Genomic DNA, 46159 nt, shown 5'->3' on the forward strand with positions numbered 1-46159 from the left:
TTCGTTTTTACAATGAGGAGCGTTTGCAAATCAAATTAAATAAGCTGACGCCAGTCGAGTACAGGCGTCAGCATGCGGCCTAACGGCCGGGGGTTTTTTAAGTGTCTACAAAATGGGGTCTTGACCAGAAGCCGGGGGCGTTTTTTTTTTGTTATTCGCTTGCGAAAGTCTTCAGTCAGTCAAAAAATACCCTTCATATTCCTTATTGTTGTTGATGACAGTAAATTGAGAAATAACTCTATAATGCGAAATAATAAAAACATTATATGGAAAATATCAATTGACAGAAAATAAAGAATTAAATAACATACAGACAAGGAGGTGATTGGGAATGTTTCAAAAAATTTCAAATTTGTTTGGGGTAGCTCCTATGTACGAAGCTTGCGACAGACCTGGATTCATCGGTGGCCCCAAATATGTATGCGAGTTGGCCACTTGGTCTGACTGTTTCTCGGATTACGGTACCAAAACGTATATTAAGTACACGTATGACACGAGAAGCGGTGAACGATGTGAGGAAACTAAAGTGAGATGCTGCTAACCATTTCATCAGCAAAGATCAGAGGTTCATAGCGCAAACGCCATCAAAATACTTGTGTGGTAGTGGAAAAAGGAGGCCTTTATGAAGGCGACCTCCTTTTTCCACTATCTATGAGCAGACACATATGTTCAGGTGGGGGATGTAATGATTTTTACTTCATATATTGTCTTGGCTTTAGGATGGGGGATCCTGTCGGCTCAAATCGTTATGTTCCTCAAAAAGCTAAAAATGGAGATCTCCTTTCTTCCCCAAGCGCGTTACCGGTCGAAGCCCATTCAACAATCAGTTGGGAAATCGATTGGTGACATGTTGGCTTTACCGGCTGCCGTAAAAGATAAGATATCTGTTCTGTTAGTATCATCGCCGACTTGCCCGCCTTGTCATGAAGCATTGTCCGAATTTTTGCGCGAGAATGAAAGATGGCAACTACCGTTTGCTTGTATAACAGAAGCAGATGAAGCGGAATACTTTCAAAAATTTTATGACGACTATAACCGTTTTGTGGATATTATACCATTTTACAGAAAGAATCTGAAACGGCTTGGTATCACGAAATTCCCTACATTTCTTGTCATTAACCAAGAGGGAGTCGTACTTCGCGAATTTTTGCTGGTTCCTTATTTGATGAAATACCTGGCACAAACCATTGGCAAAACAGGTGCAGGAAATGAAAAGTAGTTATCTTGTGAGAGCGATTCAATTCGTGTGGCAAAGAGGAAAGTGGTGGATGATCGCATCCGTCACATTAAGTATTGTAAACGGTTGCTTCCCGTTTCTAACTTTGTGGATTTCAAAAGAGTTAATTGATGAAGTCACTCGTTTCATCCAGAGTGATACATGGGAGTATGTTGCTCTGGTCTGGTTGCTGATCGGACAATTTTCAATTACAGTTCTTTCATCTTTAAGCAAGAATATTAAGGAATATTTAGATAAACAGATGGTATATAAAGTAGAATTTGACGTTCAGCACATGATATTGGCAAACACCTCGTCAGTTCCCGTCATGTATTTTGATCTGGCAGAATATCACAATCATTTGCAACGGATATCGGGGGGAGGATCAAGATTTTTATCACCTGTACGAACCATGATTGATATGTTTGAAGCTGCACTCAGTTTGTGTTCGTACGCGGCCTTTTTGATTGTAATTCATTGGAGCCTTTTGCTTGTAAGTCTTTTAGCGACAATTCCCATCTTTTTGGTTCAAGCAAAATATAGTCAACTCAGATACCGTCTCCATGTAAAGCAAAACCCGGTAGCCCGTGAGGCGGAATACTATAAATACCTGCTGCAGGATCGAACATCGGCGAAGGAAATTCGGTTGTTTGGGTTGGCTTCCTTCTTTCTCAATCGATGGATTGAAAAATTTGTACAGAATGCGAGCGAAACGCTTCGATTGGAAAGGAGGCAGCAGGGTGCAGAGGTTGGCATGGAGGCTGTTTCGTCCTTTTTTTACATGGGCATGGCAGTTGCTCTGATATGGTTGGCACGCACAACGAAAATGAGCATTGGCGATTTCATTGCTATTATCCAGGCGATACAGGGAACACAAGGAACATTGAACCGTATCTCCACGCTTCTTGCAAAGTTGTATGAAGAGAAGTTGTACATCAAAGATTTTTATCAATTTTTTGAGATTAATGAACCGCGCATCGAGATTAACAAGGGTCAAGAACCATTTCCTACTCCCATCCAGAGGGGAATCACGTTTGAAAATGTTTCGTTCCGCTATATTCATGGTGACCGGGATGTTTTGTCCAATGTTTCCTTTCATATTAATCCCCAGGAGAAGATTGCCATCATAGGGCAAAATGGGTCGGGAAAAACCACGTTGATTAAATGTCTAATGGGCTTGTACCCCCCTCTTCACGGACAGATTAAAATAGATGGAAAAAATATCTATGACATTGACCAAAAACAATTGCTGAGTAACATTACAGTGATTTTCCAGGATTTTATTCGATATCATTTAACGGTTCGAGAGAATATTGCAGTTGGCGATATTAAGAGAATGGATGATTGGGAGAGGATTCAGGCCGTTGCAAAAGTAAGCGGAACAGACTCCTTCATTCAACAATTCGCGCTAGGATATGAGACACCCTTGGGCAGACTACTGGTGGACGGAGAAGACCTCTCAGGTGGGCAATGGCAAAAAATAGCATTAGCGCGAGCCTTGTTTCGCGACAGTCAAGTAGTGATTCTAGACGAACCGACCGCTTCGCTCGACCCAATAGCTGAAATGGAAATTTTTCAAAACTTTAAACTCCTTGCTGATAAGAAAATCGCCATTTTTATTTCGCACCGGATGGCAGCATCCAGAATGGCCGACAGAATTATTGTCATGAAGGAAGGAAAAATTGTGGAAATGGGTACACATGAAGAGTTGATGGAACTCAGGCAAGAGTATTACCACATGTATACCATGCAGGCACAATGGTTTTCCGCAGAAAGCGAATACACGAAGGAAGTGGTAGGATGGAGGAACTGAGTTTATTTGCACGAGTGATTCTGGGAACCCTGTTTTTGAGTACAAGTGTCACGAAATTCCGAAAAAAGGAGGAGCATGTAGCCACTGTTATCAACTACCGAATCCTCCCTCCTTCTCTCGCATATCCGTTTGCACGTGCGGAGATGGCAACAGAATTGGCGGCAGGGATTCTGTTATGTGTCGGTTTGTTTCAACAGGCTGCTGCTTTGCTTTGCATATTGCTTCTGGCCGTCTACTCGTGCGCGATCGCAATAAATCTCGTGCGTGGGCGCAGGGAGGTATCTTGCGGTTGTGGCGGTATTGCAGGCAATCACACCCTGTCCTGGTGGCTTGTGTTGCGCAATTTCACTTTGATGATAATGGGAGGATGGCTTTTCCTTTATCCGTCTGCGTGGGTAAGTACGGACAACTTGTTGAGAGGAGAGCCTTTCAAGCTTTTTTATCCACGAATCTTTGAAGTCGTGATTGTTTCATGGTTGGTTGTAATGATGGTTATCATCTCCAATCACCTTTGGGAATTATCAAAACGAATCAAGAGCTTCCGGAGAAGCTAGCTTAACTCATGCGGGGAGTGGAAGTATGGATAACAAATTGGTAATCTCAAATCTTTTATTATGGGTGGTCGTCTTTATTCAAACCTTTATCCTGTTCGTTTTTGTTCGTCTGGTTGTCCAATTTTTAAATCGTTTTCGGCTGGGGGACATCCGGTTAGAGCCGCAAACTTTAGCCAAAGGAGACAAAGCGCCTTTTTTCCGGGAAAAGGATCAGCATGGGCAAATCGTAAGAATGCCGGATGAACAAGAAAAAAATACGTTGATGGTATTTACAAACGACATGTGCGGAACATGCAAACACGTGGTACCTGAATTAGCTCATGTAAAAAGACATTACACCGATCTCAGAATTGTTGTTGTGTCCAATCCAATCTACTACGAAGAAGGCTTGCAGGTGCCAGATGGTGTTCATCTCATTCGTTCGGATGGACTTATGAATACATACCTGATTCATTCGGTGCCAACCGCGATGCTGATCGACCGGGAAGGAATCATTTTAGCCACCCAATCCGTTTCCAGTTACGAGAATATTATGGACATGATTGGCCTATCGTCTGAAAAAGTAAGCTAGGGGGAACCAATGAGTACAGCCATCACACTTGTGGACGTGGAAAAAACCTACCATGGTGACGGTGTGGTTACCCGAGCGCTTCAATCCGTCACCTTGACGCTGGACAAAGGACAATTTACCGCAATTCTCGGCCCCTCAGGGTCGGGAAAAACGACATTGCTTACCCTGATCGGCACGCTTGACCGACCGACGGCTGGAACGATCAGATACGGTGACGTGGACGTTCTGGCATTGAAGGGGAAGCGAATTGCCGATTTCCGTTTTGAGCACATCGGGTTCGTGTTCCAACAATTTCATCTATTGCCCGCGTTGACCGCGCTGGAGAACGTGATGGCACCGTTGTTTTCGCGAAAGGTTTCCTATGACAAAAAAGCGAGAGCACGGGAACTGCTGGCCTGGGTGGGGCTGGAGGCCAAGAGCGATGCACTGCCGTCCCAATTATCGGGCGGGGAACAGCAGCGCGTGGCGATTGCCCGTGCATTGGTCAATCGTCCGGACTGGCTGCTTGCCGATGAACCGACTGGCAATCTGGATACGAGAAACAGTGAAAACATCGTGAAACTGCTGCGAACCTATCAGCAGGAGCACGGTAGCGGCATTGTCTTGATCACGCATGATCAAACCTTAGCTGATCAAGCGGATCGGATCATCGAGATGCGCGATGGGCGAATCGTGTCCGATTCCGGGAAGGAGACGGGATGATTCGGTATATTTGGACACAGTGGTGGCGTCACCCCGAACGCTTTCTCCTGCTGCTGGTCGGGATGTTGGCCGTCAGTTCCGTTCTCAGTTACTTTATCGGCGTTACGGAGAGCAGCAGCGGCACGACCCACGATATTTTGCAAAAGCGCTGGAAGGCGACCTATCATCTGGTGGTTCGTCCCCCGGATACACGCAGTGTCACGGAACGGGACGGGCTATTGGAACCCAACTATCTGAGCGGTATGCACGGGGGAATCAGCCTCGCGGATTACGAGGCGATCAAAAGAATGCCAGATATAGAAGTTGCCGCACCGCTGGCCCCTATCGGATACGACAGGCCCGTTTTTTCGTTTGGGAAGATCAGCAAGCCAAAACAACCGGGAATCTATCGGCATGTTGTGGAAGTATATGCCAACGATGGCGTACAACCCAATCTAATGATGCAACAGACAAGGTATTACACCGTCGGCCCTTGGAGCATGCCGACCGATTGGGAACAGGCGCTGCGTGACTATGGGGTGGAATCATGGATACTAGATGTGGGCGGAGGAATCAATCAACAACTGCTGGTTGTTGGCATCGATCCTCAGGCAGAAGCGGCGTTGGTCGGATTGGATCAAGCCGTCTTGCCGATAGGGAAAAGCCGGTATTTTACGGAACAGGACAAAGTGACAACGATAAATGTGGGAGACGGACGAAAGGTGATGCATCTGCCCATCCTGATGAGCAGCAGAATGGACAGCGACCTGAAGGTTACTTACAGGTACGAACGCTTGGATCTCCCGTTTGCGACGAGTGAAGATGCCAACCGGACGATGGAAGAGGTGAAGAAGAACGGAGGGGTTTCCTATCTGCACCAACAAAAAAGCGCTGGAGAACGGCTGGAATATGAGTTTGACTCTCGGCAGATGCACCAATTGATTATGGCCAGTTTGTCGGGCGTGGACCCTGAAACGGGACAGCCTTTTTCACGCGATGATCACGGTGGCCAGTCTGCCTCTCTCGGTGGACTAATTTTGGAAAAGCCTTCTTCGCTTTCCCTGCGAAAAGTGAGCAGTCCTTACCCAGAACGCTGGCCTTACGGGTACGAGGCGATACCGGTGCAGCCCCATATTCCGGCAGAACTTCAGACATACTTCTTAATGAAGCCCGAGCGATATCCCAACTCCTTTCGCTCCACCCATTTTTTTGTTGATTGGAAAAACCGGAAAATAACCCCTTACTGGATAGGGTTTTACGATCCCGAAAAGTTGCGTATTTCCAAAGAACCGGACAGCGAGCTGCCCATGGAAACCTATCGGCCCGCTACTGGGCGGTTGGTGCTGGACAAAAACGACAAACCATTAAATCCCCCGGTACAGGTGAAACCGACTGACAATCCGTTTGGACTTCTTACCAGTCCACCTCTGCTGTTGACTACCTTGGAAGCGGCAGCAGAGGTGTTGGGTGACAAACCGATTGCCGCGATTCGGCTGAAGGTAAAGGGAGTGCAGGAGGTAAGTGAAGAGAATAAGGAAAAACTAGAATTATTGGCGAAAGAGATCGAAAACAAGACAGGATTGATCGTCGATATCACCCTGGGATCGTCTCCCCAGCCCGTTCTCGTTCACATCCCGAAAAACGGTACGTACGACGAGTCGGGGTGGATGGAGCAGTTTTTTATCAAGCTTGGGACGGCTTTTACCCTGGTTCAGGAGACGAAGCTGGGCTTTTCCGGGGTGATTGGTATCGTGATGCTCATAGCTGTTGCCTACGTGTTCGCCACCAATCTGGTTACGCTGTACGCCCGGACAGACGAGTTCGGTCTGCTGCTTGCTGTCGGCTGGCGGCCCGGACGCGTGGCGGGCATGATGTTTGTTGAGGCGGCCCTGTTGGGGGGAGGGGCCGCGCTGGTTAGCTGGGCAATCGCGGGATTTGCTGTATGGCAGCAACAAGCAGCGGTGCCGGTGTGGCGTATTTTTTTCATCGGTTTGTGCGGTCTGGTCATTTATGTGCTTGCGGCGATTCCGGCTGCATGGCTAGTCCGCAAGATAACGCCGCACGTAATCATGCGGTATGGCGAGATGCGTCCCGTGACTCGACGGACCGTGCGGGTGAAGGGAACGTTTTCTCTGGCCTGGGGCCATTTGTTGGCAAGGTATCGCCGCAGTCTGTTGTCCGTCTTTTCCATGGCGGTGCCCACCTGCTTTCTGGTCTTTTATGAGTTTGTCACGAACCGCCTGCAGGGAGTTCTGTACACGTCGTGGCTGGGGCAGTATGTGGCCGTTGAGATCGGGGATGTCCATTACATCGCGATGATACTCGCCTTGGCACTGGCTGTGCTGACAACGGCGCAGATCATGTGGCAAAACGTCATGGAACGAAAAGCGGAACTGCTGTTGCTCAAGGCCGTCGGTTGGCGCAGCGGGGCTATTTTTCGCCTGATCGTATGGGAAGGGGTGATGTGCGGACTCCTCGCTTCCGGATGCGGGCTGGCTTTGGGATGTGCCTTGATTGCGTGGATGTACCGTCAGTTGCCCGGCCTCGATGTCCTGTGGCTGATGGGGGTCGGCTTGATTCCGATATTGGCAGCCCTCCTCGGGGCTCTTTTTCCGGCGGTAATGGCGATGCGCCTAAGGCCGGCCGCAGGCATTCGCGGATCACAACGAAATCGTCAGCGTACGGAACGGAAGCTGCAGTTGACGATTGCGGTGCTGCTGGTTTCCAGCCTGTTAGGAGCTGCAATCGGCACGACCCGGTTGTGGCAGATGAATCCCCGCCAGGAGGCAGATATATCGATTTCTGCATACGCACCCAATCAGTCAACAGGGGACGGAGCCAAAGACAGACCGGGCAAGGTTAGCGATCTGTCCGGATTTGATCCCCGTCCGGTTCCAGACGGGAGCAAAGGAACGTACCAGTTGGCTTTTCACATGGATCACAGCGGGAAATTTACGGCTGAGGCGACGATTGTGGTGGAAAACCATTCGCCGGATACCTGGGATCGCTTGCTGTTTTACTTTATTCCCAACGCGTTTACCAACGCCAACAAGCCCCATACGGTAAAGGACGCGGCCGACGTGAAGATCGTCAGCCTCCACCTGGATCGGCAGAAAACGGATTACCAGCTTACACATGATACGCTCACCATTCCCCTGACGGAGGGGATGGCACCGGGCGAAAAGCGGGAAGTACGCATCTCGTACACGTTTACGGTCCCGAAGGACGGAATTCGTTTCGCCAGGAAAGGGCAACGCTATTACCTGGCCCAGGCCTATCCGATGCTGGCTACGTACCACAATGGATGGAACAAACAGGATTTCCGGATCAGCAGCGAATCCTATCATACGGGTCATGCTGATTTTACCGTTTCCTATCACATTCCAACAGGGTATCTGTTCGTCAGTTCGTCTGATCAAGATCCGGTTGAAGCGACAGAGACGGGGCAGGTGACCATTTCTCGCGTCAGAGAAGTGTTTGCTGCGGTCGTAAACGGCCTTACCTCCGTTTCCGACAACGTAAGCGGAGTACAGATTCGCGTGTTTGGCGAGGAAGTGAACAGGGGGAAAATGGAATCGGTGCTGGCAGCCGCCAGGGAGGCCGTGCCGTTTTTCATCAACAAGATCGGCAGCTATCCCCATCGGCAACTGGACATCATGCTGGACGATGGCGCCAGTATGGAGTATCCCGGCATCGTAACCGTCGCTCCGCAAGACGACCTTGCATCATTGAGAAAAACGGTCGTTCACGAGATTGCCCATCAATGGTTCTACGCTGTTGTGGCAAACGACCCCTATCACGAGGGCTGGCTGGACGAGGGCATAACCGAATTCGCGGTCTCTCTGTTCTTGCTTGGTCACGACAAGATGACAGAGGAGGAGGTTTTCGCTCGAGCCAACCGGGCTGGTGAGAAGCCGTCCAATCTGCCGCTGGACCAGTATGACGGCGAAACCTACGGAGCGTTTTACGTCGTTCCGCCACTGCGGCTGTGGGAGTTGGTCTCCAAGTACGGCGATGTGGAAGAAGGCTGGCGTTTTCTTCGCGCGTATTACGAGAGATATGCCTATCAACAGGTGGACACCAAGGAGTTTATCCGGTTTGCGACGACCTATTTCCCGGTGACAGAGACGTATTTTTCCTCCTGGCTCAAACTGCAGTAAGGATGAAAGATGGCCAACCCAGATGTTTGCCCCCTGATTGCGTTTTGTTTTGGAGCAGATAGCTTTGACTTCGTTGCTGGCCCGTTTCCCACCTTACAAAAATGTAAGGTTCTTGAAATGTAACCCGATAGCTCGGGCAGCCGCCTGCTTTTACAATAAAGACAAATCAATTGCAAACCTTGATGGGGAAACGGGAGAAAACCATGAACACCACAAGCATGCAAAAACAATGGAATCAGCAGCGCATTTACGAAGAGTATTCCGCCAGCATTTACAGGTATTTCCGCTATCGCGTCAAAAATGTCTGGGACGTGGAGGATTTGACGACCACCGTGTTTATCAAGGTGTACGCCAAGCTGGACCAGTACGATGGGCGCCATCCGTTTGGCGCCTGGATTTATCGCATCGCCCACAATACCCTGGTTGACTACCTGCGCAAAAAGCGGGAGTGCCCGGTCGACACCGAGATGTTTGCGGCGATGAAGGCAAAAGACAAGCTGCCGGAAGAGCGGGTGCTGAGCCGGGAATCCCATGACACGCTGTGGGAAAACGTGCGGACGCTGTCTGCAGACCAACGCCGCATCATCTCGCTGCGCTACCTGGCCGGCCTGAAAATGAACGAAATCGCGAAAGTCCTGGGCAAGTCGGAAGCGTCCGTGAAGATTCTGCACTTCCGCGGCATCCGCAAACTGCAAAAGCTCATGGCTGCCCAAGGATAGGAACCCCCCGAGGGATGGACGACAGCGCCATCCCTTTTTCGTGTGCCCGGCAAACGCGCAGGCAAATCCGGCGGGACCCGTCTATTTACTGCCGCTGGAAGTCTTTTGGTATAGTACAAACTAGGGAGTATAAGAGCGAGGTGTATGCCGATGTCGACCATCATGATCGTGGAAGACGATCCGAAGATTACGAAACTGCTGCAAAACCAGTTGGAGAAATACGGCTATCACGCGGTTACGATCGAACACTTTGACCGGGTGATGGAGGTGTTTGGCGAGGTGAAGCCCGACCTGGTGCTGCTGGACGTAAACCTGCCCAAGTACGACGGGTTTTACTGGTGCCGGCAGATTCGGCAGGTGTCCAACTGCCCGATTCTGTTCATTTCTGCGCGGGAGAGCAAGATGGACCAGGTGATGGCGCTGGAGAACGGTGCCGATGATTACATCACCAAGCCGTTTGACTACGATGTAGTGCTGGCGAAAATCCGCAGCCAGCTTCGCCGCGCCTACGGGATATACGCCGTTCAGGAAGGGGAGCGGACGGTGGAGGTAGCCGGGCTGAAGCTGTTTCCGGAGCGGATGGAGCTGGTGATCGCTGACAGAAAAGTGGAGCTGAGCAAAAAAGAGGCCCTGCTCCTGGAGGCGCTGATCAACCAGTACCCGCGTATCGTCAGCCGCGAACGCCTGCTGGAGAAGCTGTGGGACGAGCAGTTCGTGGATGAAAACACATTAAACGTGTACATTACGCGCGTGCGCAGCAAGTTGAAAGACCTGAATCTGGACGGAGCGATTGAGACGGTTCGCGGCTCCGGCTACCGCCTGCGGGTCACCTGGGAGGACGGACGATGAGGCTGTTTTGGAAAGACCAGATCGTCTTTCTCGTGTTTTTCTTTGTCCAGTTGGCATTGCTGGTGCTCATCTTTGCGCTGGCCGGCTACTGGAACCCTTTGCTGACCAGCTACGGGGTGTTTCTGTGCGCGTTTTTTGCCGGCAGCTACCTGGTCATCCGCTACCTGTTGAACCGGCAGGTCTACCAACGGCTCAGCAATCCAATCGAATCGCTGGAGGAGTTGAACCAGCACCACGGCAACGCCGCCCTGGGACGCGCGGTCGACCAGACGTTTCAGGAATTGTACCGGCTGTTTAAGGGACAGCTCCACGCCTACGAAGCGAAGCAGCGGGAGCACACGACGTTTATCCAGCAGTGGGTGCACCAGATGAAAACGCCGATCTCGGTCATTCACCTGCTGTTGCAGGATGACCCCGATCCGCGGGCGGAGAGTGTCCGCGAAGAGGTGGACCGGATCAAGCGTGGACTGGAGACGGTCTTGTACATCGCCCGGCTGGACCGGTTTGAACAGGATTTCCTCATCGAACCGGTTGTGCTTAGGCAGTTGGTCCAGGCGGTGGTGTCGGAGAACAAGCGAATGTTTATCCGCAATCAGGTGTATCCCGAAGTGAAGGTGGACGAGCGGTTTACGGTGGAGTCGGACGAGAAATGGCTGTCGTTCGTCCTGAATCAACTGCTGACCAACGCCGTCCGTTACTCCGCGGGCAAAAGCAGCAAAGTGGCCATCCTCGCCTACTCGCGCGGAATGGATGTGGTCCTGGAAGTGCGGGACAACGGTATCGGCATTCCCCCGCAGGACGTCCACCGCGTGTTTCAGCCGTACTTTACGGGGGAAAACGGCCGCCGCTACCCGGAATCGACCGGCATGGGGCTGTATTTGGTCAGGGAAATCTGCGGCCGCCTGCATCACAAGGTGGAACTGGACTCAAAGGTGGGGGAGGGCACGTCGGTGCGCATCGTCTTTTCTGCCGTCGTCCCAACCTTACAAGATCGTAAGGAGGATGAAAGCTAATTCGATAGCTTGACAGCGCGCGTGTCCGTATAGTGGGAAGTGTGGAAACAGAAGACTGCATGGGAAAATCTCAAACGAAAGGAGACGCGTATATGGACATGTTGCAAGTCAGGAAACTCAGCAAAATATACGGCGGCAAGGTCACGTATCGCGCGCTGACCGACATCGATTTTACGATTCGCAAGGGGGAGTTTGTCGGCATCATGGGGCCGTCCGGAAGCGGGAAAACGACGCTTCTTAACATGATCTCCACCATCGACAAGCCCACTTCCGGAGAGGTGCTGTTGAACGGCACCAATCCCCACCTGTTGAAAGGGAGCAGGCTGGCCCTGTTCCGCCGCCGGGAATTGGGCTTTGTCTTCCAGGATTTCAACCTGTTGGACACGCTGACCATCGGGGAAAACATCATCCTGCCGTTGACGCTGGACGGTGAAAACGTGCGCGTCATGCAGGAGAAGCTTGAAACCGTGGCAGTCAAATTGGGCATCAGCGACATCCTGGACAAGCGCACCTACGAGGTGTCAGGCGGCCAGCGGCAGCGGGCGGCCATTGCGCGGGCGATCATCCACTCGCCGTCACTCCTGCTGGCGGACGAACCGACGGGCAACCTGGATTCGAAAGCCTCCCGCAGCGTGATGGAGACGCTGGAAGCGATCAACAAGAACGACGGCACAACAATGATGATGGTCACCCACGACCCGCTGGCGGCCAGCTACTGTCACCGCGTCATTTTCATCAAGGACGGACAACTGCACAACGAGATGTACCGGGGAGAGAGCCGGCAGGCGTTTTTCCAGCAAATCATCGACGCCTTGTCTCTGTTGGGAGGGAACGCGCATGACCTTTCGGCAATTCGCGTTTAAAAACGTCTCCCGCAACAAGCGCACCTATGCCGCGTTTTTCATCAGCAGCGTCTTTTCCGTGATGATTTTCTTCATCTACGCGATGTTTATCTTCCACCCGGAGATTAAGAACGGAAATATTAACGCCAACGTGAAAATAGGCATGATAGTGGCCGAGTACATCATCTACCTGTTTTCGTTCTTTTTCCTGTTTTACTGCGTCGGTGCCTTTTTGAAAAAGCGGGAAAAAGAGTTTGGCATCCTGTTCATGCATGGCATGACCCGCTTTCAGCGCAACATGCTGATCTTCATGGAGAACTTCATCATCGGCTCGCTGTCGATTGTGTTTGGCATTGGCTTGGGGATGGTGCTGTGCAAGCTGTTCTTCCTGTTTGCCGGTTTCCTTCTGGAAGTGGAGGCGCTGCCGTTTTACTTCCCGCTCAAGGCGATTGCCTTGACGGTGGCGGCGTTCCTCTTCCTGTTTGTCGCCATCTCCGTGTGCATCGTCCTGTTTTTGAGGCGGAGCAACCTGCTGGAACTATTGCAGGGAAGCCAGCGGCCAAAACGGGAGCCGAAAGCCTCGGTCTTTCTCTCGCTGTTGGCGGCGGGGCTGCTGGGGACAGCCTACGTTTTGGCGTTTAGGGCGGACGGGATGTTCGTCCCGCTCCTGCTGCTGCCGGTCAGCGCACTGACGATTGCCGGTACCTACCTGCTGTTCACACAGTTGAGCGTGTTCATGATCCGGCTGTTGAAGCGAAACCGCCGCTTTTACTGGAAGCGCACCAACCTGGTGACCCTCTCCGATCTGGCCTACCGGGTAAAGGACAACGCGCGCATGTTTTTCCTCGTCTGCATCGTCTCCACGGTAGCGTTTTGCGCGATCGGAACGCTGGCGGCTCTGGCAAGTTCCATTGAGGAAACAGTGGTCAAGACTCATCCGTTTGCGTTTGAGTATCGGCAGTATGTGGGGAAAAAGGCGGAACAGGAATATCTGGAGAAACGTCTGGCCAAGATTGAAACGGCGTTGGCTGAAGGCGGTTTTTCCTTTGAAAAATACGCCCTGACGATGCGCTACCTGCCCGTCCCGGAAAGCGCAGACAAGCGCTACTCCGCGGTCGCCGTAGTGAAGCAGTCCGATTACAACCGCTTTGCCCGCGCGGCTGGCGCCGAGGAAGTGACAGCAGTCGAGGGAGAAGCAATCTACTACTCGCGAAGAACCGGCGAAAGGCCGATCAAGAGCGGGACGCTGCAGATCGGAAGCGCATCCCTTCAGCTCAAAAGTGGGGAAGGGGTTCCCCTGATGGATCCATTCAGGGGCGAGCCGCTCGTCGTCGTGCAGGATGAGCTGTACGACCAGGTCAAAGCGGAAAAGGAACAGCATAACTATGGCTACGTCGTGGACAACTGGAAAGAGACGAAGGAGCTCAGCGAAAAGCTGGATCAGGAATTTAGCGACGAAGACGCCATGTTGAGCGACTTTATCATGAACGACTTTTCCGCCCGCACTTCGGATTACTACATGTTGAAACAGCTGGCCAACACCAGCCTGTTTATCGGTCTCTTCGTCGGTGTCCTGTTCTTCGTCGCAGCGGCAAGCTTCCTGTACTTCCGCCTGTACACCGATTTGGAAAACGACAAGCGGCAGTACGGCGCCATCACCAGAATCGGGCTCTCCGAACAAGAGCTGTCCAAAATCGTCACGACGCAAATCGCCCTGTTGTTCTTTGCTCCCATCCTGGTGGCAATCGTCCACAGCGCCGTCGCGTTTGTGTCGCTGCAAAGCTTTTTGAAGCTGCTGTTCATCGCATCGGTCTTCAAACCGACATTGATCGTGCTGGCAAGTTTTGTGCTGGTGCAATTCGTCTACTTCTGGATTATCCGCAACCGCTACCTGTTCCACTTGAAAAAAGCGGTTTTGTAATAGAAAAAGCGATCTGCGCTGATCCCGCGCGGCAGGAGGCCCCTGCTGCCCGGGATCTTTGTTGTTGGAGAAATTTTGCAAAAACTATTGCAATAAGATGATAATCGTATTATATTATCTAAAAACAGACGATATTCGTCATGAAAATTTATTTTATTGCCGTGATATGTAATGTGTTGCGGTAAATCTGGTCGAAAAAAGGTAGTGAAGTTATGGACGAAAAATATCATCGCTCACTGTATTCCCAATTGGACGATTTGGATTACGCGATCGCCCGTAGGCTGCAGGACAATGCGCGTCTGCCGTTTACGCAGATCGCCAAGGAATTGGGTGTCACGGAAAAGACCGTACGGATTCGCGTGCAGCAGATGCAGGACGAGGGTGTGCTCAGCCTGGTCGGGATCGTCAACCCGGTCAAGGCCGGAATTACGGTGCAGTCCCTGATCCAGGTGGCCGTAGAGGCGGGGAAACTGGATGACGTGGTGGCGAAACTGCAGGACATCTACGAGGTCAGGCTGGTTGTGCTGACCACAGGCGATTACCAGTTGATGATTCAGGTGTTGAACCGCGATTACGAGGAATTGTCGCAATTTTTAATGAACAAGCTCAACAAAATCGAGGGCATCACCAAGGTCAACGTCATCAACGAACTGAAAGTACTGAAATCGCGCTTTCGCTTTATTCGTTAAAGACAATCGTTCCTGGCAGCAGGAACGGTTGCCATATTCATGCAACCCAAAGAGAAGGAGGAGGACTTATGTTGTCGCAAAAGATGGGAAAAACGCTGCTGGCAGCACTGCTGGGAACAGTGCTGCTGGCGGCCGGTTGTGGAGGAGGTGGCGGCAGTCAGACAGCAGGGACCGCGCCGACCGCCGGCACAGGCAAAAAAGTGATCACCATCGGGTTGAAAGCAGATCCGCCGACGCTCGATCCAAGCACCTCCACCGCGCTGGTCGACCGCATGGTGTACGCCAGCCTTTACGACAAGCTGTTTGACATTGATCCGAGCGGCAAGATCGTGCCGATGCTGGTCAGCTCGTACGAAGTGTCGCCGGACGGCAAAACCTACACGCTCAAGCTGAAGGAGGGCGTCAAGTTCCACGACGGCACCGACTTTGACGCGGAGGCGGTCAAGTTCAACTTCGAGCGCAACATGAACGGCGAGTCATCCAGGCGCAAAAGCGAGTTGAAAGTGGTGGACGACGTTACGGTCGTTGACCAGCACACGGTCCAGATAAAACTGAAGGAACCGTTTGCGCCGCTCATCTCCATCCTGGCCGACCGCTCGGGAATGATGGTCTCACCGGCGGCTGTCAAACAGTACGGGGACGACTTCCTCAACCATCCGGTCGGCACCGGGCCGTTCGTCTTCGTCGAGCACGTCAAAGGGGACCACGTGACGTTGAAGCGCAACGACAATTACTGGAACGGCAAGGTGAACGTGGACGAGGTCACCTACAAGGTGTTTACCAACGGCACGGCCAAGGTGCAGAACCTGCGCTCCGGCATGCTGGACATCATCGACGAGGTGCCGGTGAAGGAGATTCCGGCGATCAAGGGAGATGCCAACCTGCAGTTGGTGGCCGAACCCAGCATGGGCTACATGGGCTTTTATCTGAACAACAGCAAGCCGCCGTTTGACAACAAGTACCTGCGCCAGGCCGTGGAGCGGGCCATCGACCGGGAAGCGGTGGTCAAGGTGCTGTTCAACGGCTACGCGCTGCCGGGCCGTTCGCCGTTTGCACCGGGCAATCTGGCGTACAACAGCGAGCTGGACAAGCCGGTCAAGCCGAATCCGGAAGAGATCAAGCAGCTGCTGGCCAAAGGCGGCAAGCCGAACGGATTCAGCTTCAAGATGTATATCGCGACCTCGACGGAAAACGAACAATTCGGCGCCGTGATCCAAAACATGCTGAAACCGTATAACATCAACGTGCAGTTGGAAAAGTTGGAATTTGGCCAATTGATTGAAAAAGGGGATAACGGCGACTTTGAGGCACTCAACCTGGGCTGGTCCGGACGACAGGACCCCGACCAGAACTTCTACGACTTCGTCGTCACCGGCACTTCCAACAACGACGGCCGCATCAGCATTCCGAAGCTGGATGAGCTGGCTGTCGGTGCGCGCGTGGAGATTGACGAAGCGAAGCGCAGGCAGATGTACGAAGAGGCTGTCAAGATCCTGCAGGAAGAGGCGGGCTACGTCTACGTCTATCACCAGTACAACCTGCTGGCGATGAACAAGAAGATCAGCGGATTTACCTATGTGCCGGACGGCCTGATCCGCACGGCGACACTGGACAAGCAGTAATCGACACACTGTAGTGCGGGGAGGAATTGTCATGATGTTTGTGGTGAGACGTCTGCTGCTGACAATCCCGATTCTCCTACTGGTGTCGATCATGACATTCTCCTTAATCCACCTGATCCCGGGCGATCCTGCCCGGGTCATTTTGGGACAGGAGGCGACACCGGAGGCGTATCAGGAACTGCGGGCCGAATTGGGGCTGGATAAGCCGGTTGTGGTCCAGTATGTTTCCTGGCTGGGAAAAGTGCTCCAGGGGGACCTGGGCATGTCGATTACCGACCGCGTGCCGGTCTCCGAACTGATCATACAGCGGCTGCCGGCTACCGTGGAACTGACCATTGGCACGTTTCTCGTCGCGCTTCTGATCGCTTTTCCGGCCGGCATCCTGGCAGCCGTGCGGAGGGGAACGTGGATTGACTACACCAGCACGTTTGCCGCGTTGGGCGGCATGAGCATCCCCAGTTTCTGGCTGGCGATGATGCTGATCATTTACTTCGCTGTGGAAAATCAATGGCTGCCGTCTTCGGGCTACGTGCCGTTCAGCGAAAACCCGGTGCAGAATATCATGGCGATGATTCTGCCCTGTCTGGCTACCGGCCTGCGCGAATCGGCCGTCTTGATGCGGATGCTGCGCTCATCCCTGTTGGAAGTGATCAACATGGACTTTATCCGCACGGCCAAGGCCAAGGGGCTGAACGAGGTACGCACCGTGCTCGGCCACGCGCTGCGCAACGCGCTCATTCCTGTGGTCACCACCTCCGGTCTGATGATTGCCGGCCTGCTGGGCGGGCTGGTCATCACCGAATCGATTTTTTCCATTCCCGGTTTTGGCCGGCTGATCGTGGAATCGGTGTTCAAGCGGGATTACGTCACGGTTCAGGGAGCGATCCTGGTATCGGCCATGTTGGTCGTGGTGGTAAACCTGGCGGTGGACCTCCTGTACGCTGTCATCGATCCGCGCATCAAGGCGGGGAAAGGGGCGGAAGGATCATGAACGCATGGCGAAAATTTGTGCGCAACGGCATGGGTGTTCTCGGCGGATTGATCATTCTGGCGCTGATTGTCGTCGCCATTTTCGCGGAGCAGATCGCCCCCTACGATCCCAACGAGCAGAACTATGACAAGGTGTTGATGCCGCCCAGCGCGGAACATCCGTTTGGCACGGACGATCTGGGACGGGACATCTTCTCCCGGGTCATCCACGGCTCCCGCATTTCGATTGAGGCGGCGGTCATCTCTGTCGGCATCGCCATGCTGATCGGTGTGCCCATCGGCCTTTTGTCGGGATACTACCGCGGCTTCTGGGATGAGTGGGTGGTCATGCGCACCGTGGATGCGATGCAGGCGTTTCCGTTTCTGATTCTGGCACTCGCCATCTCGGCCGTGCTCGGCTCCGGCTTCGGCAACGCCATGCTGGCGATCGGAATCGGCTTTTCTCCCGCCTTTGTCCGCATTACGCGGGGGCAGGTGCTGTCGCTTCGCAACATGGAGTACATCCAGGCGGCCCGGGCGGTGGGCGTCAAGGACAGTCGGATCATTTTCCGCCACATCCTGCCCAACGCGCTCAATCCGATCGTGATCCAGGCCACGCTGGCGATGGCGGCGGGGATCCTGGCAGAAGCCTCGCTCTCCTATCTGGGATTGGGCGTACAGCCGCCGACGCCGTCCTGGGGCAGCATGTTGAATCAGGCCCAGACGCTGATGTCCGTCGCGCCGTACGCCACTTTTTACCCCGGCATGGCGATCTTCCTGGTCGTGCTCGGCTTCAACCTGCTGGGGGATGGTCTGCAGCAAATACTTGATCCGCGGGTGCGGAAATAAACGGGGGAGGAGAGCCTCATGACGACCATACTGGAAGTGGAACAACTGAGAACGCGGTTTCGCACGGAAAACGGCGTCGTCAACGTGGTCGACGGCGTCGACTTCTCCATCCGCGCCGGCGAAACGCTTGGCGTCGTAGGCGAATCCGGCTGCGGCAAAAGCGTCACCAGCCTCTCGATCATGCGCCTGCTGCCGCCCAACGGCAGGGCGGAGGGAACGATCCGGTTCAACGGCACCAATCTGCTGGAACTGTCGGAAAAAGAGATGCAGGCGGTGCGCGGCAACGACATCTCGATGATCTTTCAGGAACCGATGACCTCGCTCAACCCGCTGCACACGGTGGGCAGGCAGATCGAGGAAGCGATCCAGCTGCACTGGAAAGTAAGCAAGGCGCAGGCCAGGGAACGGGCGATCGCAATGCTGAAAGCGGTGGGCATGCCGCGCGCGGAGGAGATCTACGGGGAGTACCCGCACCAGCTCTCCGGGGGGATGCGGCAGCGCGTCATGATCGCGATGGCGATGGCGTGCGACCCCAAGCTGATCATCGCCGACGAGCCGACGACGGCCCTGGATGTGACGATCCAGGCGCAGATTCTCGATCTGATGCGGGAACTGAAGGAGAAGACGGGCACATCAATCATGCTGATCACGCACGATCTGGGTGTCGTCGCCGAAATGTGCGACCGCGTCATCGTCATGTACGCCGGGCAGGTGGTGGAGGAGACCGACGTGGAAACGCTGTTTGAGCAGCCCAAACACCCGTACACCATCGGCCTGATGAAGTCAATTCCCGAGCTGGACGAGGAGCGGGAGTACCTGGACACCATCCCGGGCGCGGTGCCGCTGCCCCACCAGATGCCCAAGGGGTGCCGGTTTGCCCCGCGGTGCGCGCAGGCCATGCCGATCTGCCGCGAACAGCCACCCGAGCTTTTGCAGTTGGACGGCCACAAATGCCGCTGCTGGCTGTACGCAGAAGGGAGGCATGAGGCATGAAGCCGCTGTTGGAAGTAAAAGGGCTTAAGAAACACTTTCCGATCAAGTCCGGCTTTTTCAAGAAAACGAAGGGATACGTGAAGGCCGTAGACGGCATCGACCTGCAGGTGTTTCCAGGGGAGACGCTTGGTATCGTGGGCGAGTCGGGGTGCGGCAAGTCGACCACCGGCCGGACCATTTTGCGGCTGCTGGAACCGACCGCAGGGGAGGTCTGGTTTGACGGCAAGGATCTCGCCAGACTGTCCAGGGAAGAGATGCGGCGCATGCGCAAGGACCTGCAGATGGTCTTTCAGGACCCGTACGCTTCGCTCAATCCGCGCATGACGATCAAGCAAATCCTGATGGAGTCGCTGGCGGTGCACAACATCGGGACGCGGGAGGAACGGCTGGCAACCATCGAAGAGATGATCGAGATCGTCGGTCTGCGCAAGGAGCACCTGAACCGGCATCCACACGATTTTTCCGGCGGCCAGCGGCAGCGCATCGGGATCGCCCGGGCGCTGGTGGTGAAGCCGAAGCTGATCATCGCGGACGAACCGGTGTCGGCGCTGGACGTCTCGATCCAGTCGCAGATTCTGAACCTGTTGAAAGATTTGAAAAAAGAGTTTAACCTGACCCTGATGTTTATCTCGCACGACTTGTCGGTCGTCAAACACCTGTGCGACCGGGTGGCCGTCATGTATCTGGGGCGGGTGGTGGAAATTGCCGACAAACGGACGCTGTTCGACAATCCCAGCCATCCGTACACGCGGGCGCTCTTGTCTGCCGTTCCCGTGGCCAAGCCGCGGCAGAAGCGGGAACGCATCCTGCTGACCGGCGACCTGCCCAGTCCGGCCAATCCGCCGAGCGGCTGCACGTTCCATCCGCGCTGCCCGCATGCGACCGACCTGTGCAAGACCAAAGCGCCGAGCCTGGCCGATATCGGGGGCGGACAGTTCGTCTCCTGCCACCTGGTACATGCAGGCGAGCTGGCGACCTGACGGCGGGACGGAGGCATTCAGATGATCTACTGGCAGTTGTTTCTCGCGTTTTTTCGCATCGGCATTTTCGGCTACGGCGGCGGACCGACGATGGTCCCCCTGTTTTACGCCGAGTGCGTGCAGAAGTACAAATGGGTAAGTGAAGAGGATTTTACCGACAACCTGGCGCTGGCCAACGCCCTGCCCGGCCCGATCGCCACCAAGCTGGCAGCGTTTATCGGGTACCGGGTCAAAGGTTGGAGCGGCGCGCTGGTGGCCAACTGCGCGGTGGTGCTGCCCATCGTGCTGGTCATGATCGCGCTGCTGCAGGTGATTTACCAGTGGAAGGACGCGCCCGGCGTGTACGGGATGATTCAGGCGATCCAGCCGGTGATCGCCGTCATGACCGGCGTGCTGACCTGGGAGTTTTTGCAGAAGGGCTGGCAGGGAGCGGGCAACAAGAGCGGCGTCGCCCTCATGCTGGTCCTGTCGCTGGTGGCCCTGCTCTTCCTTGACCTGCACCCCGGCATTGTGGTGGGCATTGCCCTGGCCGGTTCGTTTGCCTATTCCACCTGGGTGCTGCGGAAGCGGAAAACGCCGGGCGGCAAGGAGGGGGCGGCATGATTTACCTGCAGCTGTTCTGGGCGTTTTTTATCTCCAACATTCTCGGCTACGGCGGTGGGCCGCCCAGCATCCCGCTGATCCAGAACGAGGTGGTCGACCACTATCACTGGATGACAATGAAAGAGTTCGGGGAGGTGCTGGCGGTCGCCAACGCCCTGCCCAGTCCGATCGCCACCAAGCTGGCCGGTTATGTCGGCTACCAGGTGGCCGGCGTGCCGGGGGCGGCGGTTGCGCTCCTGGCGACAATAGCGCCGACGGCTGTCGCCATGATCCTGCTGCTCAATTTCCTCAACGTGTTTCGCAACGCGCCGCAGGTGAAAGCGATGACCCAATCCGTCCGGCCGATTGTCACCGTGCTTCTGGGCACGATGACGTACGAGTTTTTCCTCGGAGCCGTGGAGGGCATCGGCTGGATGCAGACCGGCATCCTGGCCATCGCCTCCTTTCTCCTGCTGGAAAAGTGGAAGCTGAACCCTGCGCTTGTAATCGCCCTCTCCATGGGTTACGGGTTTTTCTTCATCGGCTAACGATTACAGTTGATCGGAGGTACACGTATGACACATTTTGACGCAATGGAGTACCCGTACGCGTCCCGGCGTATGACGACGTATGCGAAAAACGGCATGGTGGCCACCTCGCAGCCGCTTGCGGCGCAGGCCGGCTTGGACATCCTGAAAAAAGGAGGAAACGCCATTGATGCCGCGATCGCCACGGCTGCCTGCCTCACCGTGGTGGAACCGACGGGGAACGGCATCGGCAGTGACGCGTTTGCGCTCGTCTGGACCAACGGGGAACTGCACGGGCTGAACGCGAGCGGTCCCGCGCCGCAGGCCATTTCCATCGAAGCGGTGAAGGCGGCAGGGCACGAGACCATGCCTGCCTATGGCTGGATTCCGGTCACAGTGCCGGGGGCGCCGGCGGCATGGGCGGAACTGTCCCGCCGCTTTGGCCGCCTGCCGCTCGCGGACGTGCTGAAGCCGGCGATCGAGTACGCGAAAAACGGCTACCCGCTTTCCCCGACGCTGGCCCGCTACTGGGCGGCCGCCTACAACAAATATTCCCAGGTGCTGAGCGGTGAGGAATTTGCCCCCTGGTTCGCCACCTTTGCACCGGACGGTCGACCGCCGAAAGCGGGCGAGATCTGGAGGTCACCCGGCCATGCCGAGACGCTGCGGCAGATTGCCGAGACGGGAGCGGAAAGCTTCTATCGCGGCGAACTGGCGGAAAAGATCGACGCGTTTTCCCGGCAGTGCGGCGGGTTCCTGCGCAAAGAGGATTTGGCAGCCTACCGGCCGGAATGGGTCAAGCCGATCAGCGTCAACTACCGCGGCTACGACGTCTGGGAAATTCCCCCCAACGGCCAGGGCCTGGTGGCGCTGATTGCCCTGAACATATTGAAGGGTTTTGCGTTCGGGGAAAAAGAGACAGTTGACACGTACCACAAGCAGATCGAGGCGATGAAGCTGGCGTTTGCCGACGGGTTCCGCTACATTACGCAGCAGGACAAGATGAGCGTGACCGTCGGGGAACTTCTCTCCGACCGGTACGCCGACGAGCGGCGCCGCCTGATCGGTGAGCGAGCGCTCATGCCGGAACCGGGCGACCCTCGCTCCAGCGGAACCGTCTACCTGGCGACGGCAGACGGGGAAGGCAACATGGTCTCATTTATCCAGAGCAACTACATGGGCTTCGGCTCTGGCATCGTCGTGCCGGGAACGGGCATCGCGCTGCAAAACCGGGGCCACAACTTCTCGCTGGACCCCGCTCACGACAACCGCCTGGAGCCGGGAAAAAAGACGTACCACACGATTATCCCGGGCTTTTTGACCAAGGACGGCAAGGCGGTTGGACCGTTTGGCGTGATGGGCGGCTTCATGCAGCCGCAGGGGCACGTGCAGGTGGTGATGAACACGGTCGACTTTCACCTCAACCCGCAGGCCGCGCTGGACGCCCCGCGCTGGCAGTGGCTGGAAGGAAAAACGGTGGAGGTGGAGCGCCACTTCCCGGAACATATCGCGCTCGCCCTGGAACAAAAGGGTCACCGGATCAAGTGGGGATCGTTTTCGAGCAACTTCGGCCGCGGCCAGATCATCTGGCGGGACGAAAACGGCGTGCTGATCGGCGGCACCGACATGCGCACGGACGGCTGCGTTGCTGCGTGGTAAGCGTTTGGGACAGGCGGGAACCGGCAGATAACAGAAGACTGGCGAAGATCGCGTGGAGCGATAACAAAGCCAAAAGAACAGCATTGTTCTTTTGGCTTTTTTTTCGATACAGGCCGCTGTTTGGCAAATCCTCCGGGCTGTCCGAACCTTCCAGCAGCCGGACGCAAAAAAACGTCTCTGGGTCTTTTCGACCAAAAATTTTGGCAAACTTTGCAACCTTTTGCTTACAAATTCCGTCAATGACGGAGAAAACACCCACCCCAATTATTGGGAATCGGGAACGACAAAAGTCGAACGCATGTTTTCTTCACGAACTGCATCCTGGACGCGAGCGGGGCATGGCGGCCCTAACAGATGGCCAGAGGAACATGGAGGCGGCGTGAAAAAAACCTGGGGCTTTGCAACCAAAAAAATTATGAAATCTTGAAACTGACACTTGCAAATTCCGTAGATAATGGTGAAAACATCCATCACAATTAATTTTTGGAAAGGAGGGCATGCATTGCTGTCCCCGTTCGTGACCGTTCCCGTTTTTCTCATCATGGCCGTGTCCGTCTACACGGACCTTCGCCGACGCATGATTTACGACTGGCTCACGCTGCCGGGGATCGCGTACTTCCTCGTCGTTCATGCCATCGCCCACCCCGGTCAATGGATGACATATGCGCTGGGCGTGATCGTGTTGGGCGGGATTTCGCTAGTCATGGCAGTTGTCAGCAACGGCCAGCTAGGGGGAGGGGATATCAAGCTGTTTGCGCTTGTGGGTTCCGCTGTGGGGTGGCAGGCCGGGCTACTGATTATGGGCCTTTCCTACATCATCGCGGGATTTGTCGCCATACCCCTGTGGGCGATCAGAAAAAGGCGGGCGGCAGCAGAAAAGTGGAAAGAGGTTCCGCTGGCTCCGTTCATCGCCGGGGGGACGATTCTGTTGTACATGGCGGCAGCAGCTGTCTGATCCACCCGAGGAGACGCCGTGTTGCGGCAAGCATTTTCCTTATTTTGTAATTTTATAATTACTTCCGAAATCTTTCGACTATCCAAGGAGAGGGAATCATCTGCATGCTGGAATCCAAACGACGTGCCATTATTTTTCTCACATTATCCCTTTTGCTTGCAGTTCTGGCGGGCTTTCTGTTTCTGAAAAAAATCAAGGATATGAACGCGGAATTGGGGGAAATGGTGGAGATTTACGTGGCGAACGCCGACATTCCGTCCCGCTCGCTGATTCAGCCGGATCAGGTGACGACGCGGCCCATCCCGAAGAAATACGCGGATCAGTCCTACGTGACCGACAAATTGAGCCTGAAAAACCAGGTGACGGTCGTTCCCCTGTCCAAGGGCGACGTCATTACCAAAAACATTCTCAAGCCCGCCAACATCGTCCGGGACCAAAATCACCGTCTGATTACGGTGTATGCCGGGGGAAACGTCGTCTTCGATCAGGAACTGGAGGCGCTTGACCGCGTGGATGTCATCATCTCGCACCAGGTGAACGGTAAGCCGGTGACGGAAGTGTTCATGAAAGATGTGCTGGTGGCGATGGTGGCCAAGTCAGAGGGCAAGTTTAAAGGAGTGGCGTTGGAACTGCCGTTTGAGGACGTGCCCCGGTTCATCCATCAGCAGAACTACGCAGAGCTCATGCGGATCCTGAAGGCCAATGTCGGCAAAGGCGGAGCGGCCATTTCCGAGCCGTTTCAAGAAACGAAACCCGGCCAGGAGGAGACGCCTGGCGACAGCGCTGCGCCCGAAACCAAACCGGCCGAAAGTCCGACGGTAAAACCGGGGGCACAGGCGCCGCAGACACCTCCTGCGCCGTCGCCAAACGCGGGACAGCCCGCGATGCAGCAAGCAGGAACCAAAACCGGAGGGTAAGGCATGAAAACGGAACTCAACATTCTCGTCGTAGCCGATTACGATTCGGTGAAAGACCTGTTGCGGGAATGGCTCGCTCCTTACGAGCATGTGCAGTACACCACATCGCTGGAAGTGAAGAAAGAGATTGACCGGATTGGCCCCGATATCGTCCTGCTCGTGCAGCCTGAGGACGGGGCGGGCGTGGAACTGGTCCAGTATATACAGGCCGAGCTGCCCGAGGGCATTGTGATCTTTCTCACGGAAGAGCAGGATTTCGTCCTGCTGCGGGATGTCGTCCGCGCCGGTGCGATTGAGTACATCGTGATGCCTGACGAACTGGCGCTGTTGACGGACCGGCTTGAGAAAATCTCCGAGCTGGCGCAGATACAGCAGCGGAAAAAGGGAGCGAACGCGTCCGGCAAGGCGTTGGTCCGCGGCCGGGGAAAAGTGTATTCCTTTTACAGCGGAAAAGGGGGCAGCGGCCGCACGCTGCTAGCCACCGGCTTTGCGCAGGCATTAAAACTGGAATCCACCGCCAGCGCCCTGCTGATCGACCTCAACCTGCAGTACGGCGGTGTGGAAACCTTTCTCTCATTGGACAGCAATCGCACGCTGGCCGATCTGATGCCGGTCATGCACGAGATGAACGAGAACCACATTCGCAATGTGGCACAGCGGGAACTCCATTCCAAGCTGGAAGTCCTGGTCAGTCCGCGTGATGCGGAAATAGCAGAGCAGATCCCGGAGGAATTTATCACCCGGTTAATCCGCGCCAGCCGCCGCAGCTACGATTTTGTCATTGTCGACCTGCCGGCGCACATGAACGAGCTGACCTACGCGGCGCTGACGGAGTCGGACCTGATCTGCTACGTGATGAATCTCGACACGCCTTCGGTTCAGATCTACCGGCTCGCGGAAGAGTTGTTCCGACGGCTTCGGATCGATACCGCAGGCAGGCTGGAAGTGGTCGTCAACCAGGTGGGCAGGGACAACGAACTGGCCGTTTCCGACCTGAAGGGGTTGATCACCGCCCCGATCACCGCTGAAATCAGCAGGGATCACCAGGGCGTTCAGGCGGCCGTCAATCAGGGCAAGCCGCTGCAAAAGGAAGCCAACGAGAAAAAGCTGTCTCCTGCGGCGAAGGACATTCGCAAATGGGTGCTCAGGAAATTGTCGTAAGGGGGGAGTTAGATGGCATTATTCCGACGCAGGGATGAAAAGACTCCGCCTGGCGATGAGGCGCCCCGGACCATCGCATCTTCGCTTGCGGCTCCTTCCTGCAATCCGTACCTGGACGAACTGGCGGAACATTACAAGGCGCGACTCTTGCGGGAGACCAACCTGGAACGGCTGACCAGCCTGCCGTCGAGCGAGATGCGCCTGGCGATTGAGCGCCTGGTATCCCAATACATGTCCGAAGAAAAGGTCGTCATCCCGCGAAACGAAAAGGAGCTGCTGCTCACCCGCCTGATCAACGAATCCGTCGGTCTGGGCCCGCTGGAGCCGCTGCTGAACGACCCGGAGATCACGGAAATTTCGATCAACGGCCACAGCCAGGTGTACGTCGAGCGGAACGGCCGCCTGGAACTGACCGACCTGAAGTTTCGCGACGAGGAGCATCTGCGCCACATCGTCGACCGGATCGTGGCGCCGCTCGGACGGCGGATCGACGAAAGCTCGCCGATGGTGGACGCCCGGCTGAAAGACGGCAGCCGCGTGAACGCAGTGATTCCGCCGATCAGCCTGAATGGCACGCTGGTCTCGATCCGGAAATTCCGCAAAGAGCCGTACACCATGGATGACCTGATGCGGTTTGGCTCGTTCAACGAGGCGATGTCCCGCTTTCTGCAGGCGGTCGTGGAAGCGAAAATGAACGTTCTTATCTCCGGCGGCACCGGGAGCGGAAAGACGACGCTGCTCAATGCCGTAGCCTGCGCCATCCCCCACTATGAGCGCGTCATCACGATTGAGGATTCGGCAGAACTGAGGCTGGCCCACCCCAACTGCGTCGGGTTGGAGGCCCGCCCGCCCAACATGGAGGGAAAAGGGGAGATCACGATTCGCCAGCTCGTGAAAAACTCCCTGCGGATGAGGCCGGACCGGATCATCGTCGGGGAGGTGCGGGGCGCCGAAGCGTTTGACATGCTGCAGGCGATGAACACGGGGCACGAAGGATCGCTCACCACCGTTCACGCCAACTCGCCCCAGGATGCGTTTAACCGGCTGGAGGGCATGGTCGTGATGGCCGGCATGGATTTGCCGTCTTCCATCATTCGGGAGTACATTGTCAGCGCCCTCGACATCATCGTGCAGGTGATGCGTCTCTCCGACGGGAAGCGCAAGATCGTCTCCATTTCGGAGGTGGTAAAAACCGAAGAAAAACGCGTGGAAGTAAACGAAATCTTTCGCTTTCAGCGCACCGGCATCGGAAAAAGGGGGGAAGTGTTGGGGTACTTTACCGCAACCGGCGTCGTGCCCCGTTCGCTGGAAAGGCTGAGAACGTTTGGGATCGAGATAGACGAGTCGCTGTTTGCGGCAGGAGAGGTGAAACGACGTGAGCATCTCTATTCTGTTTAGTCTCTCCGTTCTGCTCGGAATATGGGGGATCTATGAATACCTGGGCTATCGGGCGAAAAAGACGGAATGGAAAAAACGGGTGGAAGAGTGGTACGAGGTCAAATCCCAGCGCAAAAGTTTTCTCCTCGAATGGGGGGATCGCTTCGACCGTACCCCCCATGCCAAGCAGATACGAAGCAAGCTGATCAAAGCAAACATTCCCCTTGCGCCTTCCGAGTATTACGGCATTTTGCTGGTTGGCGCGTTCGGGCTGGCCTTCTTTTTCAACAACGTCGTCGGGCTGCCGTTTCCTTACAATATCGCCGCCGGCTCTGCCTGCATGTACCTGCTGCAGAAGCTGCTGTTTCTCGTGCGGCGAAACAAGTACCAGGAGCGCTTGAACGACCAGCTGTCAGAGGTGTGCCGCCTGCTTGCCAACTCGCTGCGCGCAGGGCTGACGCTGACACAGGGGATCGAACTGGTGGCCAGGGAAATCCCGCAGCCAGCCGGGCAGGAGTTTGCGCGCATGGCGCGTGAAATGCGGTTGGGCGTCAATTTTGACAAGGCGCTCGCCGATATGGAAAAGCGCATTCCGACCCGGGATTTTCGGATCTTTGCGGCCACGCTGTACATCCAGCGGCGCGCCGGCGGGAACCTCAGCGAAGTGCTGCAGGAGATGGCACAAACGCTGGAGGATCGGCGAATCGTCAACCAGGAGATCAAGACGATGACCGCCGAACAGCGCTACGTCTCCATTCTGGTACCGATCATGCCGATCGCCCTGGTGCTGATGATGAACACGATCAACAAGGGGTTTATCGATCCGCTGTTCTCCGGCTTCGGACTGATCCTGCTGGCCGTGTTTATCCTGGGAACGATCCTGTCCTATCTGCTGGTCCGAAAAGTAACAAATATAAAGGTGTGAGACGATGGACGCGCTCATGGTCACCTGTTTGTTCTTATGTTTGCTTTTTTTCGCCATTTTTTTGAAAGAATCCTACCGCTATTCCGTCGAGAGGGAAAAGCTGCTCACCCACATTCACGAAACCACGGGAAGGCCGGGATACGAAATCCGCAAGCGGGAAACGACTTCCGAAAAGTGGTTGAAAAAACTGCTGCAGTACAGCGACGATTACGCGGCACTGGGGCAGAGGATCAACTTCTTCAGCGAGTCGCACGAGGTGGAGGAGTGGCTGCTGAAAGCGGGCCGCCCGTTGGATTTGAGTGTGGAACGCTTCCAGGGGACAAAAATCCTGCTCGCCCTGATTGGCGTCATCGTCGGCACCGTGTTCTTTGTCCTCGGCTTTCCGCTCGCCCCCTACGGCCTGGTCGTCTGGCCGATGGTCGGCTACTTTTTGCCGATCATCCTGCTGAAAAGAAAGGCGAGGGAGCGGCAGGAGCAGATTCGCTACGATCTGCCCGAATTTCTCGACACGGTAAGCGTGACGCTGCAGGCGGGCGTCAGTCTGGACCAATCGCTGCGCTCGGTAATCCAGTTTTTTCCCGGGCCGCTGCAGGAGGAGTTCGCCCGTTTCAATCAGGAGCTGGATCTGGGGGTGCCGCGGGAAAAAGCGTACGAGAATCTGCTGCGGCGCAATGACAACCCGGAGTTTCAAATGCTGATCAAAGCGCTGATACAAGGGATGCGCCTCGGCGTTCCGATCGCGGTCACGTTCAAAATCCAGTCCGAGAACATGCGGCGCATACGCAAGGAACTGATCAAGGAGAAAGCGGCGAAAGCCTCACCAAAAGTAACCCTGATCACCACATTCGTCGTCGCGCCCACCGCGATCGCCCTGATCGGCGGTTTGATGGTGCTAAACATCCTGGAGAACGCCACGATGTTTTCCGCATGGTAAGCAAATAACACATGGCCTTTAAAGGGGGTGATCCCTTTCTCAGTCTGGCAGTGTAAATAATCGGGAAGTTTGCAAGTATGCGGAATCAAAATCTTTTATATCCATGAAGGAGGATTTGTAACATGCTGACAAACACGATTCAAAAATGGTATGCCAAAATGCTGGTTTCCCTGAACAACCAAAAAGGGGCCCAGGCAATTGAGTGGATTGCGCTGGCCGGGGTGATTCTGGCGATTTTTGCGGCAATTCAGTTGTATTTTAATAAAGGTGAAACAAGCGTAGGGAATGCTATTTCCGAAACGCTGTCCAATATCATTAAAAAAATTGGTGAATAACGGATCAGGCGGTGAAGGTGCAGGCAAGACATCTTCATGCCTGCATCTATCTATACATAATGAGGCTTTACTTTTTAATTTTTGCAGATAAAGGGAGGTCGCTGTTATGAAGGCAAACGCGAATAAACTGCTCTCCGCCCTCCTGGCATGTTTGTTGGTCTTATCAGCCTGCTCATCCGATCAAGAGAAACCAGCTGATGCGCCAGACGATCCCACGCACCAACCTGCTGCGGATCATCAGACAGGAGAATCAACAGTTACGGAAATGCCAAAAAGCCGGGAAGAAAAAATACAGCTGCTCAAATCCATGATCCCGGAAGGCCTGACCAAGCTCCCGGAGACAGCAGAGGAGTTTTACAACCTGCCGCCGGGACGTTTTGCCGGTGTCCCGTATGGTCACCAGTATAAGGAAATCGAAAAGGTATTGCAGCAATTCCCAAACATCGAAAACCCGGATGTAGAAATACTCGATTTGTACTACCTCGCGCTGCTTGGGCTGTTTGCCGAAGATTACCCGGAACCGGAGGAGATCATCAACCAGATCAAACTGACCTCGTTTGGCAGCCCGGACATGGATGATCCGCGCTATCAGTTCAAGGAGCAGTACAACGTGATGATCGTGCTGGACGCAAGCGGCAGCATGGGTCATATGGCGGGTGGCAAGACGAGAATGGAAGCGGCCAAGGAAGCGATCCGCTCGTTTGCCGCCTCCCTTCCGGACGGTGCGCGGGTGGGACTGCGCGTCTACGGCCATGAGGGGACGGGGGCGGAAGCAGACAAAGCGCGCTCCTGCAGCAAAAGTGATGTGATGTACCCCTTGCAGGCGTACGACCAGCAAAAGCTGGACAGTGCGCTGGCACAGTTCAAGCCGGCGGGCTGGACGCCGATTGCCCTCGCCCTGGAGCAGGCGCAGAAAGATTTGGAGGCGTACAAAGGGGAGAAGAGCACCAACATCATCTACCTGGTCAGCGACGGGATTGAGACGTGCGGCGGTGATCCGGTACAGGTGGCCAAACAGTTGGCGGACTCTGACGTGACGCCGATCGTAAACGTTGTTGGCTTCGGAGTGGATGGAGAAGCACAGCGCCAGCTCAAAGCGGTAGCGGAAGCGGCAAAAGGCCGTTATGTGCTGATCCAGGATCAAAAGGAACTGGAGGAGGAATTTGAGCAGGCCGAAGAGATTGCCCGCAAGTGGAGGAAGTGGAAGGATGGCGCCTCTCATGATGCCTTTTCCAAGCATCTTTCTCAAGGATTGGAGATTCTTCGTTTTGGATTTGACTGGGGAAAAAAGGGAAGGCAAGAAAGCTATAATATTTTCTCTTCCTTTTTATACTTGGAAGGGAAAGAAATATTGGATAAAAGCACCATTACCAAACTGGAAGAGATCAAAAATAAACAAGACAAATTAATTCAGGAGCGACGAAACGAATTGGAGACGTTCCTTAAAAATTTGAACGATAAAACATACACAGAAGCCATTGAGGCGATCAACCAGCAGTATAACGAAAATGTAAAGAAATAGTAGCTGATTTCCCCCGCGGTTGCAGACCGCAAGGCCTGCACATTCAACCAAAGGTGGAAATAAAGTGCTGGGGTGGAGTGATGGGTTTCCTGCCCGCGTCGCGTTTTGAAGCGGACAGATCCACCTCGGTGCTGGTCTGCAAGCGAGCGAAAGGGCCCATCACCCATGCACTGCGGACTTTATCTACACGCTATAAGGAAGGTCGCTGTTATGAAGGCAAATGCGAATAAACTGCTCTCTGCCCTCCTGGCGTGTTTGCTTGTCTTGTCAGCCTGCTCATCCGATCAGGAGAAACAAGCCGATTCCAACGCGCCAGACGATCCCACGCACCAACCTGCTGCGGATCATCAGACAGGAGAATCAACAGTTACGGAAATGCCAAAAAGCCGGGAGGAAAAAATACAGCGGCTCAAATCAATGATCCCGGAAGGCCAAACCAAGCTCCCGGAGACAGCGGAGGAGTTTTACAACCAGCCGCCGGGGCGCTTTGCCGGTCTCCCGTATGGCAAGCAAGATAAGGAAATTGAAAAGATACTGCGGCAATTTCCGAACATCGAAAACCCAGATTCGGAAATCATCGAACTGTACTACCTCGCACTGCTCGGTCTGTTTGCCGAAGACTACCCGGAGCCGGAGGAAATCATCAACCAGATCAAGCTGTCCTCGTTTGGCAGCCCGGACATGGATGATCCGCGCTATCAGTTCAAGGAGCAGTACAACGTGATGATCGTGCTGGACGCAAGCGGCAGCATGGGCCATATGGCGGGGGGCAAGACGAGGATGGAAGCGGCCAAGGAAGCGATCCGCTCGTTTGCCGCCTCCCTGCCTGACGGTGCACGAGTAGGGTTACGGGTCTATGGCCATGAAGGGACGGGGGCGGAAGCAGACAAAGCGCGCTCCTGCAGCAAAAGCGATGTGATGTACCCCCTGCAGGCGTACGACCAGCAAAAGCTGGACAGTGCGCTGGCACAGTTCAAGCCGGCGGGCTGGACGCCGATTGCCCTCGCTCTGGAGCAGGCCCAGAAAGATTTGCAGGCGTACAAAGGGGAGAAGAACACCAACATCATCTACCTGGTCAGCGACGGGATTGAGACGTGCGGCGGCGATCCGGTACAGGTGGCCAAACAGTTGGCGGACTCTGACGTGACGCCGATCGTAAACGTCGTCGGCTTCGGAGCGGATGGAGAAGCGCAGCGTCAGCTCAAAGCGGTAGCGGAAGCGGCAAAAGGCCGTTATGTGCTGATTCAGGATCAAAAGGAACTGGAGGAGGAATTTGAACAGGCCGAAAAGATTGCTAACAAGTGGTGGAAGTGGAAAAGTGGTGCCACTCATGATGCAATTTCTAAATATCTATCTCAAGAAGGGGAGATTCTTCATTTTGGATTTACTTGGGATGCAAGGAGAAGACGGGAAAGCTTTAATTTATTCTCCGCCTTTTCTTACCTGAGTAGGGAGGTTTTAGATGAAAACACCATTGACAAATTGAAAGAGATCGAAAAAACACAAAATCGATTGATCCAACAGCGAGGAGACGAATTGAAAATGTTTCTTGATAATTTGAACAATAAAACATACACAGAAGCCATTGAGGCGATCAACCAGGAATATAACGCAAATGTAAAAGAAGAGTAGCTGATTTCCCCAGCGGTTGCAGACCGCAAGGCCTGCACATTCAACCAAAGGTGGAAATAAAGTGCTGGGGTGGAGTGATGGGTTTCCTGCCCGCGTCGCGTTTTGAAGCGGACAGATCCACCTCGGTGCTGGTCGTCAAGCGAGCGAAAGGGCCCATCACCCATGCACTGCGGACTTTATCTACACGCTATAAGGAAGGTCGTTGTTATGAAGGCAAATGCGAATAAGCTGCTCTCCGCCCTCCTGGCATGTTTGTTGGTCTTATCAGCCTGCTCATCCGATCAGGAGAAACCAGCCGATTCCAACGCGCCAGATGCCACCACACACCATTCTGCTGCGGATCATCAGGCAGGAGAATCACCAGTGGAAACGCCAAAAAGCCGGGAGGAAAAAATACAGCAGCTCAAATCCATGATCCCGGAAGGCCTGACCAAACTCCCGGAGACAGCGGAGGAGTTTTACAAGCAGCCGCCGGGGCGCTTTGCCGGTGTCCCGTATGGCTATCAGAGTGAGGAAATCAAAAAGGTACTGCAGCAATTCCCGAACATCGAAAACCCGGATTCGGAAATCATCGAACTGTATTACCTCGCGCTGCTCGGGCTGTTTGCCGAAGATTACCCGGAACCGGAGGAAATCATCAACCAGATCAAGCTGTCCTCGTTTGGCAGCCGGGACATGGATGATCCGCGCTATCAGTTCAAGGAGCAGTACAACGTGATGATCGTGCTGGACGCAAGCGGCAGCATGGGCCATATGGCGGGGAGCAAGACGAGGATGGAAGCGGCCAAGGAAGCGATCCGCTCGTTTGCTGCCTCCCTGCCTGCCGGTGCGCGGGTGGGACTGCGCGTCTACGGCCATGAGGGGACGGGATCGGAAGTGGACAAAGCTCGTTCCTGCAGCAAAAGCGATGTGATGTATCCCCTGCAGGCGTACGACAAACAAAAGCTGGACAGTGCGCTGGCACAGTTCAAGCCGGCGGGCTGGACGCCGATTGCCCTCGCTCTCGAGCAGGCGCAGAAAGATTTGCAGGCGTACAAAGGAGAGAAGAGCACTAACATCATCTACCTGGTCAGCGACGGGATTGAGACGTGCGGCGGCGATCCGGTACAGGTGGCCAAACAGTTGGCGGACTCTGACGTGACGCCGATCGTAAATGTTGTCGGCTTCGGAGTGGATGGAGAAGCACAGCGCCAGCTCAAAGCGGTAGCAGAAGCGGCAAAAGGCCGTTATGTGCTGATCCAGGATCAAAAGGAACTGGAGAAGGAATTTGAGCAAGCTGAAAAGATTGCTGATAAGTGGTGGAAATGGAAAAGTGGTGCTTCTTATGATGCCTTTTCCAAACATCTTTCTCAAAGTTTGGAGATTCTTCATTTTGGATTTATCTGGGATGAAAGGAGAAGTCGGGAAAGCTATAATTTATTCTCTGCCTTTTTACACATGGAAGGGAAAATTTTAGATAATAGCACCATTGCCAAACTGGAAGAGCTCGAAAAAACCCAAAACCAATTGAGCCAGCAGCGAGGACGCGAATTAGAGACGTTCCTTGAAAGTTTGAACGACAAAACATACACAGAAGCCATTGACGCGATCATCCAGAAATATAGCGAAAATGTAAAAGAAGAGTAGCTGATTTCCCCCGCGGTTGCAGACCGCAAGGCCTGCACATTCAACCGAAGGTAGAAATAAAGTACCTGGCGTGGAGTGATGGGTCAAGCGAGCTGGCCCATCACCCAAGCGCTGTGGACATTATCTAAACGCTATAAGGAAGGTCGCTATTTATGAAGGCACAAGCGAATAAGCTTCTATCTGCTCTCCTGGCATGTTTGTTGGTCTTATCAGCCTGCTCATCCGATCAGGAGAAACAAGCCGATTCCAACGCGCCAGATGATCCCACGCACCATTCTGCTGCGGATCATCAGACAGGAGAATCACCAGTGGACACGCCAAAAAGCCGGGAAGAAAAAATACAGCTGCTCAAATCCATGATCCCGGAAGGCCTGACCAAACTCCCGGAGACAGCGGAGGAGTTTTACAAGCTGCCGCCGGGGCGTTTTGCGGGTGTCGCGTACGGTAAGCAGAGTGAGGAAATCAAAAAGGTACTGCGGCAATTCCCGAACATTGAAAACCCCGATTCGGAAATCATCGAGCTGTACTACCTCGCGCTGCTCGGGCTGTTTGCCGAAGATTACCCGGAACCGGAGGAAATCATCAACCAGATCAAGCTGTCCTCGTTTGGCAGCCCGGACATGGATGATCCGCGCTATCAGTTCAAGGAGCAGTACAACGTGATGATCGTGCTGGACGCAAGCGGCAGCATGGGCCATATGGCGGGGAGCAAGACGAGGATGGAAGCAGCCAAGGAAGCGATCCGCTCGTTTGCCGCCTCCCTGCCTGACGGTGCGCGAGTAGGGTTACGGGTCTACGGCCATGAGGGGACGGGATCGGAAGCAGATAAAGCGCGCTCCTGCAGCAAAAGCGATGTGATGTATCCCCTGCAGGCGTACGACAAGCAAAAGCTGGACAGTGCGCTGGCGCAGTTCAAGCCGGCGGGCTGGACGCCGATTGCTCTCGCCCTGGAGCAGGCGCAGCAAGATTTGCAGGCGTACAAAGGGGAGAGGAACACCAACATCATCTACCTGGTCAGCGACGGGATTGAGACGTGCGGCGGCGATCCGGTACAGGTGGCCAAACAGTTGGCTGACTCTGACGTGACGCCGATCGTAAACGTTGTTGGCTTCGGAGTGGATGGCGAAGCACAGCGCCAGCTCAAAGCGGTGGCAGAAGCGGCAAAAGGCCGTTATGTGCTGATCCAGGATCAAAAGGAATTGGAGAAGGAATTTGAGCAGGCCAAAGATATTGCCCGAAAATGGTGGAAGTGGAAAAATGGCGCCTCTCATGATGCCTTTTCCAAACATCTTTCTCAAGTAAAGGAAATTCTTCGTTTTGGATTGGCCTGGAATTCAAAGGCAAATCGGGAAAGCAATAATTTTTCCTCTGCCTTTTTATACATGGAAGGAAAAGAAATATTGGATAAAAGCACCATTGTCAAACTGGAAGAGATGGAAAAAGCACATTACAAATTGAGTCGGCAGCGAGGGCTCGAATTGGAGACGTTCCTTAAAAATTTGAACGATAAAACATACACAGAAGCCATTGACGCGATCAACCAGAAATATAACGCAAATGTAAAAGAAAAGAACTGATGCAAGGAGGAGCAAAGGTTGTGAGGAGTAGAGGAAGAAGAGCCTGGTTCGCTGGTATCTTCGCCTTGTTGATTCTGTTGATGAATGTATTCCCAGTGGTTGCAGTGGCGCGGCCGTACGTACCAAACCTGGGAGGGGGAACGTATGATGTTCCCAAACTGCCAGTTCCCGATTTGCAGGCTCCCCAATGGGACGTGCCAAAATTGGAAGCACCGCAATGGGACGTGCCGCAACTGGACGTACCGAAATTGGAAGCACCGCATTGGGATGTTCCGCAATTAGACGTACCGAAATTGGAAGCACCTCGATGGGACGTACCGCAACTGGACGTGCCGAAATTGGAAGCACCTCGATGGGACGTACCTGACTTGCAGCCGCGAAACGGCACAGTACCCACATTGAAGCCTCCTACCATGGATGTGCCAGATCTCCGCCCGCCTAACATCAGCGTGCCTGACCTAACGCCCCACAGTCTGAAGCAGGACGGGCGGTCAGCTAAACCCCAGCCCTTTACCGAGACATTAGCATACAAGTTGGCGGAGTTGTCCTACAAGGAGATCATTGGCGGGACTCTCAACTATTCCAAAGAACTAGTGGAAAGAGGAACGGTAACGGCTGGGCAGGCAGGAGCCAGCTATGGCAAAGTTTTATTCAGAGTTGGCGTAAAAGGACTTGATATCGCCCTCCAGGATACACCGTATAGCGATCTGCCTGGACTCACGTTGGATGGTCTGGATGCCAAAGGGGCGTATGACAGTTACAAATTTGTTTTTCAAAGATATGCACCCGCTAATGCTGGTACTGTACGAGTGCCTGGCGTTGTAACTGGCTTAAACGTCGCTGTTGCAGCAATCAGTTTGCCATTTGACTTCTTTAACATGGTCGGCCAATTTAGGCAGGCGTACGATCCCGATTTGGGTGAGGAAAAGCAGAATGAGAAGTTTGTGGACGGGATAGGCAACCTGGGAAGCACATTGATGGACATAGGGGTGATCACCTCCACTATTCCTGGATGGCAGGCAATAGCATTTGCATGTGTCGCGACAGGGTTCGTACTCTGGGCAGGAGCCCGATTGGTGAAATGGTACAACAAAGCCTCGGGAGGAGCGCTGTCAAAACGCATCAGCTCGGTTCGCAAAGGTATTGGCAAGGTACTTGGATGGTTTTCCTCTTAACGGAGGAAGCGGCACTGCTCAATGACCGATGTAAAAAATGAAACAAGCTTTTGAAGAGAAAAACAGGGAGATTCTGCAGGATGAAGTATTTGCCATACTGCGCATCCCTTAAGCGGACAGGAACACAGGAGGTGCAGTTCAATGAATCCGCTGAAAGAAAGCATACGCTTTTACGCGCGACATATCGAAGCGCTGCTGCTTCTGTCGGGTGTGATTCTGCTGCCGTTTTTGCTGGTTCATAATGTTACGATCAATTACGTCAGTTTTCTGGCTGCGCTGGCCGGAGCCCCGGTCGTGTCCAGTTTTTACAACTTATTTCTGATGCTTGTGTTTTTGACCGTTGTGCAGATTGTGTTTGTCCAATACGTGAAAAGCCAACTGGAGGGGGAGGAACGGCCGCTTCGCCATGCGTTCCGTACCTTCTTTGAGAACGGCTTCTCCGTGTTTCTGTTCGGGATCGTCTATGCGCTGGCAGTGTGTCTGGGGATGGTGCTGTTTGTCGTGCCGGGGGTGGTTCTCTTGATCCTGTTTTGCCTTACGCCGTTTCTGGTCGTGCTGAAAAAGAGATCCCCCTGGAAATGCATGCGTTCCTCCTTTGAACTGGCAAAGCGGCATTTTGTGCCGCTTCTCGGCCTGATTCTGCTGGCAAGTGCCGTCCAGTGGCTGATCAGCATGGCCGGGTTTGCCTCCGTCATCTACATTACGACCAGTTTTGGGGCGGTCTGGTTTACGCAGCTTTTGCTCAACGTGATCGTATTCCCGCTGATCACCGTAATTTTCACCATGTATACCCATCAATGGATCAGCGAACCAAGCGAGGTAAAAGGGTTGGAACCAGTGGAAGGCTAGCATCAATTAGGTGAAAGGAGCGAAATGTCGTGTCGCAGCGGTTTTGGAACATTGCAGGAGTCATCATGTATGGTGTCATGCTGCCGCTTTCTTGTCTCTTTATCGTATTGGGGGAGCCGATTCCATTCGCGCTCTTTGCAATCTGGATAACCTTTCCATTTATTGAACAGTCGGCTATGGAGCAGCTTCGCCGAAAAAATGCGCAGTGATAATGCTCCAATCATTGCGGAGGGAAGGTGTGTAACATGTCCAAGTCGGTACAAAACTGGCAGCGTTTTTGGAAGTTCATGGTGATCTACTTTTATGCCTTAATCGTTCCCGCCACTGCTTTGATGGCGATTATCCGGAAAGAATTTCCCCTTGATTTGCTCATTCTTGCGGCTGTGTTGCCGTTTATCAAGCGAAATCACCTGAATCTCGTCAAAAAGAAACATGCGACAAACTAGATTCGCCAACGACTGAAACGGTGTGATCAAGGGAAGAGGGGAGCGGACTGCTGATTGATTTTTGCGAAAAAAGGAAGGTTTCGGCTATGAAGGCACACGCGAATAAGCTGCTCTCTGCCCTCCTGGCGTGTTTGCTTGTCTTGTCAGCCTGCTCATCCGATCAGGAGAAACCAGCTGATCCCAAAACGTCAGGTGCCCCCACGCACCATTCTGCTGCGGATCATCAGACAGGGGAATCTACAGTGGACACGCCAAAAAGCCGAGAGGAAAAAATACAGCTGCTAAAATCCATGATCCCGGAAGGCCTGACCAAACTCCCGGAGACAGCGGAGGAGTTTTACAAGCTGCCGCCGGGACGCTTTGCCGGAGTCCCGTATGGCCATCAAAGTGAGGAAATCAAAAAGGTACTGCGGCAATTCCCGAACATCGAAAACCCGGATTCGGAATCATCGAACGACAAAACACACAAAGAAGCCATTGAGGCGATCAACCAGCAGTACAGCAAAAACGTGCAGGCACAGTAACAAATCGACGGGAGAACAAAGGTGTGCGAAGGCAGCAGCCAGCAAACGGAGGTGACATTACAAATGAGGAAATCAATCCGCTGTCTGAACAATGTAAAAGGCTCTGTCACCGTGGAGTTTCTCGGGATTTTGCCGCTTGTCTTTCTCATTCTGCTGATTCTCTGGCAGTTTTTAACCGGTGTCTACGCCGTCATCATCGCCCAGTCGGCTGCAAATGAGGCGGCCAAAGTATATGCTGTCACGAGAAATACAAACGAGGCGATGAGCGCAGCGGAGCGAATTGTACGTTCTGCTGGAGGGGGCATTTCCTATGACAGCGGCGATTCACACATTTCCGATGAAGGCAGCTACTTTACGGCGAGAATCGGTGTCAATCTCGACCTGTTTTTCATTCCTGACGTAATCAAACAGCACATGGCGGAGAAAGACAAAGTCATTTCGCTTGGCCGCGAGGTACGGGGACGGGTGGTTCATTGAATGGAACAGGTGAAACAGCTGCTTGGCAACCAACGGGGTAATATGACTGTTTTTGTTCTGACGATTTTTTTCTTTTTGTCTCTTGTCATGTTCACGCTGCTTTTCAACATGTCCACGATCTTTGTGGACAAGGAAGTGGCAGCCAACAGCGCGCAGCAGGCGAGCATCGCAGCCGTGCAAATCATTTACGAAGAGGCGGAGGAAGCCATCCGTGAATACGACAGTTCCATAGCTGGCATGCTGGACCCGGACTTTATCATGGTGAAAGTCGATTTGGAAACGATGCGGCTGCGCAGCATTCATCCTGATTGGTCGGAAAGCGAGGTCCGCTACCGTGCCATTGATAACGTGCTGCTTTCACATGTACCGGCAAATGGTGTGCTGTATGGTTATCTCTATCAAGGTTTGGAGTCTGCACAACGGAAAATTCGCGAAGCAGCAGGAGAAATTTTGCAAGCCAACGGTGCGACGCGCAGCGGATCGGTCGTCACCATGTTTGACAGCGACATGCGGATTGAGGTGGAGACATCGGTCCGGTACCAGAGCGATACTTTTGGATTGGCATTTCTAAACACGGTTACGGAAAAGGTGAAGCAGACGGCGAAAAGCAGGCGGATCGCTTTTGCCGAAGTAATGGGATGGGGCGGAAAACGCATCACCTTGTAAGCATGACGACACAGCAGACTTACAAAAGCCGGGGAGGAGAATCACTACATGACGTTCATTAACAGATGGACTCGTATGCTGGGCGGCTTGATTCTGATTATGTCCCTTGGCGGCTGTTCATGGGGGACGGCCGTTACAGGCTCAGCGCCGGACACTTCCCGCTTGCCGCAGACGACGCAGGAATTGATTGCCGCACAACCGGGCCCGCTGGCCGGCACCCATTTTTATCTGACCAACCATCCTCAGCACAGTGACATCGCGAAGATACTGGATCGCCTGCCCCTCCTGGTAGACGGTGTGGATGAAGCGATGGTGCAAGTGTACGGGGAGAAACTGCTTGCCCTGTTTGCCGAAGACTACGCGAGCCCCCAGACTGTTGTGGACCGTTGGCGTGTGGCGTCTTTCGGCAACCCCGACATAGAAGATACCCGGCTCCAGTTCAAGGAGCATTTCAACGTGGAGATCATTTTGGACGCGAGTGGAAGCATGGCCGGAAAAATCGGTGAAAAGACCAAAATGCAGTTGGCCAAGGAAGCAATTCAAGCATTTGCCGAAAGCCTCCCTGAGGGAGCGAGGGTTTCCCTGCGCGTCTATGGACATAAAGGCAGCAATGCTGATAAGCACAAACAGCTCTCGTGCGGCAGCAGCGAGCTGGTCTATCCGCTGCAGCCGTTCGATGCGCAGAGGCTGGAGGAGGCGTTGCAGCAGTTTGAACCGACCGGCTGGACCTCGATTGCCCGCTCTTTGCAGTTGGCACAGGCGGATCTGGCCACGTACGGAGCCGAGAACAATACCAACGTGATTTATCTGGTCAGTGACGGGATTGAGACGTGTGACGGCGATCCGGTTGCCGCGGCCAAGGAACTTTCCAACTCGCATGTCATGCCACTTTTGAATGTCATCGGGTTCGACGTCAATGCCGATGGGCAGAAACAGCTCAAGCAAATTGCCCAGGCGGCCGAAGGGTTGTACGCGAATGTGACCAATCAGGAGCAGTTCCAGGCGGAGCTGGAGAGAGCCCGGGAGATCGCGGAGAAGTGGGATATGTGGAAGCGGGACGCGCTGACAGAGGCGGAAGCTGTGCGCATCGACAGGCACAAGTGGATCGATATGTACGACCGTGATTGGTATGAAAAGAACTGGCGGGAAAGTCTGAACGTGGGGGCGGCAATCGAGTATTTGGCCGCCACCGGGAAGATTGGCAGCCAGGCAAAAACGTACCTGACCCGGATGCGGCAGGAGCGCGAGGCGTTGGTCACCCGCTCAAAGGAAGAGCTGACCGACTATCTGCTTAACCTGACCGAGGAATCGTTTGAAGAGATGAAGGAGGAAATTGAGCGAAAATACCGGGGAGAGTAAAGCAGTTGGTCGCGTCACACTTACATAGAATAGCGGAGATGGTCAAAATGGAACAGTTTATTGTCTGCATAACCTCTTCAATTCCATTGTTGTTTGTAGTTTTTGGTATTAAGTACTCGTCACGTGTACTGAAACGCATCGGCTTGTATTTGTACCTGGCCATGCTGGGGATCGTTGTTTCCGCCCATTGGCATTTCCAATCCGTCTATGGACTCCCTTTTTTTTCTTCTCCATCAGAAATGGCGATTATGGCTCTTGTGCTTATGTTGTTAGGCTTCTTTTTATTAGTTGCTGTACTCTTCGGTTTAATCCATGATTACTTTAAACACCCAGAACGGTTTCACCAAACCAAACAGGGTGCCTTGTTCATATTGGGTTTACTTGCACACTTGGGTGTGTTGGGATTTCTCATGTATCCTTTGTCCGGTAAATGGGAATATGTCAACATATTGAAGCACGCCGAGAAAGTGTTTGCGAAGGACGAGAACATCAGGGATGGAAAGATACGTGTAGAACTGGTGTTTTCCTCTCCGCTACCGTGTTGGCGGAACTGTTCCAGCGAAGATTACCGCCATCTGTTTATGGTGAAAAACTATACAGACGAGCCGATGAAAGTACGGCTGAAGATTGAATTGTTTGATGACCGGAAGGAATCATTGGACACGATTGCATCGCTTCCCATCGTTGTCCAGCCCGGTGAATACCGCCCGGTGATAACCAAATGGACCGATGAAAAGAGCAGCGTATGGGATCAATGGTCGTATAGATCAGAAGAGCCAATCGCTTATTTTCGATACTGGTATGACGCCAGACCTGTACGATGACGAAATGAGCTGTGTAAGAAAGAAAGATCACCCTGGCACTCTATTATTCGGTGAGTTGCTTTGCAATCGAGTCTTTTGAGCGAATTTTTTTATTTGCAGATGGCAGGCGCAGACACCTGCGGTCGCAGACTGAAGACAAACGATTCATTGAGTTAGCGTCCACAAAAATTGATCTCCAGGCCGGAAGGCCTGCCCATTCATCAACCGAAGCAAAAGACAATGGGCATCGCATGGTGGGATGGGCCAAGCGAGCTCCTTTGACGACCGGCTCAGCGGAAAAACGCTAGACGCGGGAATCAACAGGGGACACAAGTCTCACTTCCTCGAAATTCCCAGATGTTTGTCCCCTGCCCGCGTCTCGTTTTGGAGCGGACTTCATCCGCTTCTGTGCGGGGCGTCAAGCGAGCGAGCGGGCCCGATCTCCCAGGCGCAGCGGACTTTGTCTAACGCTGAGACCGCAGGTGCAAACACCTGCGGTCTTCATCATGCTTACACCAGATTCTCCGGGTTGAGTCCTTCCAGCTCCGGCAGGACAAACCGGCCGTCTTTACGGATCAGGACATCGTCAAACCAGATTTCGCCGCCGCCGTACTCCGGACGCTGGATCTGCACCATGTCCCAGTGGATGGAGGAGCGGTTGCCGTTGTCGGCCACGTCGTAGGCGCTGCCCGGCGTGAAGTGGAAGCTGCCGGCGATTTTTTCGTCGAACAGGATGTCCTGCATCGGGTGCAGGATGTGCGGATTGAAGCCGATGGCAAATTCGCCGATGTAGCGGGCGCCTTCGTCCGTATCGAGGATTTCATTCAGGGCTTTGGTGTTGGAGCTGGTCGCCTCGACGATTTTGCCTTCCTTAAACGTAAGCTGCACGTCGGTAAACGAGGTGCTGTGGTAGTTGGTCGGTGTGTTGAAGTAAATCGTGCCTTCCACGGAGTCGCGAACCGGCGCGGTGTACACTTCACCGTCCGGGATGTTCCGCTTGCCGTCGCACTTGATAGCCGGGATTCCCTTGATGGAGAAGCGCAGGTCTGTTTTCGGGCCGATGATGCGGACGCGGTCGGTCTTTTCCATCAGTTCCTTGAGCGGGTCCATCGCCTTGGACATTTTTGCGTAGTCGAGGTTGCAGACGGAGAAGTAGAAATCTTCAAAACCCTCCAGGCTCATGTTGGACAACTGCGCCATCGACTTGTTGGGATAGCGCAGCACGACCCAGCGTTTTTTCGGGATGCGCTCGCCGAAGTGCACCTGTTTGTAGTAAATGCGGGAGTAGAGGCCCATCTTTTCTTCGGGAATGTCGGAAAACTCGTTGATGTTTTCAAACGCGCGCACCGCAATGTATGCGTCGACGTCCTGCATGCGCGTCAGCTCGTGTTTGGCGATCAGTTCCATGTGTTCCTCGTTGCTCCCCTGGATCAGCGCCCGGAGCACTTCCTGATCCTTCAGTGTCACCAGCGGGAGGGCGCCTACGGCAAACGCCTCGCGGACGAGGGCGCGCACCAGCGGCACCTGCACGCCGATATTTTCGATCAGCACTTTTTCTCCTTTTTGCAAATTAAGCGAATAGCGGATGAGACGGCTGGCCAGTTCGTTAATCCGTGGATCTGCCATCGTGTGGAACCCTCCAGTAGTAAAAATTTTTTTACTATATCTGCAAGTATAGATTTTCTTCCGTCTGTATGCAAGCCAAGCCCCGCCACATGCATGGCGGGGCTGGCTGATTGGATGAACGCACACGGTCAACCGCCCGAATGTCCGGCCAGACCGGCATTCGGCCAGGCAGTCGTCCGGGAGGGGAGGCGGACCGCTTCGCAAAGGTGACGCAGCCCAAGTGTCACAGGCAGGCTTCGTAGATGGCGATGACATCCTGCTCATGCAGCGGACGGGAGCTTGCCAGATGGCCGGCACCTCGACCGCCGATCTGCACTGCATCCCGTGCCAATTCCGGCAGGGCGTCGCGGGTGACGCCAAAGTCGGAGAGGCGCTGCGTGATGCCCATCGCTTCGTACCAGCTGCGGACGGCTTGGATCGTCGCCCGTGCGGCGGCATGGTCGTCTGTTTCCGTGACCCCGAAGCACTGACGCCCCATGCGCGCCAGCCGCTCCGGGCGGTCGGGCAGAATGATCTGTTCAAAGTACGGCAGGGACAAGATGGCCAATCCCCGCCCGTGGGCCATGTCGTAATAGCCGCTCAGCGGGTGCTCTACGCCGTGAAGCGGATAGCCGGCTCCGCGCCCCGACAGGGTAAACGGGCTGATCGCCAGCGTACTTGCCCACAGCAGCGTGGCGCGCGCTTCTTCGTGATCGGGCTGGCGGATGGCCGTGAGCGAGTGTTTTGCAACCAGCCGGATCAGCGTCTCAGTAAAGCCGTCCTGCACATGCGTGCCTTCCGCGCTGATCAGATACGATTCAAACAGGTGGGCGAAGATGTCGGCGCACGCTTCCGCGGTGACGTGCGGCGGCACCGTGTAGGTAAGCGCCGGATCGAGGATCGCCACCTTCGGATACAGACCCGGGCCGTTGATCGACGATTTTTCGTGGGTTTCCCAGTGGGTCAGCACGCTGATGTTGTTCGCTTCCGACCCGGTCGCTGCCACGGTGGGCACGGTCAGCAGCGGGAGGGCTTCCTGCACGGGCACCAGCTCTTTGGCCGTACCAGAGGGATTGCCGCGCAGGTAATCGTAGATCGGTCGGCCGGAGAGGGCCACCGCCGCAATCGCTTTGGAGGCGTCCATCACCGATCCGCCGCCGAGCGCGATGACAAAGTCGCAGCCGTGTTCGCGGGCGAGAGCCGCTCCTTCGTCGACGGTAGTGGTGCGCGGGTTGGGTTCTATCTTGTCAAACAGCACGTACTCCACCTGTTCTTCCGCCAGAAGCGACTGCACACGGTCCAGCAGACCGGTCCGTTTGGCCGAACGGCCGCCGGTGACGAGCAGCGCTTTGCGGCCGAGCGCTTTCGCTTCCCGCCCCAACCGGGCGATTTCGCCGGTGCCAAAGAAAATCCGGGTCGGGAATAATACCTCAAACGGAAACATGTGGACTCATCCTTTCCCCGATAAATTTATCCTCTACCAGTGTAGCATAAAAAAGGAAAGCCGCCGCAGTTTAAGCGTAAGTCACCCGGCTGCCCTCAAGCTGAGACAAGTCGCTCTGTACCACTTCAGACCTGGGGGGCGGCTGTGCACCAGATGTAAAAATCAGGGATTTTGGATTTTTTTCGTCAAGCTGGTCATCCTACATCGTAACAGCATTCCATGAAGACTGGAGGGAACTGCAGATGACTGCGGAAAACCGGTTTCCGCCCGCCATGCGAAATGTCGGCGATCCGGCCGAGATGAGCCTGCTGGAGAACGAAAGCGCCGCTCCGATGGTGGAGATCAGACCGCCGCTGCAGTATGGCGAAGCGCTTGAACATCGCGACGCGAAATCTGTTGCCGAAATGCGTGAAGAGCGGTTGAAAATGGAGTGAACGCGGTGTCATGGTGATGGTGCCCTGCCGGGAACCGATGGGAAGATCGGTTCCTGGAAAATATTAATGAAAAATGCAGGTTGTCTTTAGTCTGAGTCCGGGAATCCGGACTCAGCGTGTAGACAAAGTCCGCGGCGCATGGGAGATCGGCCCCGCTCGCTCGCTTGACGCCCAGCAAAGAAGCGGATGAAGTCCGCTCCAAAACGA

General features: G+C 54.3%; 43 protein-coding genes. 41 read left to right on the top strand and 2 right to left on the bottom strand.

The genetic code is table 11. The features are described from left to right. Positions 1–685: 685 nt before the first annotated feature. The 40 genes from ETC00_RS17505 (at position 686) to ETC00_RS17700 (ending at position 42490) form a co-directional block, all read left to right on the top strand. Complete coding sequence (locus ETC00_RS17505) at positions 686–1219, top strand: TlpA family protein disulfide reductase (RefSeq protein ID WP_171567413.1); 534 nt, start codon at positions 686–688, stop codon at positions 1217–1219. Between the two features lie 49 nt (positions 1220–1268). Then, the gene (locus ETC00_RS17510; RefSeq protein WP_253264329.1) at positions 1269–3029 is read left to right on the top strand and encodes an ABC transporter ATP-binding protein; all 1761 of its coding nucleotides are present in this window, start codon (positions 1269–1271) and stop codon (positions 3027–3029) included. Beyond that, positions 3017–3583, top strand: coding sequence for a MauE/DoxX family redox-associated membrane protein (locus ETC00_RS17515; protein WP_171567415.1), 567 nt, complete (start codon positions 3017–3019; stop codon positions 3581–3583). The genes ETC00_RS17510 and ETC00_RS17515 overlap by 13 nt, the downstream gene beginning before the upstream one ends. A gap of 25 nt (positions 3584–3608) precedes the next feature. Next, positions 3609–4154: a TlpA family protein disulfide reductase gene (locus ETC00_RS17520; protein WP_171567416.1), complete on the top strand. Its 546-nt coding sequence runs from the start codon at positions 3609–3611 to the stop codon at positions 4152–4154. A 9-nt stretch (positions 4155–4163) separates the two neighbouring features. After that, on the top strand, positions 4164–4856 hold the full coding sequence (locus tag ETC00_RS17525; RefSeq protein ID WP_171567417.1) for an ABC transporter ATP-binding protein: 693 nt from the start codon (positions 4164–4166) through the stop codon (positions 4854–4856). Then, entirely contained in the window at positions 4853–8995 is a 4143-nt protein-coding gene (locus ETC00_RS20755) for an FtsX-like permease family protein (RefSeq protein ID WP_253264330.1), read from the top strand. Before ETC00_RS17525 ends, ETC00_RS20755 begins: the two co-directional genes overlap by 4 nt. A 203-nt stretch (positions 8996–9198) precedes the next feature. After that, positions 9199–9714 (top strand): sigma-70 family RNA polymerase sigma factor, encoded by a 516-nt coding sequence (locus ETC00_RS17535; protein ID WP_171567418.1) that lies wholly within the window; start codon positions 9199–9201, stop codon positions 9712–9714. 150 nt (positions 9715–9864) lie between these two features. Continuing rightward, positions 9865–10563 carry a response regulator transcription factor gene (locus tag ETC00_RS17540; RefSeq protein ID WP_171567419.1) on the top strand — a complete coding sequence of 233 codons (699 nt, stop codon included), beginning with the start codon at positions 9865–9867 and terminating at the stop codon, positions 10561–10563. Next, positions 10560–11576, top strand: coding sequence for a sensor histidine kinase (locus ETC00_RS17545; RefSeq protein ID WP_171567420.1), 1017 nt, complete (start codon positions 10560–10562; stop codon positions 11574–11576). The genes ETC00_RS17540 and ETC00_RS17545 overlap by 4 nt, the downstream gene beginning before the upstream one ends. A 92-nt stretch (positions 11577–11668) precedes the next feature. Then, the gene (locus ETC00_RS17550) at positions 11669–12439 is read left to right on the top strand and encodes an ABC transporter ATP-binding protein (RefSeq protein ID WP_171567421.1); all 771 of its coding nucleotides are present in this window, start codon (positions 11669–11671) and stop codon (positions 12437–12439) included. After that, a complete protein-coding gene (locus tag ETC00_RS17555) occupies positions 12414–14339 on the top strand; it encodes an FtsX-like permease family protein (RefSeq protein WP_171567422.1) in 1926 nt (641 codons plus the stop codon). The genes ETC00_RS17550 and ETC00_RS17555 overlap by 26 nt, the downstream gene beginning before the upstream one ends. Before the next feature lie 212 nt (positions 14340–14551). Further along, a complete protein-coding gene (locus tag ETC00_RS17560; RefSeq protein WP_171567423.1) occupies positions 14552–15028 on the top strand; it encodes an Lrp/AsnC family transcriptional regulator in 477 nt (158 codons plus the stop codon). Between the two features lie 68 nt (positions 15029–15096). Continuing rightward, complete coding sequence (locus ETC00_RS17565) at positions 15097–16650, top strand: ABC transporter substrate-binding protein (protein WP_171567424.1); 1554 nt, start codon at positions 15097–15099, stop codon at positions 16648–16650. Between the two features lie 31 nt (positions 16651–16681). Next, on the top strand, positions 16682–17641 hold the full coding sequence (locus tag ETC00_RS17570) for an ABC transporter permease (RefSeq protein WP_171567425.1): 960 nt from the start codon (positions 16682–16684) through the stop codon (positions 17639–17641). Further along, the gene (locus tag ETC00_RS17575; protein ID WP_171567426.1) at positions 17638–18468 is read left to right on the top strand and encodes an ABC transporter permease; all 831 of its coding nucleotides are present in this window, start codon (positions 17638–17640) and stop codon (positions 18466–18468) included. The genes ETC00_RS17570 and ETC00_RS17575 overlap by 4 nt, the downstream gene beginning before the upstream one ends. Before the next feature lie 18 nt (positions 18469–18486). Continuing rightward, positions 18487–19461: an ABC transporter ATP-binding protein gene (locus ETC00_RS17580; protein WP_171567427.1), complete on the top strand. Its 975-nt coding sequence runs from the start codon at positions 18487–18489 to the stop codon at positions 19459–19461. After that, a complete protein-coding gene (locus ETC00_RS17585; RefSeq protein ID WP_171567428.1) occupies positions 19458–20441 on the top strand; it encodes an ABC transporter ATP-binding protein in 984 nt (327 codons plus the stop codon). Before ETC00_RS17580 ends, ETC00_RS17585 begins: the two co-directional genes overlap by 4 nt. Positions 20442–20462: 21 nt before the next feature. Then, entirely contained in the window at positions 20463–21044 is a 582-nt protein-coding gene (locus ETC00_RS17590) for a chromate transporter (protein ID WP_029100856.1), read from the top strand. After that, positions 21041–21571: a chromate transporter gene (locus ETC00_RS17595; protein ID WP_171567429.1), complete on the top strand. Its 531-nt coding sequence runs from the start codon at positions 21041–21043 to the stop codon at positions 21569–21571. Before ETC00_RS17590 ends, ETC00_RS17595 begins: the two co-directional genes overlap by 4 nt. Before the next feature lie 27 nt (positions 21572–21598). Further along, entirely contained in the window at positions 21599–23209 is a 1611-nt protein-coding gene (locus ETC00_RS17600) for a gamma-glutamyltransferase family protein (RefSeq protein WP_216369566.1), read from the top strand. A 502-nt stretch (positions 23210–23711) separates the two neighbouring features. Beyond that, positions 23712–24164 carry a prepilin peptidase gene (locus ETC00_RS17605; protein ID WP_253264331.1) on the top strand — a complete coding sequence of 151 codons (453 nt, stop codon included), beginning with the start codon at positions 23712–23714 and terminating at the stop codon, positions 24162–24164. A gap of 104 nt (positions 24165–24268) precedes the next feature. Further along, entirely contained in the window at positions 24269–25081 is an 813-nt protein-coding gene (locus tag ETC00_RS17610) for a flagella basal body P-ring formation protein FlgA (RefSeq protein WP_171567431.1), read from the top strand. A gap of 3 nt (positions 25082–25084) precedes the next feature. Beyond that, positions 25085–26242, top strand: a complete 1158-nt coding sequence (locus tag ETC00_RS17615; protein WP_171567432.1) for a CpaE/TadZ family protein — start codon at positions 25085–25087, stop codon at positions 26240–26242. A 12-nt stretch (positions 26243–26254) separates the two neighbouring features. Then, complete coding sequence (locus ETC00_RS17620) at positions 26255–27640, top strand: TadA family conjugal transfer-associated ATPase (RefSeq protein ID WP_171567433.1); 1386 nt, start codon at positions 26255–26257, stop codon at positions 27638–27640. After that, positions 27618–28544, top strand: a complete 927-nt coding sequence (locus ETC00_RS17625) for a type II secretion system F family protein (RefSeq protein WP_171567434.1) — start codon at positions 27618–27620, stop codon at positions 28542–28544. The genes ETC00_RS17620 and ETC00_RS17625 overlap by 23 nt, the downstream gene beginning before the upstream one ends. A 4-nt stretch (positions 28545–28548) precedes the next feature. Next, positions 28549–29478, top strand: a complete 930-nt coding sequence (locus tag ETC00_RS17630; RefSeq protein WP_171567435.1) for a type II secretion system F family protein — start codon at positions 28549–28551, stop codon at positions 29476–29478. Between the two features lie 122 nt (positions 29479–29600). Continuing rightward, the gene (locus tag ETC00_RS17635; RefSeq protein WP_171567436.1) at positions 29601–29813 is read left to right on the top strand and encodes a hypothetical protein; all 213 of its coding nucleotides are present in this window, start codon (positions 29601–29603) and stop codon (positions 29811–29813) included. Positions 29814–29919: 106 nt separating this feature from the next. Beyond that, the gene (locus ETC00_RS17640; RefSeq protein ID WP_171567437.1) at positions 29920–31335 is read left to right on the top strand and encodes a vWA domain-containing protein; all 1416 of its coding nucleotides are present in this window, start codon (positions 29920–29922) and stop codon (positions 31333–31335) included. Positions 31336–31545: 210 nt separating this feature from the next. Next, positions 31546–32967 (top strand): vWA domain-containing protein, encoded by a 1422-nt coding sequence (locus ETC00_RS17645; RefSeq protein WP_171567438.1) that lies wholly within the window; start codon positions 31546–31548, stop codon positions 32965–32967. Positions 32968–33330: 363 nt separating this feature from the next. Further along, on the top strand, positions 33331–34593 hold the full coding sequence (locus ETC00_RS17650; protein WP_311837655.1) for a VWA domain-containing protein: 1263 nt from the start codon (positions 33331–33333) through the stop codon (positions 34591–34593). Positions 34594–34901: 308 nt separating this feature from the next. Then, positions 34902–36170, top strand: coding sequence for a vWA domain-containing protein (locus ETC00_RS17655; protein ID WP_304414760.1), 1269 nt, complete (start codon positions 34902–34904; stop codon positions 36168–36170). A gap of 20 nt (positions 36171–36190) precedes the next feature. Further along, entirely contained in the window at positions 36191–37345 is a 1155-nt protein-coding gene (locus tag ETC00_RS17660) for a hypothetical protein (RefSeq protein ID WP_171567441.1), read from the top strand. 141 nt (positions 37346–37486) lie between these two features. Continuing rightward, the gene (locus tag ETC00_RS17665) at positions 37487–38194 is read left to right on the top strand and encodes a YciC family protein (RefSeq protein ID WP_171567442.1); all 708 of its coding nucleotides are present in this window, start codon (positions 37487–37489) and stop codon (positions 38192–38194) included. A gap of 29 nt (positions 38195–38223) precedes the next feature. Then, entirely contained in the window at positions 38224–38403 is a 180-nt protein-coding gene (locus ETC00_RS17670; RefSeq protein ID WP_171567412.1) for a hypothetical protein, read from the top strand. A 36-nt stretch (positions 38404–38439) separates the two neighbouring features. Then, positions 38440–38640 carry a hypothetical protein gene (locus ETC00_RS17675; protein WP_171567443.1) on the top strand — a complete coding sequence of 67 codons (201 nt, stop codon included), beginning with the start codon at positions 38440–38442 and terminating at the stop codon, positions 38638–38640. Between the two features lie 242 nt (positions 38641–38882). After that, positions 38883–39164: a hypothetical protein gene (locus ETC00_RS17680; protein ID WP_171567444.1), complete on the top strand. Its 282-nt coding sequence runs from the start codon at positions 38883–38885 to the stop codon at positions 39162–39164. 63 nt (positions 39165–39227) lie between these two features. Continuing rightward, complete coding sequence (locus tag ETC00_RS17685; RefSeq protein WP_171567445.1) at positions 39228–39641, top strand: TadE family protein; 414 nt, start codon at positions 39228–39230, stop codon at positions 39639–39641. Next, positions 39642–40307, top strand: a complete 666-nt coding sequence (locus ETC00_RS17690) for a Tad domain-containing protein (RefSeq protein WP_171567446.1) — start codon at positions 39642–39644, stop codon at positions 40305–40307. 48 nt (positions 40308–40355) lie between these two features. Next, positions 40356–41666 (top strand): VWA domain-containing protein, encoded by a 1311-nt coding sequence (locus ETC00_RS17695; RefSeq protein ID WP_171567447.1) that lies wholly within the window; start codon positions 40356–40358, stop codon positions 41664–41666. Positions 41667–41713: 47 nt separating this feature from the next. Further along, positions 41714–42490, top strand: a complete 777-nt coding sequence (locus ETC00_RS17700; protein ID WP_171567448.1) for a hypothetical protein — start codon at positions 41714–41716, stop codon at positions 42488–42490. A 489-nt stretch (positions 42491–42979) separates the two neighbouring features. On the opposite strand, the gene ETC00_RS17705 is transcribed toward ETC00_RS17700, so the two are convergent. Both ETC00_RS17705 and ETC00_RS17710 read right to left on the bottom strand, forming a co-directional pair. Further along, on the bottom strand, positions 42980–44095 hold the full coding sequence (locus tag ETC00_RS17705) for an aminopeptidase (protein ID WP_171567449.1): 1116 nt from the start codon (positions 44093–44095) through the stop codon (positions 42980–42982). Positions 44096–44318: 223 nt separating this feature from the next. Next, a complete protein-coding gene (locus ETC00_RS17710; RefSeq protein ID WP_171567450.1) occupies positions 44319–45518 on the bottom strand; it encodes an iron-containing alcohol dehydrogenase in 1200 nt (399 codons plus the stop codon). 242 nt (positions 45519–45760) lie between these two features. On the opposite strand from ETC00_RS17710, the gene ETC00_RS17715 reads away from it, so the two are divergent. After that, positions 45761–45952, top strand: a complete 192-nt coding sequence (locus ETC00_RS17715; protein WP_171567451.1) for a hypothetical protein — start codon at positions 45761–45763, stop codon at positions 45950–45952. Positions 45953–46159: the final 207 nt, after the last annotated feature.

It is taken from the genome of Brevibacillus sp. MCWH (genome assembly GCF_013096935.1).
Taxonomy (GTDB): Bacteria; Bacillota; Bacilli; order Brevibacillales; family Brevibacillaceae; genus Brevibacillus; species Brevibacillus aydinogluensis.

What these genes read in the sequence shown, in the direction of transcription:
- ETC00_RS17700 (WP_171567448.1), top strand. Translation starts at nt 41,714, where the DNA reads ATGGAACAGTTTATTGTCTGCATAACCTCTTCAATTCCATTGTTGTTT.
- ETC00_RS17560 (WP_171567423.1), top strand. Translation starts at nt 14,552, where the DNA reads ATGGACGAAAAATATCATCGCTCACTGTATTCCCAATTGGACGATTTG.
- ETC00_RS17585 (WP_171567428.1), top strand. Translation starts at nt 19,458, where the DNA reads ATGAAGCCGCTGTTGGAAGTAAAAGGGCTTAAGAAACACTTTCCGATC.
- ETC00_RS17525 (WP_171567417.1), top strand. Translation starts at nt 4,164, where the DNA reads ATGAGTACAGCCATCACACTTGTGGACGTGGAAAAAACCTACCATGGT.
- ETC00_RS17520 (WP_171567416.1), top strand. Translation starts at nt 3,609, where the DNA reads ATGGATAACAAATTGGTAATCTCAAATCTTTTATTATGGGTGGTCGTC.
- ETC00_RS17510 (WP_253264329.1), top strand. Translation starts at nt 1,269, where the DNA reads ATGATCGCATCCGTCACATTAAGTATTGTAAACGGTTGCTTCCCGTTT.
- ETC00_RS17610 (WP_171567431.1), top strand. Translation starts at nt 24,269, where the DNA reads ATGCTGGAATCCAAACGACGTGCCATTATTTTTCTCACATTATCCCTT.
- ETC00_RS17665 (WP_171567442.1), top strand. Translation starts at nt 37,487, where the DNA reads ATGAATCCGCTGAAAGAAAGCATACGCTTTTACGCGCGACATATCGAA.
- ETC00_RS17630 (WP_171567435.1), top strand. Translation starts at nt 28,549, where the DNA reads ATGGACGCGCTCATGGTCACCTGTTTGTTCTTATGTTTGCTTTTTTTC.
- ETC00_RS17600 (WP_216369566.1), top strand. Translation starts at nt 21,599, where the DNA reads ATGACACATTTTGACGCAATGGAGTACCCGTACGCGTCCCGGCGTATG.
- ETC00_RS17715 (WP_171567451.1), top strand. Translation starts at nt 45,761, where the DNA reads ATGACTGCGGAAAACCGGTTTCCGCCCGCCATGCGAAATGTCGGCGAT.
- ETC00_RS17540 (WP_171567419.1), top strand. Translation starts at nt 9,865, where the DNA reads ATGTCGACCATCATGATCGTGGAAGACGATCCGAAGATTACGAAACTG.
- ETC00_RS17695 (WP_171567447.1), top strand. Translation starts at nt 40,356, where the DNA reads ATGACGTTCATTAACAGATGGACTCGTATGCTGGGCGGCTTGATTCTG.
- ETC00_RS17690 (WP_171567446.1), top strand. Translation starts at nt 39,642, where the DNA reads ATGGAACAGGTGAAACAGCTGCTTGGCAACCAACGGGGTAATATGACT.
- ETC00_RS17555 (WP_171567422.1), top strand. Translation starts at nt 12,414, where the DNA reads ATGACCTTTCGGCAATTCGCGTTTAAAAACGTCTCCCGCAACAAGCGC.
- ETC00_RS17710 (WP_171567450.1), bottom strand. Translation starts at nt 45,518, where the DNA reads ATGTTTCCGTTTGAGGTATTATTCCCGACCCGGATTTTCTTTGGCACC.
- ETC00_RS17590 (WP_029100856.1), top strand. Translation starts at nt 20,463, where the DNA reads ATGATCTACTGGCAGTTGTTTCTCGCGTTTTTTCGCATCGGCATTTTC.
- ETC00_RS17645 (WP_171567438.1), top strand. Translation starts at nt 31,546, where the DNA reads ATGAAGGCAAATGCGAATAAACTGCTCTCTGCCCTCCTGGCGTGTTTG.
- ETC00_RS17545 (WP_171567420.1), top strand. Translation starts at nt 10,560, where the DNA reads ATGAGGCTGTTTTGGAAAGACCAGATCGTCTTTCTCGTGTTTTTCTTT.
- ETC00_RS17685 (WP_171567445.1), top strand. Translation starts at nt 39,228, where the DNA reads ATGAGGAAATCAATCCGCTGTCTGAACAATGTAAAAGGCTCTGTCACC.
- ETC00_RS17595 (WP_171567429.1), top strand. Translation starts at nt 21,041, where the DNA reads ATGATTTACCTGCAGCTGTTCTGGGCGTTTTTTATCTCCAACATTCTC.
- ETC00_RS17505 (WP_171567413.1), top strand. Translation starts at nt 686, where the DNA reads ATGATTTTTACTTCATATATTGTCTTGGCTTTAGGATGGGGGATCCTG.
- ETC00_RS17580 (WP_171567427.1), top strand. Translation starts at nt 18,487, where the DNA reads ATGACGACCATACTGGAAGTGGAACAACTGAGAACGCGGTTTCGCACG.
- ETC00_RS17515 (WP_171567415.1), top strand. Translation starts at nt 3,017, where the DNA reads ATGGAGGAACTGAGTTTATTTGCACGAGTGATTCTGGGAACCCTGTTT.
- ETC00_RS17615 (WP_171567432.1), top strand. Translation starts at nt 25,085, where the DNA reads ATGAAAACGGAACTCAACATTCTCGTCGTAGCCGATTACGATTCGGTG.
- ETC00_RS17570 (WP_171567425.1), top strand. Translation starts at nt 16,682, where the DNA reads ATGATGTTTGTGGTGAGACGTCTGCTGCTGACAATCCCGATTCTCCTA.
- ETC00_RS17635 (WP_171567436.1), top strand. Translation starts at nt 29,601, where the DNA reads ATGCTGACAAACACGATTCAAAAATGGTATGCCAAAATGCTGGTTTCC.
- ETC00_RS17705 (WP_171567449.1), bottom strand. Translation starts at nt 44,095, where the DNA reads ATGGCAGATCCACGGATTAACGAACTGGCCAGCCGTCTCATCCGCTAT.
- ETC00_RS17620 (WP_171567433.1), top strand. Translation starts at nt 26,255, where the DNA reads ATGGCATTATTCCGACGCAGGGATGAAAAGACTCCGCCTGGCGATGAG.
- ETC00_RS20755 (WP_253264330.1), top strand. Translation starts at nt 4,853, where the DNA reads ATGATTCGGTATATTTGGACACAGTGGTGGCGTCACCCCGAACGCTTT.
- ETC00_RS17565 (WP_171567424.1), top strand. Translation starts at nt 15,097, where the DNA reads ATGTTGTCGCAAAAGATGGGAAAAACGCTGCTGGCAGCACTGCTGGGA.
- ETC00_RS17535 (WP_171567418.1), top strand. Translation starts at nt 9,199, where the DNA reads ATGAACACCACAAGCATGCAAAAACAATGGAATCAGCAGCGCATTTAC.
- ETC00_RS17640 (WP_171567437.1), top strand. Translation starts at nt 29,920, where the DNA reads ATGAAGGCAAACGCGAATAAACTGCTCTCCGCCCTCCTGGCATGTTTG.
- ETC00_RS17575 (WP_171567426.1), top strand. Translation starts at nt 17,638, where the DNA reads ATGAACGCATGGCGAAAATTTGTGCGCAACGGCATGGGTGTTCTCGGC.
- ETC00_RS17675 (WP_171567443.1), top strand. Translation starts at nt 38,440, where the DNA reads ATGTCCAAGTCGGTACAAAACTGGCAGCGTTTTTGGAAGTTCATGGTG.
- ETC00_RS17550 (WP_171567421.1), top strand. Translation starts at nt 11,669, where the DNA reads ATGGACATGTTGCAAGTCAGGAAACTCAGCAAAATATACGGCGGCAAG.